The organism is Lentzea indica, assembly GCF_012184385.1.
Lineage (GTDB): Bacteria > Actinomycetota > Actinomycetes > Mycobacteriales > Pseudonocardiaceae > Lentzea > Lentzea indica.
On the sequence record NZ_VSRL01000058.1, the window covers coordinates 1 to 40,560 of the forward strand.

At 66.1% G+C, this 40,560-nt stretch carries 28 protein-coding genes and 1 tRNA gene; 15 read left to right on the plus strand and 14 right to left on the minus strand.

Translation table 11 applies throughout. From position 1 onward, the window contains the following. On the minus strand, positions 1 to 585 hold a 585-nt coding region (locus FXN61_RS18070; protein ID WP_223165495.1), incomplete at its 3' end, for a S8 family serine peptidase. A gap of 594 nt (positions 586 to 1,179) precedes the next feature. Between FXN61_RS18070 and FXN61_RS55435 the strand changes: the two genes are divergently transcribed. From FXN61_RS55435 to FXN61_RS56390, 7 genes are all read left to right on the plus strand, one after another. Beyond that, positions 1,180 to 1,803 carry a TetR/AcrR family transcriptional regulator gene (locus FXN61_RS55435; RefSeq protein WP_167975240.1) on the plus strand — a complete coding sequence of 208 codons (624 nt, stop codon included), beginning with the start codon at positions 1,180 to 1,182 and terminating at the stop codon, positions 1,801 to 1,803. Positions 1,804 to 1,812: 9 nt separating this feature from the next. Beyond that, positions 1,813 to 2,634: an alpha/beta fold hydrolase gene (locus tag FXN61_RS18080; protein ID WP_167975241.1), complete on the plus strand. Its 822-nt coding sequence runs from the start codon at positions 1,813 to 1,815 to the stop codon at positions 2,632 to 2,634. Positions 2,635 to 3,105: 471 nt separating this feature from the next. Next, positions 3,106 to 3,507, plus strand: a complete 402-nt coding sequence (locus tag FXN61_RS55440; protein WP_167975242.1) for a MerR family transcriptional regulator — start codon at positions 3,106 to 3,108, stop codon at positions 3,505 to 3,507. Continuing rightward, complete coding sequence (locus FXN61_RS18090) at positions 3,504 to 3,983, plus strand: hypothetical protein (RefSeq protein WP_167975243.1); 480 nt, start codon at positions 3,504 to 3,506, stop codon at positions 3,981 to 3,983. Before FXN61_RS55440 ends, FXN61_RS18090 begins: the two co-directional genes overlap by 4 nt. Positions 3,984 to 3,987: 4 nt before the next feature. After that, positions 3,988 to 4,236, plus strand: coding sequence for an alkylmercury lyase (locus tag FXN61_RS18095; RefSeq protein ID WP_246291699.1), 249 nt, complete (start codon positions 3,988 to 3,990; stop codon positions 4,234 to 4,236). A gap of 5 nt (positions 4,237 to 4,241) precedes the next feature. Continuing rightward, positions 4,242 to 6,077 carry an ABC transporter ATP-binding protein gene (locus tag FXN61_RS18100; protein WP_246291705.1) on the plus strand — a complete coding sequence of 612 codons (1,836 nt, stop codon included), beginning with the start codon at positions 4,242 to 4,244 and terminating at the stop codon, positions 6,075 to 6,077. After that, complete coding sequence (locus tag FXN61_RS56390; RefSeq protein ID WP_223165496.1) at positions 6,058 to 6,534, plus strand: ankyrin repeat domain-containing protein; 477 nt, start codon at positions 6,058 to 6,060, stop codon at positions 6,532 to 6,534. Before FXN61_RS18100 ends, FXN61_RS56390 begins: the two co-directional genes overlap by 20 nt. Before the next feature lie 298 nt (positions 6,535 to 6,832). Here the strand turns inward: FXN61_RS56390 and FXN61_RS18110 are convergent, their stop codons facing one another. From FXN61_RS18110 to FXN61_RS18125, 4 genes are all read right to left on the minus strand, one after another. Then, positions 6,833 to 7,288: a sialidase family protein gene (locus FXN61_RS18110; protein WP_167975246.1), complete on the minus strand. Its 456-nt coding sequence runs from the start codon at positions 7,286 to 7,288 to the stop codon at positions 6,833 to 6,835. Beyond that, positions 7,261 to 8,271 (minus strand): sialidase family protein, encoded by a 1,011-nt coding sequence (locus FXN61_RS18115; RefSeq protein WP_167975247.1) that lies wholly within the window; start codon positions 8,269 to 8,271, stop codon positions 7,261 to 7,263. Before FXN61_RS18115 ends, FXN61_RS18110 begins: the two co-directional genes overlap by 28 nt. A 285-nt stretch (positions 8,272 to 8,556) precedes the next feature. Beyond that, complete coding sequence (locus FXN61_RS18120; RefSeq protein WP_167975248.1) at positions 8,557 to 8,979, minus strand: SRPBCC family protein; 423 nt, start codon at positions 8,977 to 8,979, stop codon at positions 8,557 to 8,559. Beyond that, on the minus strand, positions 8,967 to 9,275 hold the full coding sequence (locus FXN61_RS18125; RefSeq protein WP_246291701.1) for an ArsR/SmtB family transcription factor: 309 nt from the start codon (positions 9,273 to 9,275) through the stop codon (positions 8,967 to 8,969). The genes FXN61_RS18120 and FXN61_RS18125 overlap by 13 nt, the downstream gene beginning before the upstream one ends. A gap of 53 nt (positions 9,276 to 9,328) precedes the next feature. Between FXN61_RS18125 and FXN61_RS18130 the strand changes: the two genes are divergently transcribed. The 5 genes from FXN61_RS18130 (at position 9,329) to FXN61_RS52265 (ending at position 10,833) form a co-directional block, all read left to right on the plus strand. Next, positions 9,329 to 9,751, plus strand: a complete 423-nt coding sequence (locus FXN61_RS18130) for an SRPBCC family protein (RefSeq protein ID WP_167975250.1) — start codon at positions 9,329 to 9,331, stop codon at positions 9,749 to 9,751. After that, positions 9,741 to 10,172, plus strand: a complete 432-nt coding sequence (locus FXN61_RS18135; protein ID WP_167975251.1) for an SRPBCC family protein — start codon at positions 9,741 to 9,743, stop codon at positions 10,170 to 10,172. The genes FXN61_RS18130 and FXN61_RS18135 overlap by 11 nt, the downstream gene beginning before the upstream one ends. A 112-nt stretch (positions 10,173 to 10,284) precedes the next feature. Then, complete coding sequence (locus FXN61_RS54350; protein WP_281360513.1) at positions 10,285 to 10,413, plus strand: hypothetical protein; 129 nt, start codon at positions 10,285 to 10,287, stop codon at positions 10,411 to 10,413. Between the two features lie 28 nt (positions 10,414 to 10,441). Next, positions 10,442 to 10,642, plus strand: coding sequence for a hypothetical protein (locus FXN61_RS18140; RefSeq protein WP_167975239.1), 201 nt, complete (start codon positions 10,442 to 10,444; stop codon positions 10,640 to 10,642). A gap of 14 nt (positions 10,643 to 10,656) precedes the next feature. After that, a complete protein-coding gene (locus FXN61_RS52265) occupies positions 10,657 to 10,833 on the plus strand; it encodes a hypothetical protein (RefSeq protein WP_246291702.1) in 177 nt (58 codons plus the stop codon). Between the two features lie 450 nt (positions 10,834 to 11,283). Here FXN61_RS52265 and FXN61_RS18150 read toward each other — a convergent pair whose 3' ends face one another. Then, positions 11,284 to 16,329: a PDDEXK-like endonuclease domain-containing protein gene (locus FXN61_RS18150; RefSeq protein WP_312877822.1), complete on the minus strand. Its 5,046-nt coding sequence runs from the start codon at positions 16,327 to 16,329 to the stop codon at positions 11,284 to 11,286. A gap of 335 nt (positions 16,330 to 16,664) precedes the next feature. Beyond that, the gene (locus FXN61_RS18155; protein WP_167975253.1) at positions 16,665 to 17,558 is read right to left on the minus strand and encodes a hypothetical protein; all 894 of its coding nucleotides are present in this window, start codon (positions 17,556 to 17,558) and stop codon (positions 16,665 to 16,667) included. A gap of 89 nt (positions 17,559 to 17,647) precedes the next feature. Between FXN61_RS18155 and FXN61_RS18160 the strand changes: the two genes are divergently transcribed. Then, positions 17,648 to 17,998: a hypothetical protein gene (locus tag FXN61_RS18160; RefSeq protein WP_167975254.1), complete on the plus strand. Its 351-nt coding sequence runs from the start codon at positions 17,648 to 17,650 to the stop codon at positions 17,996 to 17,998. 634 nt (positions 17,999 to 18,632) lie between these two features. Here the strand turns inward: FXN61_RS18160 and FXN61_RS18165 are convergent. After that, positions 18,633 to 19,589, minus strand: a complete 957-nt coding sequence (locus FXN61_RS18165; protein WP_446684942.1) for a DUF7669 domain-containing protein — start codon at positions 19,587 to 19,589, stop codon at positions 18,633 to 18,635. Positions 19,590 to 19,810: 221 nt separating this feature from the next. On the opposite strand from FXN61_RS18165, the gene FXN61_RS18170 reads away from it, so the two are divergent. Next, complete coding sequence (locus tag FXN61_RS18170; RefSeq protein ID WP_167975256.1) at positions 19,811 to 21,598, plus strand: DUF262 domain-containing protein; 1,788 nt, start codon at positions 19,811 to 19,813, stop codon at positions 21,596 to 21,598. A gap of 357 nt (positions 21,599 to 21,955) precedes the next feature. On the opposite strand, the gene FXN61_RS18175 is transcribed toward FXN61_RS18170, so the two are convergent. Continuing rightward, positions 21,956 to 22,669, minus strand: a complete 714-nt coding sequence (locus FXN61_RS18175; protein ID WP_167975257.1) for a pentapeptide repeat-containing protein — start codon at positions 22,667 to 22,669, stop codon at positions 21,956 to 21,958. An 823-nt stretch (positions 22,670 to 23,492) separates the two neighbouring features. Then, entirely contained in the window at positions 23,493 to 31,694 is an 8,202-nt protein-coding gene (locus tag FXN61_RS18180) for a DNRLRE domain-containing protein (protein WP_312877823.1), read from the minus strand. A 582-nt stretch (positions 31,695 to 32,276) separates the two neighbouring features. Between FXN61_RS18180 and FXN61_RS18185 the strand changes: the two genes are divergently transcribed. After that, entirely contained in the window at positions 32,277 to 33,377 is a 1,101-nt protein-coding gene (locus FXN61_RS18185; RefSeq protein WP_167975258.1) for a tyrosine-type recombinase/integrase, read from the plus strand. Between the two features lie 70 nt (positions 33,378 to 33,447). Here the strand turns inward: FXN61_RS18185 and FXN61_RS18190 are convergent, their stop codons facing one another. The 4 genes from FXN61_RS18190 to FXN61_RS18205 form a co-directional block, all read right to left on the minus strand. Next, positions 33,448 to 38,088, minus strand: a complete 4,641-nt coding sequence (locus tag FXN61_RS18190; RefSeq protein ID WP_167975259.1) for an NACHT domain-containing protein — start codon at positions 38,086 to 38,088, stop codon at positions 33,448 to 33,450. A 350-nt stretch (positions 38,089 to 38,438) separates the two neighbouring features. Further along, positions 38,439 to 38,512: transfer RNA gene (locus FXN61_RS18195), tRNA-Pro, on the minus strand. 172 nt (positions 38,513 to 38,684) lie between these two features. Continuing rightward, positions 38,685 to 39,797: a sensor histidine kinase gene (locus tag FXN61_RS18200; protein ID WP_167975260.1), complete on the minus strand. Its 1,113-nt coding sequence runs from the start codon at positions 39,795 to 39,797 to the stop codon at positions 38,685 to 38,687. Beyond that, on the minus strand, positions 39,794 to 40,414 hold the full coding sequence (locus FXN61_RS18205) for a response regulator (RefSeq protein ID WP_312877824.1): 621 nt from the start codon (positions 40,412 to 40,414) through the stop codon (positions 39,794 to 39,796). Before FXN61_RS18205 ends, FXN61_RS18200 begins: the two co-directional genes overlap by 4 nt. Between the last annotated feature and the right edge of the window lie 146 nt (positions 40,415 to 40,560).

The window sequence follows — 40,560 nt, forward strand, 5'->3', positions numbered from 1 at the left end:
GGTGCCGCCGACGGTGCCCGCCACGTGCGTGCCGTGACCCTGGCAGTCCTGGCCGTTGCGACCGTCGCCGATCGCGTCGAACCCGACACTGGCCCGGCCCCCGAAGTCCGTGTGCGAGGTGCGGATACCGGTGTCGAGGATGTAGGCGGTGACGTTACTCGCCGTGGTGGCGTAGCTGTACTTGGTGTCCAGCGGCAGCGCGCGCTGGTCCAGCCGGTCCAGGCCCCACGGTGCGGCGGTCTGGGTGTCGGCGAGCTCCACTTCGATGACCGGCTCCACGAAGGCCACCTGCGGGTCGGCCGCCAGCCGGGCGGCCTTCTGCTCGGTCATCTGCACTGAGAACCCGTTCAGCGCGGCACCCCAAATCTGCCGCACCTTGCCGCCGTGCTTCCCGGCCAGTTGCGGCGCGACGGTCGGCAGCGGCTGCGTGACATCGTCGGCGAGCACCACGATGTACTGCTCGGGAACCGGCTTGCCCCCCACCGGGCGGATCGGATCCTGCGCCGAGGCGTCGGCCATCCCCGCGACCCCGCCCAGCCAGGTCATCGTGACAGCCAGCATCGTCGCCACACGCACAGCGAACATAGTGAAGCTCCCCTGGTGAGACAGCACCTCCATCGGCACACCGACGCAAGACCCGCTCGGTAGCAGCCACGGGTGCAGGTCGGGTGCAGTTCGGGTGCAGGTTCCTGAACAACTCTCACATCCGTCTACGGGCGGTGATCGGGGCTGCGGTCCGGCTGGGTTGGTGGTGGTCACGAGCCGCAGGTGCCATCAGCGGCGACCGTCTTCAGCGGACAGGACGCGATCCGGTCGTGAGCTCGAGTCGGCTTCTGGCAGTCCACTGTCGTGGGGCCTGGAAATCGAGGAACCCACGGACCGCAAGGCGAGGGAACCGCCCGGATCTCCCGCGTTCTCCGGCACGGCAGATGGATGGTCCACGCTGACGACGATCCGGTGGCGCGCATCGACTGCAAATCAAGTGCGCTAGCACCTGTTTGCGCAGCCGCTCAAGATCCACTCCTTGACACCGTGTTGAGCCGCGGAGGTGGTCCTCGAGCTCGTCGGCGTCGGACTGCCGCAGTTCCGGACGGCTCCGCACGTAAACACCGCCACTCGGCGAACTGGGCTTCCAGATCTTCCGCCATCGATTCAAACACTGTTTGATACAGTGTTTGAGTGACCGACGACACCCGTGCCCGCATCATCGCCGCCGCCGAGCGCCTGTTCGCCACCGGCGGCGAGGAAGCCACCTCCACCAGGGCCATCACCAGAGAGGCCGGGGTCAACGTCGCCGCCGTGCACTACCACTTCGGTGGCCGGGGCGAACTGCTGAAGACCGTGCTCGACCGGCAGATCGGCCCGCTCAACGAACAGCGCCTGCGGCTGCTGGACCAGGCGGTCGAGCGGCACGGCGACCCGGTGCCCGTCGAGGCGCTGCTTGCCGCGTTCCTGCGCCCTGACCTCGAACTGATCGACCGGCTCCGCGCTTCGGAGGTGCAGGTGGCCAGGTTCCTCGGCCGTGCGTACACCCAGCCGAGTCCGGCCGTCGCGCGCTTCATGGACAGCCAGTTCGAACCGATCGCCGGGCGGCTGTTCCCGTTGCTCGAACGCGCTCTGCCCCACGTTGAACCCGCCGAGCTGCGGATTCGCCTGAACCTCGTCGTCGCCGTCGTCACGACCCTGTTCGCCACCGCTACCCCGGCCGGCGAACCGCATCAACTCGGCAGCGACGACGTCGAGACCCAGCTGGCCCGGCTGGTCACCTTCCTGGCTCCGGGCCTCGCCGCACCCTCTCCCTAGGAGGCTCAAATGTCCGAAATGGACACACCGGCCGGGCGCATCGCGTTCTCGGACACCGGCCGCGGCCCGACGCTGCTCCTGGTGCACGTCGGCATGTCGTCGTTCCTGTGGCGGGACCTCCTGCCCGAGCTCACCCCGCACTTCCGCTGCGTCACCCTCGACGCTCCCGGCAACGGCGGCAGTTCCCGCCCCGGTAAGGCGGGCACGACGCTCACCGCCGCCGCCATTGCGGTCGGTTCCCTCATCGACCAGCTCGACCTGCGCGACATCACGCTCGTCGTGCACGACCTCGGCGGTCCCGCGGGCATCGCCGCCGCGGCCGACCACACCGACCGGATCGCCGGCATCGCAGCGATCAACGCCTTCGCCTGGAAACCCACCGGGCTCCTCTTCCGCGGCATGCTCGCCCTGATGGGCAGCGCGGTCATGCGCGAGCTCGACGCGCTCACCGGCTGGCTGCCCGCCGCAGCCTCGACCCGATTCGGCGCCGGACGACACTGGAACTCCGCCGTCCGCAAGGAATTCCGCTCCATCTTCGACCGGGAAGCCCGTCGAAGCATTCACCGCTACCTCGCCGACGCACGCCGAGCCGACACCCTGTTCGACACAGCAGAGCGCGCGCTGCGAGGACCACTCGCCGACCGCCCGCTGATCACCGTGTTCGGTCAGTTCAACGACCCGCTGAAACTCCAAAAGAGATGGCTGGAGCTGTATCCCACGGCACGCCAGCACGTTGTCCCGCGCGGCAACCACTTCCCGATGTGCGACGCACCCGCTGACGTGGCCACCTGGCTCCGCGACTGGCACAACCGTTCTGCACCCGGTCGCTGACACCCTCCACCGCATGTCCGCAGATTCCCGCCGGGCATGCGATCGAAGGGAACTCACATGGAGCTCCTGCGTCGAGAACGCTTTCATGCCTTGCCGCCGGAAACATTCCTCTGTGGACGATCGAGCCCATCGACCACTCCGATCCGCCCGGCGGTGAACCCGCTGGGAGGACCCATTTCCCGGCGAGCGACCTCTGCGCACTCTGTACGTGGAGGGCCGCGAGCTTCCCATGCGCAGCGGCTGCGCTCCCGACCTGTTCCTCTACGCCGCAGTACTCGAGTGCCCTTCCGCGCGGAAGAGCCGTGGGCGGCCACTGGCACGCCGATTCGGATCGACTTCGTGCCCGGCGGGTACGACACGGTGGCACCCGCCGAGGTGTGCACCCATCAGCCGACCGCGACACGCTACGACCACTGGTTCATCCTTCCGAGTATTGACCCGGTACCCAGGTACAGGGTTCATGCTGGGGCGGTGAGGACGAACGAACTGGCCTCGCGGGCCGCGGTGCACCCGGAGACCCTGCGGTACTACCTGCGCCGGGGTCTGCTGGCTGAACCGGCCAGGACGGCCGGCGGCTACCGGTCCTACCCGCCGGAGGCGGTGGCGCGCGTGCGGTTCATCAAACGGGCGCAGGAACTGGGCTTCACGCTCACCGAGATCGACACCCTGCTGCACCTCGCCGACGGCGGTCCGGACAGCTGCGACCGCGTACGGGCGCTCGCCGCCGACAAGATCGGCGATCTGCGGCAGCGCATCGCCGACCTGCAAGCGTTGGAGGCGGGGCTGACGAGCCTGGTGGCCACGTGCGACCGGCCCCGCTCCGAGCGCGACTGCCCGATCCTGCACGAGCTCGGTGAGGCGGATCCGCCATGACGACCCGTGCGATCGGCCCGTGGGGCACCGCGACGCGCGTCGTCATCGGCGTGTGGCTGGCGGGCAGCGTGGTGATCGGTCACGCGGTGAGTGGCTGGCATCCGGTGGCCTGGTTGCTGGGTCTGGTCGTGTTCCCGGCGGTGGCGCTCGGGTGGCAGTGGTGGCGGGCCCGGCGCAACCCCGCACCGCTGCGCGCCACCGGAATCGTCGGCCACGTGGTCAACATCAGCGTGTTCTTCGCGTTGTATCTGACCTGGTGGTACGCGCCGCAGATCGACGTCCTGAGCGACGCGGCCCTGCTGTTCTACGGCGGTTCGATGCTGCTGGCCGCGGCACGTGGCTACGCGGGCTGTGAGGTGCTGGCCGTGTCGAACTGGTTGCTCCACCGTCATGACCAGATCGGGTGTGTGCCGTTCTGGCCGATCGACGCCCTCGAAGCACGACACCGCCCCACGGAGGTACGAGATGCGTGTTGAGCTCTTGCTCGCCCCGGATTGCCCCAACGCGGCAGCGGCCAAAACCGCGTTGACCGAGGCACTGCACGAACTCGAACTCACCGTGCCCGTCGTCGAGCGTGTCGGGGACTTTCCTTCGCCCACTGTCCTTGTCGACGGCGTCGACGTGATGAACGATCACGCCGGTGCGCCTGAGATGCGAGCCTGCCGGTTGGATGTACCCACGATCCCGAAGCTTCTCGCCGCCCTCCGCAGCAGAACCGCCGAGGCGTGAGCGTGATGGTGACCTGCGACGAGGTGCCGAACAAGTCGATCCGCCTGCTGCCCCGCATCACCGCGGACTCGGTCCGCTTGGTCTGGGCTGCAGCACCACGCCTGCTGATCGTCAGCATCGTGCTGAAGCTGCTCAACGGTGTCGGCCTCGCGGCAACGCTGGTGTTCGGCCGTGATCTGATCAGCTCAGTCCTCGCCGCTGATGCTGTGAAACCGGGTATCGGCGCCGTTGCCCCGCAGCTCGCGACGGTGGTCGGGATCGTCGCCGCCATCGGACTGATCACCGCCGCCGGCCGCGAGGTCAGGGAGATCCTCTCGGAAACGACTGCGCGGCACGCGAAGCAGGCGATCATCGACGTGGCGGCGAAGGTGGAGCTGTCCGCCTACGAGACACCGAACTTCCACGACCGGCTGCTGCGCGCGTCGGCCGCCGAGCACCGGCCGATCCAGATGGTCGACGGCGTGGTCGGCACCATCGGCTCGATCGCGTCCATCGGCGGCATCGTCGTCGCCCTGCTCACGATCCAGCCGTGGCTCGTACCGTTGTTGTTCCTGGCTGGGCTGCCGCTGCTGATCGGTGTGGTGAAGGCTGGGCAGGCGATGTTCGGGTTCCACCTGCGCATGACCACCGTCGCCCGCGCCCGTGGTTACCTCTACCGGCTGCTCACCGCGAAGGACCCGGCCAAGGAGGTCCGCGCGTTCGGGCTGGCCGGTTACCTCACCGCCCGGCACACCGCGCTGTACGACCAGCACATGGCCGAGCTGCGCAAGACCACGCGGAAACGGTTCCGCATCGCGGTGATCTCCACCATCGGCCTGTCACTTGCACTTGGTGGCGGGCTGGCCGGACTGCTGGCATTGGCGCTGTCCGGCCGGCTGGCGCTCGCCGAGACCGCGACCGCCGCAGCCGCGCTGCTCATCCTCGGCGAGCGGATCCTGACCACGGTGAACAACATCGGCGACCTCTACGAAGCCGGGCTGTTCGTCGAGGACTACACGACCTTCCTCGCCACCGCGCCACACCAGCACGGCCACACCGGAACCTGGCCCGCGCCCGCAAAGTTCGACCGGATCACGGTGGACAACGTCTCCTTCACCTATCCCGCCGCGAACGGCCCGGCGTTGCGCGAGGTGTCACTGGAGATCCAGGCAGGGCAAGTCATCGCACTCGTCGGTGAGAACGGCTCGGGCAAGACCACGCTGGCCAAGCTCCTGTCGCGGCTCTACCTGCCCGCCGCAGGCACGATCCGGTGGGACGGCACCGACACCGCCGACCTCGATCCCGACGAGCTGCACCGGCGCATCGCCGTGATCTTCCAGGACTTCGCACGCTACGACCTGACCGCACGGGAGAACATCGGATTCGGCGCTGTGGAGCATGTGGACGACCAGTCAGCGGTGCAGGCCGCCGCCCGGCACGCCGGCGCCGACTCCTACCTGTCGGAGTTGCCCAAGGGCTACGAGACGATCCTGTCGCCCGAGTACGACGGCGGCCGCGATCTTTCGGTCGGGCAGTGGCAACGGGTCGCGCTCGCGCGGGCGTTCATCCGCGACGCACCCCTGATCATCCTCGACGAGCCCACCGCGGCACTGGACCCGCGCGCCGAGCACGACCTGTTCCGCCGCATCCGCTCCCTCTACAAAGGACGGACGGTGCTGCTGATCTCCCACCGCTACAACACAGTCCGCGACGCCGACCACATCTACGTGCTCGACGAAGGTCAGATCGTCGAGCACGGCGACCACGACGAGCTGATGGCTGCGAACGGCGTGTACGCCGAGCTGTTCACTCTGCAAGCCGCCGCCTACACCGGGAGACGCAGTGACGACGCTGCCCGCTGACGATCCACTCGCGACGGCGTTGACCACCGCCATCCACACCGGGGACACCGACAGACTCCGGCAACTACTGCACGACCACTCCGACCTCGCCACACGCATCAACGGCCGTTCGCCGCTGCACATCGCAACGGACTGGCCGGGCCATTTCCCGAATGTCGCGAACACCATCGCCGTCCTCGTCGACGCGGGCGCCAAGGTGAACGCACGGTCCCAGGGCTCACACACGGAAACACCGCTGCATTGGGCAGCCAGCAGTGACAACGTCGAGGCGCTCGACGCGTTGCTGGACGCCGGAGCCGACAACGACGCTCACCGACGCCGCGACGCTCGGCCTCCTCGATCGCGTGAAGACCTACTTCCCCGGTGCCACAAGCGAAGAAGTGAACGTGGCTTTCTGGGACGCCTGCCACGGCGGTCAACGGCAGTGCGCCGAACACCTCCTCGGCCACGGCGCTGAGCTGAACTGGATACCGCCGTGGGAACCGAAAACACCGCTGGATGCGGCACAACGCAGCGAGGCGACCGACCTGGTGCTCTGGCTGCGTGAGCGAGGTGCGAAGTCAGCCGCTCAATGACCGGCGTCAGCCCCTGCGCGCGTACATGATCAGACGCAAGTCACTGACAGCCGCATCCGACCGTCCGATGTCATCACTTCACGATCGTGAGCCCGCTCGGATCTGCAGCAGGGGTCGACATCGGAACGGTGTTCGGGCCGAGTGACGGGTGCGGGCGGGCCGCCCGCACCCGTCACGCTGTCAGCTGTGGTTCAGCCGCACAGCGTGTGCGTCGGCTCCGTCGCTGATGGTCGAGGTGAAGAAGGCGATGGTGTTGTTGCCCGAGATCGTTTCGAGGCCCATGTAGTCCCCGAGGAACAGACCTCGCGGGTCTCCGGGCGCGAAGTACGAGATCGGTGCCCGGTAGTGGTCGAACGGCCCGTGCAGGTGCTGTTCGGGCTCCCAGGTCTGGGTGCCGTTGTGCGAGTGGCGGACCCAGACGTCGGTGGTGGCGATGCCGTCACCGAGGACGTTGTTGCGGTCGTCCCAGTAGGTCAGGGTGACCATGCCGGTGTCCGACACGTCGATCGCGTGGTTGTACGACTGCACGCCAGGGCCACCGGTGGCGACCACGGTGGGGCCGGTCCAGTGCCGGCCGCCGTCGGTGGACTTGGCCAGGACGACCTTGTTCAGGGCGGTGCCGAGGCCGTCGCCCACACGACGTAGATCGCGCCGGTGGTCATGTCGACCGCGATGTCGGGCAGGTAGTCCCCGGCCCGGATCGGGAAGTTGTCGTCGGGCACGAACAGCTGCGCGAACTGGATCGGCGCGATCTTCGCGGGGGCCGACCAGTGCAATCCGGCATCGCGGGAGGTCATGACGCCCATGTAGACGCCCTTGTCGTTGAACCCTGCACCGGTGAACAGGTTCGCGGTGACGTTGTACAGCGTGCCGTCCGGGCCGACCGCGATCTGGTTGCCCTGGAAGAAGGAGTTCGAGTCGCGCATCGGCACCGGGGTGGACCACGTCAGCCCGCCGTCGGTCGTCCGGGAGAACATCGGCTTCCCCCGGTAGGCGAACGAGTGGAGGTCCGCGATCGGGTGCTGTTTGCCGTCGTTGGGATAGCTCCCGCGCAGCCACGTCGCGTACGCGTAACCGGGACGGGTCGGATCGCCGGTGATGGAGACCTTGTCGTTGAAGATGCCTCGATCGCCGGAGTCCTCCTGGATGATCTGCGGCGGCCGCCAGGTCCCGGTGGACCGGTCGAGGCTCGTGACCGAGATCGCGGACAGGCCGAGCGCGGCCGAGTCGATCGGCTGGCCGATGAAGTAGGCGTTGCCCGCCTTGTCGTAGGAGACCCATGGGTCGGTGACGCGGCCGAACCGAGTCGGACCGCCCTGGCAGCCGCTCCACGGCACGTCCGGCAGCTTGCTCCACGAGGTGCCGCCGTCGTGGGTGATCCACGAGGTCAGGCCACGTGCGCCGCCGTCCGGCCAGCGGTCCTGCTGGGTCACTCCGATCATCTCGTTCGGATTGGTCGGGTTGACCGCCACCTGCGGCTCGACCTCGGTGTTGTCATAGGCGCTGGCGAAATCGGCCGACGCGCCGAAGGGACAGGCCGTCAGCGTCGACGCGCCGCTGACCAGGACATCGCTGCCGAGTGAGAAGGGTGCCGCCGACGCCCCGGTTGCTGTGCTCAAGACGATGAGAGGGACGACCGCCGCAGCCGCAGTGAGCCGTCTGGTCGCATGCATGGTGGTACCTCCGCATGTCCGCGTACCCCCTCACAGGTGAATCGTCGTGGCGGGCTGGATCGTTGCGCCTGCGGTCGGCGCCGGTCGCATCGCAGAGCACCTCAATTTGATCGACTACCTGGCAAAGATCATCGACGAGCTGCGCTTCCGCTCGATCGGCAACCAGTTCGCGATCACTGGACGCGGTGAGCGAGCGGATGCGGTGAACTCCAGCCACTTCGGGAGGTTCCGTCAGGCGTTCGGATCGGGGCCGGGGTCGCCTCCACAGACCCGGATGCCGAGGCGGTCGAGGTAGAGCTCCCAGCCCTTGCGGTGCATCGCGACCTGGTCGTCGTCGGGAAGTCCGTGGTGGCACAGCACGACGCGGGTACCGCCGTTCTCCTCGTACAGGGTGACGACAACGCGGGTGGAGCCGGGGGCGACGGCCTGCTCGTGGGTCCAGCCCCACGTGAACACGACCCGGTGCGGCGGGGAGATCTCGACGAACTCGCCGGACGCCTCGACGCCGTCGCGCATGAGCACCCGGTAGGCACCGCCGGGCACGGGGTCGAGCGTCGCGCCGTTTCCCATCCACAGCGTGTACCGCTCGGGATCGGTGAAGTACGGGAAGACCGTTTCGGGTTTGGCCGCGATGTGCACGCTCACTTCGAGCATTGGCCCTCCTCGGCCTCGGCCAGGTGCTTGATGAGGTTCAGGCTCCGGCGCCAGTGATCCTCGACAACGGCCCGCAGCGGGCCGAGAGCCTCCTTGTCGGCACGGTAGAAGCGGCTCGTGCCCTCACGGCGCTCCACGAGGAAGCCTGCCTGCTTCAGCACGGTCAGGTGCTGACTGACCGCGGACCAGGACACGTCGAACTCGGCCGCGATGTCCCCCGCGGGGAGTTCACGGTCCCAGACCAGCTCGAGGATGCGCATCCGCCGCGGTGCGGCGATGACCTGCAGCGGTTCCATTGACATCTACTGTAGCCGCATCTTAATTTAGATTCATCTAAAATAAGGAGCCCATGATGATCACGCTCTACAACGAGACCGAGGCCGACGCCTCCCGTCTCTTCGAGATCCTGACCACGACCGAGGGGCAGCGGGCGTTCTGGACGCAGGACTGCGACGTGTCGCCCGAGCACGCCCGGTTCGGATTCGCCGCGGCACCGGTCGACCTCGAGGTGGACGTCACCGCGGAACCGGCCAAGCTGGTCCGGATGCACTGCACGTCGGGGTTCCCGTACTGGACCGGCTCGACGTGGGAGTGGGAGCTCAGCGGCTCGGCGGTCCTGTTCCGCCACTACGGGTTCGGTGAAGGCTTTCCCGAGGCCGACCTCGGGCGCGTCACGCAGGGGTGGGCGATGATCCACGACCGACTCGTCCGGTACGCCAACACCGGTACACCGCAGCCCTACTTCACCGCGGAGGTGCCACATGCCAGTTGACGTCCGGCCCGAGGTGCTCGTTCGCCGGCCGCGCTCCGACGTCGCCGCGTTCATGTTCGACCCGGCCAACGATCTCGAGTGGACCGGCGGGATCACGTCCAGCCGACCAACTCGGCCCGGATCGCTCGTCGAGGGCGCGACCGTGGAGCGCACGGCCCGGTTCCTGGGGCGGGAGTTCGTCTACGGCTATGTCGTGACCGAGCACGATCAGGACCGGTTGGTCGAGATGAAGGTCGACCGGCCGTTCCCGATGACGGTGCGCTACGAGTTGGCGGACGCGCCAACCGGCACGCTTGTCGCGATCCACGCCAGTGGTACGCCGGGCGGGTTCTTCGGCTGGGCGACGCCACTCATGGCGCGCCAGGTGCGCAAGAGCATCACTGCCGACCTTGAGCGGTTGCGCGCCTGTCTGGAACCGTGATGGTCACGACTTCCGGTCGTGAACCTTGCGGCGGCGCACCAGAAGCGCGCCACCAGCCAGCAATGCCACCAACAGGACCAGAGGCGGCAGCGGCCCGATGGCGGTGAGCCAGTTGACCAGGGTGTTTTGCACTGTCCCGGCCCGCGTCGATGACGGGGTCGGCGGCGTCGGCGCCGCCGAGGAACAGCCGGAGTTCGTAGATGCCGTAGTAGGTGACGTACAGGCCGACGAGAACCAGTAGCGCGCCACGCGCCACCGATCCGTGAGATGTGCGGAAGCAGCCTGCGGGCGCGGGCGGCCACGGCGAGCGCGGTCACGACGAGGCCCATGCCCGCTACGTAGGCGACGAACGCGGCAACACCTTCGCCGATGTCGCCGACGCGCAGCGAGGTACCCGCGACGCAGGTTCATCGCCTGGTAGTGGGACTACACCGCGCGCCGACGAACCGGACGCCCATCCACCCGAGTAGCGATCAAGGCACTCGTGCTCCGACTTGCATCAGAGAACCCGCAGTGGGGACATCGGCGGATCCAAGGCGAGTTGGCCCGGCTCGGCCACCGGATCGCCGCCTCGACCGTCTGGGAGATCTTGCATGCGGCGGGCATCGATCCAGCACGGATCCTCGGCGGACTCATCAACGAGTACAGCTATGCCGCATGACGTGCAGCGATGACTTTTCGAGCGGCACAGGTTCGGCAGATTCACCCGTTCGTGGACGACCCCATTTGCCGTTAGTCAAAACGAAGGAGCCAGCGGCTCCTTATTCACTCCTTCATCCACCTGTTGATCATGAGAATGATGATCAAGCGGAGATCGTTTCGAACGCACGAAAAAGCCCGCTGACCTGGGCTTTCACGCAGAATCAGCGGGCTGATTCAGACCGTCGGGACGACAGGATTTGAACCTGCGACCCCTTGACCCCCAGGGCCGCCCGATCAAGTGCGCCAGCAGTGGAAACACTGAAACCGCAGGTCGCGCCGGTGCCGTTGGCTGCCGTTCAACGCAGTCTGGAACCGTTGCCGCACAATGGATCCTCCCATTTTGCTCCCACTCCCAGCCGCCATCATCGGTCCGAAAAGGACCGTCGTGGTGGCCAACACGCCACAGGTCTCAACTCCGAAGGGCTTGGACTGCAGCGAATCGGCTCTTCACGTTGTCTGTGAGCCGCTTCAGGCCGAGCAACTCGAGCACAGCACGCTGCAACGCCCCCTCGCTGACGTCACCGACTCGTTCGGCGACGTGGTCGAGCATCGCTGCGAGCTCGGCCGGAGGTACCTCGTCGAGGGACCGCGGTCCCAGCTGGCGCAGACGCACCTCCGCTTGGCCGGGCAACCGATATGTACGCGGCTTGATGCCGCTCTCGCCAAGAGGGTTGTCCTCGATGAGCTCACCCTTGCGCACTGCTTGGGAGATCGCCTTGTTCAACTCGCCGGCGACCAGCTTCGTGACCCGGACTGCGCCCGAGGCACGGACGTACGCGGTGTGCAGACGACTGCCCAGCATGGGCCCCTCTGCCTCGACGAGACGCACCAAGCCACTGAGCAGGTCCTGTCGTGAGGCTTCACCGACCTGAACCACGGTTCCGCCGAAGTGCTGGTACGCGGCAAGGGTTGAATCCGCGGCAGGTGGCGACGCCTCCTCGTGCTCCACGAGCATCTGCTCGGCGACTTCCGGCAACTCAATGGCCACAACGGATTCTGGCAGGACGGCTGGCTCAGCCACCGCCATCTTGGACACCGGCTGCTCCGGAGCTGCCGGATCATCAGCGTCCGGTTCGGACACTGATGATCCGGGGACGATGGCGACGGGGACGTCGAGCGCGGGTTCGACGACAGCCACAGGTCGGGAAGACACTACGGTCGGCTGGTCCTCGGCTTCCGGCGTCCATCCGGAAGCGTGGATGTCCAGCTCGTGCAACGCATCCCACAGCCGTGCCAGAACGGCAGGCCGGTCGGCGTAGAATTCGGACTCGCGGATGCGGAAGAAGCGCCAGCCGCATCGCTCCAGGTCCCGCTGCCGGGCGAGATCGCGCTCGTACGCCTCCGGCCCGTGCCAAGCGTCACCGTCGCACTCCACCGCCAACCTCGCTTTGGCACCCACGACCACCAGGTCGATTCGGTAGCCGTCGGCGGGAAACTGCGGGACGACGCTGTACCCGCGGTCAACGAGCCGGTTGAACACTCGCTGCTCGAACAACGAGTCGAAAGGCTCCACCCTCCGGTCCTCGGGGACGACCGAGTACCTGACGTCATCCGTGCCGCCGGTGCGACCGGACAGCGCATAGCAGTAGTCCAGCAACTGGAACCGCATGTCCTCGGGATTGCCGAGGTCGGACAGGCGCAGGGAGTGGAACACCCACATCTGGTCCTTGGCGCGGGACGCGGCGACGTTGAATCGCTGGACGTACATGTCCTGCGTCAGCGAGGCGATCCGCTTGCCCGGCTCTGGGGCCTTGACCAGCGACAGGAACATCACGTTGCGTTCGGATCCCTGGAAGTCGGCGGAGTCACCACACCGGAGGTCGCGCGCCTTCCACTCCTCCGGAGGGATGCGCTCCAGCAGCCGCTTCTCGATCCTCTTCGCCTGGGCGCGACCGAGCAACGACACGACGCCGAATGTCATCCCGTCGTACCGCGGGTCGGCGATGCACTTCTCGATCTGGTCGACGATGGCGTCGGCTTCGACCGGGTTGACCTTGTCCGTCACGCCCCGTTCGTAGCCGTTGTCGAGGAACACCGGCTTGATCGGTTCCAACCGGTCCGCGCCGTACTGACGCACGGGCACCAGCCGGATTCCATCGGGCTCGTAGGCAATCCGGTTCGAGAAGCCGATGATCTCGGGTACGCAGCGCCGGTGCTCTACGAGCGTGATCATGCCCTCGAAGCGCATCTTGGCCTCGTCGAACAGGCTGCGCTTGGGGTCCTGCCACGACGCGCGGTACGGGTCGTCCCACAGGTACTGCTCGGCGAGGTCGCGCAACTGCTGCTGGTCCGTGCCCACGGCTGAAGGTGAGACCTGCTTGTCGTCGCCGATGACCACGATCTTGGGCGCGAGGTACTGCAGGAACGTCGCCTCCAGGCCCGCTTGCGAAGCCTCGTCCACCACCACTACGTCGAACATGTCGGGCTGGATCCGGAACTGCTCGGCGATCCGGTAGACGGGCATGATCCACACCGGCACCGCGGGGCGGCAGCGGTCCATGGCCGCCTTGATGTCGGCCCGGCGCTGGTTGGCGTAGACGCCGGTGCCCTTGCCGAGCAGCTTGACCAGCTGAGCGTACTGAAGCAGATCGGCGCGGGCCTTGCCGGACAGCCGCTCCGGCGACACGGCGTAGCCCCACGCACGTTCAGCCGCCAGCTTCTCGACCCGGCCGCGCACCTGCTCCTCGACGTGCAGCACCTCGGCCTGGAGAGCGTTCACGTCCTCATCAACGCGTCCAAGCACCCATGCCCGTGCCACAGCCCACGCCCACGCGGCGTCCCAGCCGGCCAGCTTCTCCGGCCAGGCGGGGTCACGCGGGTTCGCCGAGACAGCCTCGTGCACCCGAGGCATCAGGTGGGCCAGCTTCGCCGCGATCTCGTCACGACGACGCGCCAGCCCCATGACCTCGGTCAGACGCACGAGCCTGCGGTACGCGGCCGCGTACGACTCGTGGTCTCGTTCCCCCGTGGCCTGCGCCAGGTGCTTCACGCACGGTGCGGCGTCCGCCCACTGAGCCACGTCGGCGATGGCTCGCACGACCTCCAGCAGTGGCATGGTGGCGGCGGTGCGTGCGTCGGATGCGGCTGCGGCATCAACAAGCCGGGCGTAGACCTGGACTGCGTCGAGATCAGTCCAATTTGGACGCGGGAGGCCGAGGCCCGCCAGGCCGCGTTCCTCCGCTTCGAGAGCTTCGCCGAGCGCCAGCACGCGGCGCAGCTGCTCCAGCTCGGTCACGTGCCACTGGAGCCGTTCGCTCAGCGTGTCCTCGGCGGGGATGTGCACCGAGTCGGGCCAGGCCCGGTCCAGCGCATCCAGTGTCCTGGTGGCCTCCACCCACATCAGGAAGACGTCGAGCTGGTCGGCGGTGGTGGGTGGGACACCGTTGACTCGTACCGCTTGAAACAGCGGCTGGGCCTGCTTTACGGCCTTGGGGGCGAACGCCCCGGTCTTGTGTGAGCCGTCCGGGTTGGTCTTGAGCTTGCCTCCGTCGCCGACGTGTGCGCGGAGCGCCCCGGCCAGGGCGACGAGCACGCCCATGTCGGCGGGACCGACCCGTACCTCGGTGAGCGGCCCGAGCCGGTCGACCACCGGACCCGCACGCCCGATGAGCTGGGCGATCTGGTGTCCGCGCGACCGCCAGTGGTTCGCACGCCCTGCGAGCACTTCAGAGAGCGCGTCGTTCATCCACTTTTCGCGCCGCCGAGACAAGTCCTCGGCCTCGCGCGCGAACCCGTTGAGCCGCTGCCGCAGCACCGTCCGCGTGGACTGATCCAGGCGCCGGACGCCTTCGAATGCGGAGTGCTGCGTGAGGCTGCCGTGCCCCTCCTCGACAGCGACGGCCTGCCGTTCCGCGGTCACGAGCGAGAAGAACTCCTCGGGCGTGGGCACGTCGGTGAGGGCCACCAGCTTGAGCCGCGACTCGGGTTCGTCGGCGTTCAGTACGTCATCCACGACGCTCCGGTGCCACTCGACGATGTCAGCCGCAGGAAGAGGCGATGGGACAACACCGTCTACGGAGACCAGGTCAGCCAACCAGTCGAACCGCTCCTGCTCCGCTTCCACGCGCTGCGCGACGGCAGCGAGCGTTCCGCGGTAGTCACCGACCTCGTGCTCGACGACCTCTTCGCCGCGCGCGTCGAGCAGCCGCCGGTACAAGCCGGCACGACGCAGGCGGAGCTCCTCGATCGCCGCGATGTGGTCGTCGATAGCCCGACGCGCGCCCTCGGCGTCGTACTCGCTGGCCACATGACTGATCCGCTCCACGGCGACCTTGAGGTCCGCCATGTCCGAGCGCGAGGACCCGACGACCGAGACGGCCAGCGGCGCGATGGCCTCGGGCAGTTTCGCCCGCACCTCCTTCAGAGCGCGGTCGGTGTGCGCGGTGACGAGCACACGCTTGCCCTGCGCGAGAAGATGCGACAGCAGGGCGGCGACCGTGTGGGTCTTGCCCGTCCCAGGCGGGCCCTGCACAAGCACCTGTGCCTTCGCGTCGACCTGAGTGAGAACGCGCAGCTGCCGGTCGTTGACGGGCAGCGGCAGGAAGGGATCGGCGTCGAGCTCGACCAGGGCGCCGGGCTCAGGTGAGCGCTCCGACGCCGGCCGGTGGTCGGGGTCGACGAGCGGGAGCAGCCCGTCCGGGACGACGCCCGACTCGCCGAGCTGCCCGGCGACCGAGTCGAGGATGTCGACGATCCCCTGCCGCGAACGCCTGCGCAGGATGACGGCGGGTGCGTACGCCGCCACAGCGTGCGTGCCGGGCTTCTGCGGGATGTCCTCGTCGAGGTACGCCGCCTCGCCGTCGAGGGCGTGCACCAGACGGCGCAGCACGCCACCCACGTCGTCGCGTTGCAGGACGGCGGCTGTGACCTCGCGGGCTTCATTCCTGATCTGGACGACACGCTGCGGGTCTGCAACGCGACCGGGGTCGAGCATGTCCAGCTCGACGCTCAAGCCTTCCGCGGTCTCAGTCTGCTGGAGGGTCAGTCTCCCGGTGCTGTCGTCGAAATGAATCACCGCGGGCACAGTCACAAGGTGACGCCGCACGACATAGTGGCCGGGTGGCGCCCACGACATGCATCCGACGCCGACGACCAGCTCGAGTTCCTCGGCATGTCCAGCTGCGGTGACGTAGGCGGAGAACAGGTCGTTGTAGACGTTCCGTGCAGCTCGATCAGCCTTCTCACGCTCAGCCCAATCGGACCAGCGGGTCTTCCACTCGTCGTGGGCGTCCCGGATCCCTTCCGCGTCGTCGAGCGCGGTGCGCTGCTCCCCCTCGCCGATCGACTCACGCAGGCGCGGCGGTGCGGTCGGCTCGTCCCACTCCCCGTCCAACCATGGCCGCAGTTCCGACGCAGGCTCGGGTGGATCCTGGTGCGCGACCCGGTCGACAGTGAGCAGTGAGGCCCTGGTGACGAGTGCGTCGTCGCGATGAGCAGACAGGATGGCGGGGTGCACAGGCAATTGCCCGAACCACAACACCGATTCGTAACTTTCAGTGGTGCGAGGCGGATTGGACTTGAGCTGCTGACTCCGCGCGAGGAACTGGAAAAGCCGTACTGCTCGATCAACCGCCGTGCCCTGCGGAGCAGCCCCACCGTTCGCCACAACCGTTCCCCTCCCTCACCACCGAACAGACCGTGGTGCACATCGCAGAGGAGGCATGAGGTGATACAGCCGACACCAGACCGTTATGGCGAGCAGATCAGTGATGCGTGGCTGCGTGCAGATGTGTGAAGCCGCCAACCGCTCAGGGAAAGCACGAGTTCAACAGCCCGACTCAGCGTTGGCTGCTACCGAAGAGGAACGAAGCGGTGAGTGACGTCCTCGCCATGCGGAAGGAAGTCCAGCAGGTCAGGTGACAACCTGATCGGGAGCACCTCAGTGCCGGTTCCGAACGATGCCGGCACGCCCTCGATGCCTCGAGCGACGTCCTTCACATGCCGGCGTTTGAGCGTGAGTTCGGCGATGTGGACGTCGGCGTGCCGGGCCGTCAGCACCTGAATCGGTGTCGCACCTGAGCGAACGTGGCTGCGGACTCTGCCGTGGTAGCCGCGGCCGAACTTCACGAAGTCCCCGTGCCGCACCAGGTAGAGCAGGTGCGTGTCCTCCGCGCGGGCACGATGGGTGCGTGATCGCGGCTCCGGAGGGCACGTGGCGCACTCGTCGCGGCCGCGGGACATCACCTGAATCCGGCCGCATGCATCGTGACGGCCCCATGTGCCGTGGGACTTCGCCGTGTACTGATCGTCGGTCCACGGCAGCCCGAGCACGTCACCCGCGATCACCGTCCAGCCAGGCTGTCCGAACTGCGCCAGCACGTCCACCAACGTGGTCACGGCCACCAGCTGCGCTGCCTCACGCAGCGGAGTGCGGAACCCGGATGCTGCGGCCTGTCGAACGAGGTCGATCTCCGGCGAAGTGCGTTCGTCGAGGCACAGGTGACAACGAGTGGCCCAGCCGCCCGGACACGCCCGCTCCGCGCCGCACCAGCGGCAACGCCGGACCTGCAGCGGCGCACCGCGCGTTCGCTCGATCGACAGCACGGTCTCCATCTGATCCGCCACCAGCTGCGCACACGGCGGGCAGTGTGCGTGCCATGCGACGGCCCGTCCACGACCACGGCCGCCCGGTGATCCGTGCACCGGGCGCAGGCAGTTCGCGCAGGTCTTCTTTTTCGCGCGCATGTGATACCCCCTCGACGAACGTTACTCACGCAACCAGCCGACCGAGCACGCGACTAGCGTCCCGGCTGGATCGCAAACAGGGAGGGTTCGTGAAGAGGCCAACCGGGCGGTGGCGGATCGTCGAGATGGAGATGTGGGATCAGGAAGCAATCGACCTCGTCGCGCCTGGGTTCATCGAGTTCGCCAAGAACGGCACCGGCCGGTTCGGCTTCGTCGCCGTCGACGGTTGGATGGACTGCCGGTGGACCGAGCGCGACGGTCGGCCGTTCGTCGATTTCACCTGGGACGGCAACGACGAAGGCGATCAGATCAGCGGACGCGGCTGGGCCGCTCTGGCCGAGAACGGCATGCTGACTGGACGCCTGTTCATCCACATGGGCGACGAGTCAGGCTTCCGCGCGACGCCGTTCACTGAAAACGACAACCAGGACGAGCGTTGAGCGAGTATCAGCACTGCGAGACCCTCTCAGTCGACCAGCCTCTTTAACGCACAGCACCTGATCAAGTGCACCAGCAACGGGAATACTGAAACGACGAACCACCATGGCATCTCCCACCGCCGTTTAGCGCGGCCCGGAACCGTTACAGCACACCAAATTCTCCCATTTGGCTGCACCGCCAACGCGTCTGTCAACTTGGTTCAAGTAGGTCCCATCGTGCCCGCCACTGCGCGACACGGGTAATCGGGATGGCATCGTGCGTCGAGGAACGTGGCCCGGGATGACGCGCGAGGTACGCGACCAGTTCTCGGTGCACGTCCTGCCGGTACCACCACTCCGGCACCACGTAGAACTCCGGCTCCTCATCGGCAAGGTCGACGAACACAACGAACCGCCGATCATCGCGCTCCGGTTCCGGATCTGCGTCGTTCGTAGTTCCCTGCCAGGTGCCAGCAGTCCGGGTCTTCACCCGCACCATCGACCGACCGCCGCGGGGATGGTGCACCATCAGCTCATTGCGCCGAGACCCAGGTACCTCCTCAACACGGAACCGCCGGCGCCGCAGCTCTGCGGCAAGGAGGTCCATCCCTCGCTGACCTGTGCTCTGAGTGATCACGATCTCCTGTTCCGCTTGTCAGCCAACGAGTCTGTAGCGGCCAGGGCCGACCCGCTCAAGGTCGGCGTACACGGTCGCATGGTGATCAGGGGCATTGACGCACATACGAGAGACGACGTGCGTGCGCACGGTGCCTTCGGCGTAGCGGCAGCCACGTCGCCGGATCTCATCGATGATCTCGGTCAGCGTGAACGTCCCGTCAGGAGCATGCGCGGCAAGCATCTTCGCCGCCTCCAGGATCTCCTCCCGTGCACTGGCACCAGCCAGTGGCAGACCCGGCCGCGGATCAGTCATGGCAACGGTGGCGTTCGTCCGGGAACCGACGCATTGCTCGCTCTGCGTTCCAGCAACGGCGAGGCAGAGGTAGCGGAATGCAGCTTCACGGCCGCGTGAGTCCACGACCGTCGAGTAGTCGCGCCACTGGCATTCGTACGTTCCAGTCAGCACGAGCGGCACGTCTCGCTTGTGCGTGGTGCCCGTACCGGCGTGCGGTGCCCAGCCGAGCGTGCCGGACAGCAGGCGGCCCTCGTGAAGGCGGAAGGAGGCATCGATCGGATCGGGTTTGCGTCCCGGCCGCCAGTAGCCGACGTCGTTGGTCAACGTCACCGACCAACCCACGTCGGCCCACCTCTCAGCGACCAACCGTTCCAGCCGCACCACGTCCTTGATCACGTCGTGGCGGCTGATGTCCTGCGCCGCCTGACTCGGCAGCTCGTACCTTTCCCCCGCGACCACGCCGGTGAACCCCGCAACGAGATACTTCAGCTCGACGGCAATCCTCACCCCGTTGACGCACACGAGCAGATCCAGCCGGACGCCTCGCGTCGGTCGCGTTTCCATCCTGATCTGCGAGTCAGGGTTCATGCATCGAAACTGCCAGGCCAGACCGTGTTGAAAGTCAGCCTCCGAATGGAAGATCGGTCTCTGCTCAGCCAGGCGGGATAACACCTGGTCCATCTGAACAGCCATGATCATCTCGGACACCTCGCAGACACGTCACCGCCAGCCGCAGCCCGCTGGACACGCTGTGCCCGGCACTGCATGCATCGCGCTGAGCCGGACGATCGTTATCCCAAGCCTCAGCACCTGCTCATCAAGCGGGCCACCAGCGCGATCCGGATGCCGGCGAGGCGCCGAAACCTTTTCTGCCTGTCTCGCGATAGAGCTCTCGACGCCGCCGCGAGTCAGGAGATCACATGGGTGTTGAGGCCTTCGGTATCGAGAAGGAGTTCCTCAAGGATCTGCTTACGCAGGTGGACAAGGGCGAGGCGAAGCTTCCTGAGTTTCAACGCGGCTGGGTCTGGCCTGACCGCAACATCGCGAGCCTCATCGCCTCGATCTCCCTCGGCTACCCGGCCGGCACGGTGATGATGTTGAAGCACGGTGGCGACGTCCGCTTCAAGACCAGAGCCGTGGAAGGCGCATCCGCCACCGCCTCCATTCCTGACCGCCTCATCCTGGACGGCCAGCAGCGCTTGACCTCCTTGTATCAATCGCTGTTCCGCAACGAACCGGTGGAGACCCACGACAGCCGCGGCAAGCCCGTCCGCGGCTGGTTCTACATCGACATGCACAAGGCGCTGCTCGGTGACGCCGAGCGAGAAGAGGCCGTGGTCTTCGTCCCGGAGAGCAAGATCCGCGTGGACTTCCGCGGCCAAGCCGTGCTCGACCTCGCCACTCCGGCGTTGGAGTACTCCCAACGGATGTTCCCCTGTGCCGCGGTGTTCAACTCGATGCAGTGGATGATGGGCTTCGTCCAGCACTCCCCGGAGCAACAAGGCGACAACCTTCAGCTGTGGAGCCACTTCCTCGAGGCCGTCGTCAAGCGTTTCGAGCAGTACCAGCTTCCGGTGATCGAACTGGGCAAGAGCACACCCCGCCAGGCGGTGTGCCAGGTCTTCGAGAAGGTCAACACCGGCGGCGTGACGCTGACCGTCTTCGAGCTGCTGACGGCGACGTTCGCAGCGGACGACTTCGACCTTCGGCAAGACTGGGTGGACCGACAAGCGCAATGGACAGGCGGGAAGTACCCGATCCTCGCCGAGGTCGCCAACACCGACTTCCTCCAGACGGTGACACTGCTCGGCACGTACGAACGCCACCGGGCCGCCATCGAGTCAGGGCGCGATGAGAGCAATGCTCCACGCATCGGATGCCGGCGAACCGACATGCTCAACCTCACTCTGGCCGAGTACCGCAAGTGGGCGCCCACCGTCACCACAGGCCTGAAAACTGCCGCTCAGTTCCTGCACTCCCAACACATCTTCGACACCCGCTTCCTCCCCTACGGAAGCCAGCTCATCCCACTGTCGGCTGCCTTAGCACTGCTGGGCACCAAGGCCGACACCGTCGGCGCGCGGCAGAAGATCTCCCGCTGGTACTGGTCTGGAGTCTTCGGAGAGCTTTATAGCGGCACGACCGAGACCCGCTTCGCACGCGACCTTCCCGAGCTCGTCGCGTGGGTGACCGGCCACGGGACCGAGCCCAGGACTGTGCAGGAAGCGCAGTTCTTCTCGAGCCGGCTCTGGACGCTGCGCACCCGCGGTTCTGCGGCGTACAAGGGCCTTTACGCACTGCTCCTGCAGGATGGTCCAGTCGACTGGGGTACCGGATCCGACATGTCCGACGAGAACTACTTCGACAACGCGGTCGACATCCACCACGTCTTCCCCAAAGCCTGGTGCGAGAAGCAGCGCATCCCACCCGCCGACTACAACTCGATCCTCAACAAGACCCCGCTGACCGCCCGCACGAACCGGATCATCGGCGGCCGCGCACCCTCCGCATATCTGCGCGGCCTCGCCAAGAGCGCCGAGACAACACCCGAGCAAGTCGACCTCAACGTGCGATCACACAAGATCTCTCCCGTGGCATTGCGCACCGACGACTTCCACGCCGCGATGACCACCCGCGAGACCGCCTTGCTTGCCCTGATCAGCGCCGCGATGGGCAAAGACGTCCAAATCGACACTGACACGAACTAAGCGGAGGGGCGACATGGCGTTCATCTGCGTGTGGGGTACCAGAACTTTGCGCCGGACCGTGGAGCTGCGGTGATCGTCTACCCCTGGGGGATGGGGCATGTTCGTGAAGCGTGGCGTTCCGACTGCTGTACCTGATCGTCGTCCGACTCGCCGATTGGCTGGTGCATCCCCGCCGACGCGAACCCGGTGGAGCGCCCCGAGAACACCCACCGGTCCGTCGGATCAGCGGCGGCGCGGAGACCACACCACCGGGCACGCGCCCGTCACCTCTGGCAATCGCTTGCCACCGCAGTCAATACCTGCGCGCAACCGGCCGGCTTCGAATCCGCAATCAGCACTCGAAGTCAGGTTCGCCGTTCACTCACCCAGCAAAGGCACGAGCCGCGACACGGTTTCCGGCAAGCGCCCCAGGAACCGCTTCTCGACAAAGATGTCCTTCTGACCGCTGTTGCAATCGCTCTCCAAGACGCTCAGCGGCGGGTTCGCGTCCATCTTCAGCTCGTCCTCCGGCCAGGACGCGACTTCAGCGCGCGCCCTTTCCAGTACCTGGGCGGCGTCGCGCACCAGCAGGTACTCGTCGCCGATGGGAAGGCGCTGCAGATCGAGATCTATGCCGCCGCGGAACGAAACACCCTCCAGCCGGGCTCCGGTGAGGTCGTTGCCCCTGTACTCGTTTCGCGTCCGTCCGAGACGCTCGTTGTCCCATGGTGTCGCGCTGAACGTGACGTCGCGGAGGAGACCGGAGAACACGCAGTCCACGAACTCGGCCTCGTGACACATCATCTTCTCGATCTTGACGTTGCGGAAGGAACAGTTCACGAACGACGCACGGCCCGGAATCAGCTGTTTCAGGTGAGCGCCGTCGAAGACACAGTCGATGTAGAAGCTCGGCTCGAAGCCTCCACCCAAACCTCCGCCGCGCACCTTTGCTTTGCGGAAGTCGCAGCGCACGAGCCTGCTTCCGTTGGCGACGGATATCTGGTCGAGGCGGCGACCGGACAAGTCGGCGTCCTCCAGCGTCACGCCGTGCAGGAGAAGCCTTTCGTCCGGTCGCCCCGATCGAGCGCTCATCCGCCTCCGATCCCCTTGCCGTACGTGTTGCTGCGTCCGCCGATGCTCGGCAACCTGCCGGGCCCAGTGTAGAGGACGTACATCGAGCTTCTGCAGGCTCCCTTTTCCGCCAGTGCGACGAGAAACCTTTTCTCGTGGTGAGTTCGACAGTGACGCCGTTATAGGTATCTTTGTATTTTTCGTGGACAACCACTCGACCGGGCGATCGGATCTGGAGCAAACGCGTGACCCTATTTCGCCGGGTTTGGGACCGTGCTCCAGTTGGCGACACCACTGTCCACTTGAGACAGAAAAGCAAGATCGCCCGCCAACCGCATATTTGCAGGTCAGCAGGCGATTCGCATGCTATGTTGAATTGCGGAGCTGAGGGGACTCGAACCCCTGACCCTCACACTGCCAGTTGGTCGTCACCGTCTGGGAATTTCATCTGCCGTGACACTCACGCAGCAACCTCGCTGCCGCATCGCTTTTCAACGTCGGCAGGAGCTTGCGGAGTGCTGCGGCTTGAGAATCCAAGGCCTTCTCCAGGGCATGCAACGTTCCGGCTGACCAAACCACGTGTTGTGCAGGACCAAGACCCGCATGCACGTACAGGCACGACAGTCTGGCCCTGGCAGTGAACCCCTCGCCGATCTCACTGTTGACCAAAGTCACCGCTTGCCGATTTCGTTCAGTATGAACCACCCTGACGGTGAGATTCGGCGCGTGGTACGCGAGGCCACCATCGTACTCCTCCGGCCCCATAAATCCTTCCTGGTCGACGAGAAACCGGAAGCGTTGCTTGACTTCATCTCCAAACGCCCGAGCAACGGTCGATGATCGCTTAGCGCCCACTTCTCACCGCCACCCAATAGTCGCCCCGCGCCTCAAAACCAAAGCCGCGCTCCAACAGATACGTTAGCTCACGTTTGTATACTTTGCCACCGTCGTACTGCCGCGCGAACGGGTTATCGAGGAGTCGGATCTCACCGCCCCCGGCAATGGCGTCGTCGAGGAACTCCTTGTTCCTGCGCCAATACCACCTGCCGGTGCCCTTCATCGGAAGTTGCAGCGTGCTGTAACCCGGCTTCCCTGCGAACCCTTCCACGCTTGCTTGACGGCCGAGGATGGTGATGTCTTTGGCCGCCGCCGACGCTGCCGGTTCAACAGCCGCGGCACCTGGCTCGGCGACAACACCCCCGCCGCGACCAGTCAGCCTGCCGATGAGACCTCCGAGGAGCTTGCTGGCAGCGATGCCCAGCACCGCGCCAACAGCCCCGGTGACCGCGCCTTCCGCGCCGGCCTGAACTGGATCAGCTCCGGTCTCGGCTGCGCCGATGGCTTCAACGCCACCTGTGGCGGCGGCGCCACAGGCAACAGCGGCGACACCGGCTGTCGCGATACCGCACGCCGCGCCGGCGAGCGTGGCTCGAACGACGTGACAGATGGTTTCACAGGGTGCCTTGTGATAGCCGGGGATCGGCTTGAGCACCCACTCCATTCCGGCGTGCGGCCGGCCTTCGGAGTCGAACATCCTGTTCCAGCCGTCGCGGCTGTATTCGGCTCCCTGCGGGAGCGCTGAAGCGTCGACGGACCAGTCTCCGTTGGCGTTGACCGTGCTCGGGTACTGAGCCATGTGCTCCCCGACCCAGCCCTTGCCGTCGTTGCAGCCGTCGCACCAGTGGCCGTCGACCTCGATGCCGGTGATCGGGTTGCCGCCGGTGAAGGCGTAGCGGTTGCCGGTCCACGGGTTGGTCCCGAGGTTCATGTCGGCGAGCGCGCCGTTGTACATGTCCCTGGTCATGAACCGGTTGAGGCCGGGGTTGTAGTCGCGGAAGCCCATGTCGTACGAGCCGGACGACGGGTCGAAGCGCTTGCCGTTGTAGCGGTAGAAGTTGAACGGCTGCTTGCCCGGCTGCTGCACGTCCGGCTTGTCGATGCCGGTGAACGCCTCGGTGTCGTCCTTGCCGTAGGCGGTGTAGCCGTAGGTGGCGCGGGTGTCGCCGTTGTCCTTGGTCAGGGTTTCGACGTCGGTGTGTGGGTTGTAGCCGTAGTAGGAGTCCTCGGCCACCTCGGGGCCACCACCGTCGGTGTCCTTCTTGATCTGCGCCAGACGCCGTCCGAACGCGTCGTACTGGTAGGTGCGCTGCAGTTGGCCTGCGATCGTTTCGGAGACGACCTTGTCAGTGAGGCCGAGGTAGGCGAAGTCGGTGGTCTTGCTGTCCTCGGTTTTCGCTGTGGTGCGGTCGAGCGGGTCGTAGGCGTAGGTGGTGGTCTTCAGCCCGCCGCCGTCTGCCTGCTTGCGGTGCTCGACCGTGCGGTCGAACCCGTCGTACTTGTACGACTCGATGGTCTGCCCGGTTGCGGTCACCGTGTCCAGGCGACCGAACGGGTCGTAGTTGTAGGACGCGGTCACGCCCGATACCGAGCTGGAGAGCAGCCGGTTGCGGTCGTAGTTGAACGCCGTGGTCTTGCCGTCCACAGTGGACGACGTGACGTTGTTGTTGGCGTCGTGGACGTAGTCCTCGGTCTTCAGCACAGTGCCCGCGGCCGACTTCTTGGTGACCTTGCGGATCCGGTCCAGCGGGTCGAAGTCGTACTCCCGCACCTCGTCGAGATACGCCGAGGCGTTGTCCGCGTTCTGGATCTTCGAGGCGTCCTTGATCCGGTGACCGTTGGCGTTGTAGTCCAGGAAGTGCTGGGCCACCAGAGCGCCACCGGACTTCGACTCGACCTGCGACGCCAGTGCCCCGTCCTGGTGGTAGCCGTAGACCGTCTTGTTGCCGTTGGACTTGGTCTCCTCCCGCACCTGACCGCGGTCGGTGTAGGTGTAGGAGGTGATCTTCGGCTGCCCGCCGGTCTCGGTGTTGGTGACCCTCTCCGCCAGGTCACGAAGGTCGTAGTCGAACACCGAAGTCTGCTTGTCATGACCACGCGTGAGCGGGGAACCGTTCTCGTTGTAGGAGAACGTGGTCGTGCCCGTGACCACCGACGCCAGCTTCTCCTCGACCTTGGTCAGCTGGTTCAGGCCGTTGTAGGTCAACGCGTACGCGTCGACCTTCGCACCGGGCGAGGAGTCGGTGAGCGCGGTCAGGTTGCCGTTGGCGTCGTAGGACTGGCCGAACGTCTTGGACTCGTTGTCCGGGTCGGCGGCGTTGTTCCGCACCAGCTTCACGGCGTCGGCCAGGACTGTGCCGTCGGCGTTGTCGGACACTGCGATCGTCGCGGCGGTGCCCGCGGTGAAGGCGAAGCTGCCGATGCTGACCCACTCACCGCCGCGCTGCGTCTGGTTTACCGGCACGGTGGAGGTGGCGGCACCGGTCTCGACCTTGTACGGGGCGTTCGTCGCCGTACCAGCCACACCGGACGGGTACTTGACGAACACCTCGTAGCTGCCGTCCTGCGGGATCACCGGCTTCCACGTGAACGTGGTTGCCCCGGTGCCGCGGGCGGTGGAGCGGTAGTCGTAGCCCTGGAAGCCCTGGCCTGTCGAGGACGTGGTCCAGTTGCCGGCGAGTTCGATGTAGCCGGTGTCGGAGTTGTCGGTCAGCGCGACGTGGAGACCTACCGGGACACCACTGTCCGAACGGGACTTGAGCTTGCCGTCCGGGAAGTAGTCCCAGATCATCGTCCGGCCTGACGACCCGCCAGCGCTGGTCAGTGTGCGCGAGGCCTGCTGGCCAAGTGGGGTGTAGTCGTAGGTGGTGACGATGTCCCACGGGTCCGTGGAGTTGCGGACCCAGCCGTTGTCGAAGTAGGAGTACTTGCTGATGTTGCGGATCGTCTGGCCCTGCGACGGCGGGGCGCTGACCTCCTGGATCCGGCCCACCGGGTCGTAGGTGTAGGTCGTTTTCTCCGGTGTCTTGTACTGCACGTCGTCCTTGTCGAACGGCGTGAGCTTCTCGATCGGCCGGTTCAGCTTGTCGTACGCCGTCTGCGCGACGAAGTCGTCCGCGTCGTCGGTGGTCTCCACACCGCGCGGGGTGATGACACGGGTCTGGTTGCCGGCCTCGTCGTACTCGAACTTCGTCACCCTGGTGACGCCGGTCTTGTGCGGGACCTGTGCCTCCACCAGCGCCGACCGCTCGTCATAGATCAGCGTGGTGGTGTTGTTCTCCTTGTCGCGCTTGGAGGTGACGTTGCCGTCGCGGTCGTAGCCGACGTGCTCGATCTTGCCCGCGGCGTCGATGGTGTCGACCGTGCGGTGGTTGAGGTCGTAGGTGAACTTGGTGGCGTAGTCGGTGGTGTCCGCGGTCGCGTTCTTGCGCGGGTCCACCACGGTGACGACGTTGCCGACCCGGTCGTACTCGTAGGTGATCTTCTTGTTGTCCGCGTTGGTGGTCGCGGTCAGCTGGTAGATCTCGTTGTAGTCGTACCGGGTGACGTAGTCGTTGGGATCACTCGGGGTGAGGTTGCCCAGCGGCTGGGTCTCGGTCTTGAGGTTGCCGACCTTGTCGTAGGTGAGGCTGGTCGTGCGCTCCGGCCCGGTCGGCGTGTCCTTCGGCGCCGTGGTCGAGGCGACCTGGTCGGCGTTGTCGTACACGGCCGTGGACACCGCACCGTTGGGGGCGGTCGCTTGGGTGATGTTGTCGTTGGCGTCGTACACGGGCGCCGGGGTGGTGATGAACTGGCCCGCCGCCTGGTCCTTCGGCGTCTTCTGGTCGAGCGGGCGGCCGAAGACGTCGTAGTTGACCGTCGTGGTCTTGCCCAGCGCATCAGTTGAGGTGAGGACGTTGCCGCGCACGTCGTAGACGATGTTGGTCTCGTTGTTGTACGCGTCCTTCGTCTTCTTCGGGAAGCCGACCGCGTCGAAGTCGGAGAACGTGGTGGTGTTCTCGTTGGCGTCTGTGGACGTCTGCAGCTGCCCGAACTGGTCATAGGTGTAGACAGACTTGTAGTCGTCCGGCGACGGCGTCGGCACACCCTTCGGGTCGGTGACCGAGGTCAGGTTGCCCTTGGTGTCATACCCGAATGCCCACGTGCGGCCCTCCGGCGAAGTCTTCGAACCGAGCTCCGCGACATAGCCGTTGAGCGACGTCTGGTAGGTCAGCGTTGTGGCCGGCCAGGTGTTCGCCACCGCCTCGGCATCCCGGACGGAGGTCGGGTAGCCGGTCTTCGGGTCGTAAGTCCAGGTCGAGACGGCGCCGTTGTCCTCGGTCAGCTTGGTGACGTTGTTGTCGGCGTCCCACTCCAGCGCCGTGGTCTGACTCTTGGCGTTGGTCGTGCGCAGCGGGCGGCCATAGCCGTCGAGCCGGTACTTGGTCTGGCGGTTCTCCGCGTCGGTGATGGTCGATTCCATCTCCGAGCCGGTGGAGCCGTCCGGGTCGGCGTAGGCGAAGGTCGTGGTGTAGTTCAGGCGATCGGTGATCGTCTGCAGCTTCCACTTGTCCTTCGGGTCGACCGGCGCGGTGTAGTACGCGAGGCCGGTGTCGTGGTTGCGCGGATCGGTGACCTTGACGAGCTTGACGTTCTTGTTGCCCTGTGTCGCGTCATAGGTGAACTTGAACGTCTTCGCCAAGGATGTTCCCGATCCGTCCACAAAGGACGTCAGCAAGCCCTTGTCGTCATAGGAGAACGTGATCGTACGACCCGAGATGTCCTTGATCGACTTGACGTTGTCGATGATCTTCGGGTTGGTCGTGTCCGCCTTGGTCCAGTAGTCCAGCGTCAGCGTCTGCCGACCGGCCGGATCGGTGACATAGGCGAGGAACTTGCGCGGCTGGTTGTTCGACTTGCGCTCGATGTAGGTGAACCGCTGCTCGTTGCCGTTCTTGTCCCGGACCGCGGTGAGCCAGCCCTCGTCGTCGAACAGGAACTCGGTGCGGTCAGGGCGGGTCATCTTCCAGCGCCGCGACTTCTCCGCCGCCCCATCCCGCTGCACGTACAGATGCACACCCGCCGGCTTGTCGTAGGTCCACTGCGCCGGGTCCGTGCTGTTGTGCTTGTTGAGCTCGAAGGAGTGCGACGTGCCGTCGCCATCCGGCAGCGTGATCCGCGACGGGTAATCCTGTCCCTTCGGGTGCAACTCCAGATACGCCCCCAACCGCGTCAGCCCGGACGCCGCGAGTGACCAGCCCTGGCCCAGCGAGGTCGCCGAGGTGTCCATGCTGTTGTAGGTCAACCTGGTGAACGTGTTCAATCCACGGCCGGGGTTGGTGAACGCGTCGTAGGACCAGACCGTGTTGCCCGCGAACTGGTTCACCAGCACGTTCGAGCCGGCACCGGTCGACTTCCCGGCGTAGGAGTAGAACTTCTCCAACCCCAGCTGGTCCGAGGTCGGGTCCTCGACCGTCACGTTCTGCGGCAGCGCCGGAATCCCACCCGTCGCCGACAGCCACGTGCCCGCGGTCTTGTTGCGCAGATCCCAGTTCAGCACGAACTGCTCACGCTTGTTGCCGGCCTCGGACTGGATCGGCGTCTTGACCCGAGCTTGCACGGTGACGCTGCCGCCGGGCGGCACGTCCGCGGGGAGGGCGGTCTCGAGGCGGTTGCCGCCGGTCGTGACATCGGTGCCGTCGGGCAGGTTCCACCGGTACGAGACGACCTGGTCTGCGGCACGCCACGTCGACGTGGTCGAGTTCGTGACGGTGACCGGAATCGTGTACTCGTCGCCGGGGATCATCCGGATGGACGGGGTGTCCGGCGCGAAGTAAGTCATCTCCGCGGTCGGCTGCGTGTAGGTGACCGTCAGCTTGGGCCGCAGGTGCGGCTCCGCGGCCTCGTCGGACAGGAACAGCACCCGCTGCGTCGGGCCGGCTTCGTCGCGCAGCTTGACCTCGTAGCCGTAGTTGGTGGCCGGGTTGTCCACCCAGCCCTGCGCGGTAGCCGTGAGGTCCCAGATGTGCCGGTTCGGGTCGTTGGTGATCCCGGAGACGTTGTCGCTGGCCGCACCGATGTCACCGCCCGGCGTTGTCCACGCGGTCGCCGTGGACGCCCGGTTCCAGGTGACCTGATTCTCCACAAAGGACTTCGTCAAAGGGTGGCCGTCGAAGATCGCGCCCGAGCCGACCGTGTAGAAACCCCACAGCGTCATCTCCGCGTTCGTCACCCGCGCACCGGCCGGCAACGCCGACAGGTCGCGGAACCGCACCGCCGCACGGGTCGTGCCGTAAGTGCCCGAGCCCTTGCCGGCCATCAGCCACGGCTGACCGCCCAGCGTGTCCAGGTTCGAGTTCGGCTGCGTCGAGGACAAGGTCGCGTCGTCCGCGCCACCGCGGAACACCTGCGTGATGAACCCGGCCTTGGGCAGGCGCACCAGCTGCGTCGGGCCAGGGATCACCTGCCCGTCGCGGGTTTTCACCGCGACCATGTAGTAGTAGGCGTTGCCGAACGGGTCAGGCGAATCCGCCGGTGTCGGCCGCGCGGTCGTGTCCGTGAACGTGGTCGTGGCGGGCGCGAGAGGTGCGATCAGTGTCGACTCCGACGGGGTGAACGCCTGGGACACCGACCGGTGCACCTGGTACTCCACCGCGTCATCGGCCGGGTTGCCCGGATCCGGGTCCGGGTAGGCACCCCAGCTCAGCTCCGCGCCGGTCGCGTAGATCTTCGTCGGGGCCAGCAGGTCCGCGCTCGGGCGGCCGTAGGACAGGATCAGCTTCGGGGTGTTCTCGGTCTCGCCGTTGTAGGCGAACTCCGCGGCCTGGTAGATCGCACCACCGCGGTCCAGCGTCTCGCCGGTCGACTTGACCATCAACCCGTGGTTCGACGCGGAACCCGACACCCACTGCTGCGCGATGTTGCGGACGTCCCACTCGTGCCACGTGTTGCCCACGTTCGCTTGCTTCGTCGCCGTCGACAACGCCGTCTCGGCGAACGCGGTGTTGATCGAGTTCCAGGTTGCCGTGTCCTCGGACCACCCCTGGGTGACCCGCCGCACCTCGTGGATGTTGTTGTTCGCGCCGGTCCACAGCTCGGAGTCGTAGTACAGCCGCAGCTTCGCGCTGCTCAGCGCGGTGCCCGCGGGCACGACGCTCGTGTCGAACTTGATCAGCGTGCGCGCTTTGCCCCACGCGTCCGTGCCCACCGACAGCTGATAGCTCGACCCGTCGTTGCGATCCGGGGAGTCCGACCAGATCTGCGTGTCCTGCCCGGTGGTCGGCGTCGGCACCAGCTTGATCGTCGGATCGATCACCACCGGGTACTGGCGCTCCCTCGCCGCCAGCCAGCCCTGGTCTGCCCTGACCGTGATGGTGATCTTCGCGCCCTGCTGCTCGACGGTCTGGGTGACCTTGTCGCTCCACGCCTTGCCGTGCGGCGACTTGCGATCCGCCTTGCTATCGAACATGAACGGCTTGGGCATCGTGAACACCGGCGGCGCGTCCGGGTTGTCGAAGAACCCGATCACGCCGTCCGGCAACGTCCGCGCCGTAACACCAGCGAGGTCCAGGGTGAACCGGTAGGTCGCGTCCTTCGGGGCCTTGGCGAGAACGATGTTCTCCTTCAACGCCTCGCCCGTGACCTGGTAGGCGAGGTCCGCCCCGTCGAACGCGCCGGCATACGTGACCGTGCTCTTCTCGACCTTCGGCGTGACGCCCTTGGCGGCACCGTCGATGCCCAGTCCGATCCGCTTACCCGCGGCCTCGAACCGAGCCAGCTTGTCCGTCGACTCGCCGAACGAGCTGGTGAAACCGTTGGTGTCGTTGACGAACCGGTACCCATCACGCGGCATCTCCCGCACCGTCGGATCGATGTCCCGCCAGCGACCCTGCGCGTCCTTGAACGCCGTCGGCCGCGGCGACACCTCGGCCTCGACCTGGCCGTCCGACATCTGGAACACCCGCACCGACGGCGTCCGCCGCTCGGTCAGCTCCCGCACCCGCTTCGCCGGCTCACGCCTCGCCTGCTGCTGTTGCGGTCTCGGCTCGGCCTCCGCTCTCCCGCCGAACCACCCGGCAATCGACTGCCACAACCCGGTAAGACCCAGGTCGGGCAGGTGGCCGGGACCGTTGATCGGCGGGCCAGCTGGAAGGCCTACGACCGCGAGAGCGGTCAGCGACAAGACGGCCAGAAGTTTTTTGGGCAGGCTGAAGACACGTGGCGGCAGCACGAGACCCCCAGGTCCTAGACGCCGGGGCTGTCACTCCCGCAGTGATCAACTAACCGCTCGGCGTCACGCAGACAGGGACGCTAGCTAACGAACAACTCACACCCTAGAGCCGAACGGAGCAATCACTGCCGCCAACCTTCCCACCACACAAGTACGGTCACACCACCCAACCGGTGCAATCCTGACGACCTCGCCAGCAGTCACGGAGATGATGAACAGGCCGGGATCGACGTGGCTGACGGCAAAGTCGGCACTCTTCGTCATCCGCACCGATCCGCCACCCGCTCGTCCACTCCAACAGCACCGTTCCACAGTGGACGGATCTCGGTCGAGTGAACGAATGGCTTGCACCGCAGCCCGACGGTACCGACCGTCGGTTCCAGTACCCATCCAGAGTTGTTGCCATGCATGGACTCCAGGTCACGAGATCAGGTTGGGAGATCAATCGACTGCGCGGAGGTGCGCCACAGCCTCGCGCGGAGCCACCCAGCCCGGCCTCACCCTCGACCACAACGCTCGCCCACCAGCATCTCGCCCCGCCGTCTCTGCTTCCTCTGAATCCGATCATCAGCCATTCCAGAGGTGGCAGAGGAAGAGATGGTCGCTCGTCTCAACCGCGAAGCCACGATGCGCGGGTACGTCCCGACGGCGAGCAGCCAGCCCTTCGGTGGGTGGATCGAACCCTGGTTCGGGTCGATCGACGTCGCCGACTCCACCAGGGCCCAGTACCTCAGCCTCACCCGCAACCACATCCAACCGCGCTGGGGTTCGGTGCCGTTCAACGCCATCAGCAACATCGACGCACACACGTGGGCGATCAAACTCCGCAACAGCGGCCTCGCCGACAGCACCGTCAAGACGATCATGAAGATTCTGACCATGATGCTCGCCGACGCTGCCGACGAAGGCATCATCCCGTCCAGCCCGATACAGGCCCGCAGGCGGGGACGCCGCAGGCAGCGACGCAAGCCAGCAGTCGTCCTGGCCACCGCGCTGGACGTCCTGCGCATCGCACTTCAAGCCGCCGCGCTCGTAGGCGAGTGGGCGGCGATCCTGATCATCAGCGCCGCCTACACCGGAGCCCGCTGGGGCGAACTCACCGGACTGCAACGCCCCAACATCCATCTCGACAACGGCTGCTTCGTCATCGACCCCGACATCGGCGCCCTGCACGAAGTCGACGGCAAGCTCAGCCTCGGCCCGCCGAAAACCGCGTCGTCCGCGCGCACCGTGACCCTGCCGCCATTCCTCCTCGACATGTGGCGGTACCTGCTCGAGCAGTACGACCACCCGCACATCTTCGTGAGCCGAGACCTCCAACTGCTGCGCCGCTCCAACTTCAGCCGCCGCGTCATGCGCCCCGCCGCCGACGGAAACCTCAAGCTCATCAACCCGCGCGTCCGCACACAACCGATCCGGGAAGGCCTGGTGTTCCACGGACTACGCCACAGCCACAACACCTGGCTCATCGGCGACGGCATCCCCGAGGTCGGCCGCGCCCGCCGACTCGGCCACCAGATCCCGAACAAGGTCCGCGAGATCTACGACCACGTCGCCCCCGAGGTCGAAGCCAAGATCCTCGTCGTACTTCAGCAACGGTGGGCAAACTCGCTCGCAACCCAGTTCCCGAACGGACTCAACTTCGCCGAGGACATCCACCTGTTCGCCTTTGCGGCAGCGTAGTTTCGCCGCGGCTCGAGCCTCCAATTCCGCGCATCGCCGTCTCCGTTCGCTCACGGTCGTAGCCAAGCCCTCAGTCTTTGCGCGGCGGCACCAACTCGTCGTGATGTGGAGCCGTACCAATGAGACGCCATCCTGCGTCGTCAGCTGGTTCGTGCACGTGGACACTTGTCCTGGTCTGCATGCCAGCGAACTTGGCGTGCGAGTGAAGGTCTGTGCCCCCTCGTCGTTCCTGAAACACGACGCGTACCAGCGCGTGCCCGGATACGCGGAGAGCTTCGTGCATCCGGTCAGCTCGAACGAAGAGATCGACACCGTCGTCAACCTGGTACGCGCCTTGAGAGAATGCGATCAACGTCCCGTCAGGTGCATAGGTGGCCCCGTCACGGACCTTCCCGCCCGGCGACAGGATGTCGAACAACGGCTTGCTGGGGAAGGAAACCGACACTGTCGCATGAAGAGAACAGTCGGAGATGCCGCCCTCCCACACGTACCTGTCGGTCGTGGTGACGGCGCTTGCATCGATACCAAAACCATCGTCGTCGCGGCCGCCCAGCTCACGATGCCGAAGCAACGCCTCGTAGTGAGATTGGTCAGGCACCTCGCCGAGAAAAGGTCCGTCGACGAACTCGTACCTGAAGCGGGAAGGGTCATAACGTTCAGGAGCCGTGCGAAGTGCTGCCTTCGCATCTTCGAGTTTGATGAGCAGGACGTGTTCAACTATCGCGTGGTCAGCCCAGACATCGTGGGAGAGTTGCGGTGTCCGACCGAACTGGTCCCAGTTCCACACCGTTGTGCTGCTCAAAGCGAGCCAACGCGACTCCGCGTTGAGGTGAAGCGCGCGACCTGCTGGCGTCTCAAGCAGATCGCTCCCGACGATGATCTGAAGCTTCGCGGTGTCGAGCATCGCGGTGGGATCCGTCACCCACTGCGTGTGGGTGTCCCAGGTCGTCAGGTCCGGGGCGGCGGGCTCGGCATAGAAAGCGACAGCTTGATCATCAGGGTCGTCGTCGCTGTCGCCCTCAGGGTTACCTGTGAGCAAATGTGTTGGATCGATGTCGCGGATCTGGTCGATCGCGATGTCGATGCCCAATGCGCTGGGAAGGTCTGGGACGTCTCGGAGTGCATGCGTGTCGGCGAGCCTGGCATACGCCTCGTGCCATGCCTGCCATTGGTACTTCTTCGCGATGCGCTCCCGCTTGTGCGACGAGCGGCCTGAGTCACCGCTGTTCTGCATGAGATGCACATCGACCTCACGGAACCGTGCAGGAGTCCAACCGCGTTCGACGACGCCCGCGAAGACGAACCTGCAAACCATCTCTGTGTCAAAGGCCTCACGGCGGACAGCGCCTGCGCTGGCGAGCCCGGCTGAGTAGTCGAGCAGATCCTGGAGCTGTGCGCGGAGCTTGGCAGGCATGTCGGGATCTTGCATCCATTGTTCAAGCATGCTCGGAGCCTCGTCTCCGCCATCCTCCACGCAGCCCCCTTGCTGTTCTGCTCCCACCAGCCACGGGGCTGGCGCCGGAGTGAAGGGAAAGCTGTGGGGATGATCGGACCCGATGATCTTGACTCCGAAGTCGCCGAGGCCGAACAGTCCGTTGTGGAGCGGCAGCCACAGCGGTTTGTTCTCGTGAGAGCCGTCGCCGTCAAACGCCGGGTAGTCACGCTCGAATTCCTCGCGGGTGGGAAGCGTCTTACCAGGCCAGGGACTTGACCACGGTCCAGCTGCTCGGAGCCAGGCTTCTTCGGACACGAGTGCATGCTGATGTGCCAGCCGCATGATCCCGCGCGCGTAGTCGCGGATGAGGATGTGGGCTGGCGGTTCTCCGGCGAACACCTTGCCTTCGAGCACCGTCGCGACCGCACGCAGGTGATCCGGGACGATGCCGCGCAAAGCGGTGCCGTACACCACTGCGCAGACCCGCTCCAGCACGTAGAGGTCGTCGATCTCCAGGGCACGGTCGAGCAGCATTGGAAGAACGTGAGGGTGAGCCGACATCAGACGGACCACCCATCGAGTCATCTGGTCTCGCAGAAACCGGTCAGGACAGGTGAACGACCACATCGCGGTGATCGCGACTGCGCGGGCGGAGTCCGGGGAGAGGCTCTCGATCGCCCGCTGATCATCATGCTGAAGCCAGCGTAGAAGCCAGCGGTAAGGCGTCGCACTGCGCCTCTCACCCGCGATCGCGACGGACCACGTCGCGTCTCGATCCGGCATGGACAACGACAGAAGCATTCGATGCAGCCATTCAGCATCGAGGCGATGCCCAGGCCGGCACGCGATCGAGATGGCGATGTCCGCTGCAAGCCTTGCGTTCCGACGGTCCGAGCCGAGCAAAGCTGATCGAAGTAGCTGTTCGGCAGCTCCCGTGATCTTTGATGGCACACGCAGCGGGAGTGACCGCAGAACGCGACGCACCAATGCGACCCGTTCGTCTTCCCCTTGTGGGCTCATCACTTCGACGAGCTCGACCCCAGCTTGTTCTGGCAGGCAGATCGCGAGAGCGTCGATCGTGCCGCCACCAGCCGGGATGGTGTCGATCGCTCCGATCAGCCTGTCCAGGTCGAGAGATCCGTCGGCACGACGAGCCTGGGAGATGATGGTGGTGGCCGCCAGGTGGTCGGCAAGACGCTCGTAGGAGAACCGAATCACGCGCTGGGTTCCCGTGGCCGTGCTTACGTAGTCGTCAGCAAGAATCCGTTCACCGAGCATGCCCGCGAGCAGACTTCGCGAGAAGCCTTGCGAGCCGTGCACACCCTCCAGCACCTCCTTTGCTTCGGCCGAGCTCAAGTGAGGGGTACCTGCGGTGCGCATCTTCTCTACAAGTCGTAGGCATGCTTGACGTACAACCTGCTCGTGCGGATCCGCGTCCGCCAACTCGCACACAGGCCCGTCCATCTCAGCGAGATAGGCATCGAGCACTGTGCTGATGCCCGGCGGACTTCCGCGCAGCAAGCTCGGACGGAGTTGGGCTGCTCGACAGTAGATGCTGAGGAACAGCGGCTCCCGGAACTCGGGCAGAACGAGAGGCGCGCTCGGAGGGGTCAGCTCGTAGTGGCGGAAGAACGCGTGAACGGCGTCAAACTCCGCGCCAACGAACCCCTCGTGCTCCACCCGGTACAGCAGGTCGCGTGCACCAGCACCTACGCACACGCTCTCCGCAGCAGAACGGACCGTGAGAACGACTGCGATCGAGCGGTGCCTCGCGACTCTGGTGAGAAAGGACGCGAGATGCGCAGACCATACATCCTTCCCTCCGCCTTCGTTGAGGGCGTCGATCATCAGCAACGCCCGGCACTGCCGAGCAGCAGCCAGGTCGTTCAAGGCTTCGAGGAACTGGACCACGGTGCCGTTCCAGCCCAGCAACGTACGCATCTGCTCCCAGGGCTCGCCGGGCACGAACTGCTGGCCCAGCAACAACACCGCTGGCTGGCCTCGGTCGAGCGCGGCTCGCAGCGTGTCGGCCAGCAGGTGGCTCTTGCCGCGGCCGGGCTCACCGCTGATCAACAGAGCGTTGTGCTGCCATGCTGCCGCGGTATCGGACGCAAGTGACTGCGCGGCTTCCCACACGGCGCGGGCACTCTCGTTCAACCGATCCGCGCGGCGATCGTCCAGCGTTTCCGCTTCGGCGATGAGCAGGTCGCCGATCTCCCTGCATTCCAAAGCCCACGCCGCCGGCAGCTCAGCACCGCCGCCAAATACGCGTACTTCGTGCTCCAGCGCCGCAAGCCGGTCCGCGAACGAGTGGACTTCCGGCGACGCACCTCTCGCCTTCCGCGCCTTGTTCACGAGGTTGCGAGCCGTCCGCAGCTCTTTCCGGAACAAGCTCAGGGCGCGCGGAACACGTGCAACGCCTTCCATCACTCGGCCCAGTGGGACCTTGACGCTCAGCTCTGGGGTGTAACGCGCACCGATCTGGTGCACGGCCTCCTCGGCGCGCTCGCGCAGCCACTCAAAGTCAAGCGTGCCGTGCCGGCGCCGAAGCGCTATGCCTTCGCCCACCAGCGCTGTGCGCCACGCCGCGACGTCATGGCCAGCCCTCAACCTCGCAGCGCGGCCGGCCAGCCCGAGAAGCGACTTCCACGCCCGCTCAGCATCATCAGCGTTCGTGCTCTCCACGACGAGTTGCAACCGGCTGATGGCGACTTGGGCGCCATGCTGATCTGGCTCCTCAACCGGTAGTTCCCAGATCGCCGCGCACTGGCGAACGACCTGTCGCTGGTCGGCGCTCAGCGGTTCGAGCAGTCCCTCCAGGTAGGCCAGTTCAGTGGCTTCCTCACCGGTGGGAGGGCCGGCAAGGCGGAGCCGATTTCGTTCCAAGGCACGCTGCAGGATCCTCATCGGACCGTTCAAGCTGCCGGTCACGATGACCAGCCGATCCTTCTCCGGGTTCAGCTCTTCTGCCCCGGCTTGCTTCCACTGCGCGACGGCCTTCATCAGCACAGGGCCTTTTCGAAGCGTGCGTTTCGCCTGGATCTGCGCAGCCCACCCGGAAGTGAAATCGATACGCAGGTCGTCGACAGCGTCGTCTGTTTCCAGCGTAACGGCCTGAACCTGCGCGTCCACGGACGGGATGTCCAGCCCAAGCAGCGGCGCCCCCACCAGGCCATGCGCCACGGCGTACGCCGCAACCCCACGCCGATATTCGACGCCGCTGTCGCCGGACGAACCCGCCACACGGCCCGCACCGGCGCGCGCCTGCCTAGCCATCTGCAGAGCCTACGACGGCCCGGACGACCTGCGGCGAACTCGAAGCCCGTGTCGTGCGCCGCCGCCAACTGACATGAACTGCGTCAGAGCCAACACACATGGTCTACGAATCAGCGCGGTTGGCGGACGACCGCGTCGGTTCACACCGATTCGGCACCGTTCGGCAAGTTCACCCGTTCGTGGCGACCCCATTTGGCGTTAGTCAAAACGAAGGAGCCAGCGGCTCCTTATTCACTCCTTCATCCACCTGTTGATCATGGAATTGATGATCAAGCGAAGATCGTTCCGGGCGCACGAAAAAGCCCGCTGACCTGGGCTTTCACCCAGAATCAGCGGGCTGATTCAGACCGTCGGGACGACAGGATTTGAACCTGCGACCCCTTGACCCCCAGTCAAGTGCGCTACCAAACTGCGCCACGTCCCGGCCACACTCCGGTCTCCCGGCGTGCAGAAAGAATCCTACAACACCGGGGACAGAGATCAAAAACAGCCCCTGCAACCGGGCAAGAGCTGCGGAAATACGGCGGGGACCCGAAGTTCGGGTCCCCGCGTCCCTCGGTCCGACCGATCCCCCGATCCTCGACCGACAGGGAGAACTATGCGTTGGCGGCGTCTCGTGCACCACCGCCGAAAGTCGAGTCTTGTCCGTCAACCTTCGACTTACCGGGCGGTAGGACTGCGCTGATGCTGAAGCCGCCGTCTGCTCGGTACGAGGTGGTGAGGGTGCCGCCGGCCAGGCGGACGCGTTCGGACAGCCCGTGCAGGCCGGCGCCGCCTCCGTCGCCCAGTGGGGGCAGCTCGCCTGGGCCGTTCACGACTGAGACCCGTACGGGTGTGGAACGGTCCACGGTCACGGTCACCGCGGCGCCTGGCGCGTGTTTTGTCACGTTGGTCAGCGCCTCCTGGACGACTCGGAACAAGGCGCGGGACACGGCCGGCGAGAGGGCGGCCTCGCCGGTTTCGGACAGGGTTACTGACACGCCTGCGACGCGGGCGCGGTCCACCAGTTCCTGCAGCGTCGGGTATGACGTGTCGGAGTTCAGGAGTCCCAGGGCTGCGCGCATTTCTGACAGCGATTCCTTTGCCAGGGAACGCAATCGGAGTGCGGTCTCGCGCACCGCGGGGTCGGAGGCGGTGGCGGCCAGGGCTGCGGACTCGACGGCGATCAGGGTGGCGTGGTGGCCTACGGCGTCGTGGATTTCACGGGCTATGCGGGCCCGTTCGGCGGCTCGGGCGGAGGTTTCCTGGGCTTCCAGTTCCGCGGCTCGGGCGCGGCGGGTTTCGTACAGCGACCTGGTCAGGTCCTTGCGGGTGGTGACGAGGGCGCCCAACGCCGTGGGGGCGCCGGCCAGGCCGAACACGAAGGCGGTGGCCAGCAGCAGGGAGCCGAGCGGGATGGATTCCGTGAGCAGAACCGGGGTGATCGCGGCGACGGTTTGCAGCACTACCCAGAAGAGCTGGACCGGGATCGACTTCTCCTTGCGGCCCAAGCGGTATTGGGCGACCAGGGCCGGAGCCCAGCCGAGGCCGCCGGCTACGGCTGGGACGCACAACAACGACGCGAGCCACGGCCAGCGCAGGCGCACGGGCAGCAGCAGCGACGCTCCGATCGCGGTCCACAGGGACCACGGGAACGGGCGGTCCTGGGTCAGCAGGACGACGCCCGTGGTGATGCCCACGGTGAGGATCTCGCGGAGAACCGGTTTCACCACACACCGACCTGGTGGGCGACGAGAGCCGCCTGCACCCGGTTCTCCACGCCCAGTTTGGTCAGGACGGTGGAGACGTAGCTCTTCACCGTGGCCTCGGACAAACACAGCTCTTCGGCGATCGAGTTGTTCGAGCGGCCGCCTGCGAGCAACTCCAGGACCTGGCGTTCGCGGGCCGAAAGCGAGTCGAGCTGCCGGTTGGCCCGGAATCCCCGCAGCCGGGGCAGCAAACGCGCTGTGATGCGCGGGTCCAGGACGGCGCCGCCCGCTGCCAGGTCGACGACGGCGCGGACCAGGGCCTCGGGTTCGGCGTCCTTCAGCAGGAAGCCCTGGGCGCCGAGGTCCAGGGCGGTCGCCACGTAGTCGTCCAGGTCGAACGTGGTCAGCACGGCGATCGCGGGCGGGGTGGCCCAGGTCCTCAGCCTCCGCACCGCCTCCAGGCCGTCCACGCCGGGCATCTGCACGTCGACCAGGACCACGTCCGGCAGGTGCGCCAGGGTGACTTCGACGAGTTCGGCGCCGTCGGCGGCCTCGCCGACCACCTCCACCCGTCCGTCGGCCTCCAGGAGGACTTTCAGGCCCCGCCGCAGCAGGGCCTCGTCGTCGGCTAGCACCACTCTTACAGCCACGAAACCAACCAACCGCACCCCATGACAAAGGGCAACTAGACGAGTAAGTCCTAAGTCCGGGCGGTGGCTGCAGACGGACGAAGGGTGTTCAAGATCAGTTTGTGACGACCGACCTGAACACCCTTCTCACCGCA

Excerpts from the sequence above, each read along its gene's own strand:
- FXN61_RS18165 (WP_446684942.1), bottom strand. The coding sequence starts at position 19,589 with ATGATCATGGCTGTTCAGATGGACCAGGTGTTATCCCGCCTGGCTGAG.
- FXN61_RS18130 (WP_167975250.1), top strand. The coding sequence starts at position 9,329 with ATGATGATCACGCTCTACAACGAGACCGAGGCCGACGCCTCCCGTCTC.
- FXN61_RS18080 (WP_167975241.1), top strand. The coding sequence starts at position 1,813 with ATGTCCGAAATGGACACACCGGCCGGGCGCATCGCGTTCTCGGACACC.
- FXN61_RS18125 (WP_246291701.1), bottom strand. The coding sequence starts at position 9,275 with ATGGAACCGCTGCAGGTCATCGCCGCACCGCGGCGGATGCGCATCCTC.
- FXN61_RS18155 (WP_167975253.1), bottom strand. The coding sequence starts at position 17,558 with ATGCGCGCGAAAAAGAAGACCTGCGCGAACTGCCTGCGCCCGGTGCAC.
- FXN61_RS18190 (WP_167975259.1), bottom strand. The coding sequence starts at position 38,088 with ATGGCTAGGCAGGCGCGCGCCGGTGCGGGCCGTGTGGCGGGTTCGTCC.
- FXN61_RS18175 (WP_167975257.1), bottom strand. The coding sequence starts at position 22,669 with ATGAGCGCTCGATCGGGGCGACCGGACGAAAGGCTTCTCCTGCACGGC.
- FXN61_RS18100 (WP_246291705.1), top strand. The coding sequence starts at position 4,242 with ATGGTGACCTGCGACGAGGTGCCGAACAAGTCGATCCGCCTGCTGCCC.
- FXN61_RS18135 (WP_167975251.1), top strand. The coding sequence starts at position 9,741 with ATGCCAGTTGACGTCCGGCCCGAGGTGCTCGTTCGCCGGCCGCGCTCC.
- FXN61_RS18170 (WP_167975256.1), top strand. The coding sequence starts at position 19,811 with ATGGGTGTTGAGGCCTTCGGTATCGAGAAGGAGTTCCTCAAGGATCTG.
- FXN61_RS18090 (WP_167975243.1), top strand. The coding sequence starts at position 3,504 with ATGACGACCCGTGCGATCGGCCCGTGGGGCACCGCGACGCGCGTCGTC.
- FXN61_RS18120 (WP_167975248.1), bottom strand. The coding sequence starts at position 8,979 with ATGCTCGAAGTGAGCGTGCACATCGCGGCCAAACCCGAAACGGTCTTC.